Raw genomic sequence first — 56,413 nt, forward strand, 5'->3', positions numbered from 1 at the left:
CACCCGTTCCCATCCCGAACACGGAAGTTAAGCTTCTCAGCGCCGATGGTAGTTGGGGCTTTGCCCCTGTGAGAGTAGGACGCCGCCAAGCAAGCAAAAGAGTACCCTGAGTGGGTGCTCTTTTTTTGTATTTGATCAAAGGCTCGGAAGAGCCGCAAGCATAACAAACAAAAGTTTCACGTCCAATCTCATCCCAGCACAAGAGTGAAGCAAAGCTTCACGGACCCTCTAAACCCCGCGATCCAAAAATCAGCTTCACACAACTCCAATAACAGTATAAATTCCTTATCATCCATGTCGAGAATAACTTTTCTCTATAAAGCGCATATCCTAAGTTTGAGAAGAGAATAAATTGGGGAAATTAATAAAGTCTGATTATTTGCCAGAAGATAAGGATATCATGTATAATTATAGTCAAATATAGTCAAAGTCAGAAGGAGGAGGCGTGGTGAGAAATATTTCAGACGTTATTGAGAGCTACTTGAAAAAGGTTCTGGAAATGAGTGAATCAGAGATTGTAGAAATCAAGCGCAATGAAATAGCCGATAAATTCCAATGCGTTCCTTCACAAATAAATTATGTCATTAATACCCGATTTACGATTGAAAAAGGATATATTGTAGAAAGTAAAAGGGGCGGAGGCGGCTATATTCGGATTATTAAAGTCCAATCATATGATCATGCTCATTTAATTGATCAACTGCTATCTCTGATTCAAAATCGAATATCCCAGAATAGTGCAGAGGATGTTATATACCGTATTGTTGAAGAAGAGGTTATCACAGAGCGTGAAGCAAGAATTATGATGAGTGTCATTGATCGCTCTGTATTGTACATTGAACTTCCTCATCGGGATGAATTACGGGCACGGATGTTAAGAGCCATGCTCCAAACGCTTAAATATAAATAATGCACAGTGCAAAAGAGGTGATGAAATGATTTGTCAGGAATGTCATCAAAGACCGGCAACACTGCATTTTACAAAAATCGTTAATGGAGAAAAGGGAGAATTTCACCTTTGTGAAAAATGTGCCCAAGAAAAAGGCGATTTATTTATGTTTAACAACACGTCAGGCTTTTCCATTAATAATTTATTAGCCGGCTTGTTTAAAATGCAGCCAAGTCTCCAGCAGCAGTCACAGACCGATCCATTCGAAAAGCAGGAAATTGTGCAATGTGATCGATGTTCAATGACATTTCAACAATTTGTGAAGGCCGGAAGATTTGGATGTTCTCACTGCTATACTACATTTCAGGAATTATTAGCGCCAATTTATAAACGTCTGCACAGCGGCAACTCCGTTCATAAAGGTAAAATACCCAAAAGAATTGGAGGAACGATGCATATAAAGAAAAATATAGAGGACTTAAAGATTCAATTAAGAGACTTGATCACTCAAGAAGAGTTTGAAAAAGCTGCGGTCATTCGGGATGAAATCCGTCTCTTGGATCGAAAGCTTGGCGAGTCCTGTGGGGGAGGGGAATAATGTGTCACTGGAACGGTTTTTAAATCAAGCCGTAAGCTCTTGGATGAGTGCAGAAGGCCCTGACTCTGATATTGTATTAAGTTCAAGAATCCGCTTAGCACGCAATATTGAACAGTTTAAATTCCCATTTGCCTTTTCCAATGAAGAAGCAAATCAAGTTATTCAAACGATAAAAAGCAGAATGCAGGAACACCGTTTTACAAAGGTTGGGGAAATGGATTTACTCATTATGGAAGATCTGCAGCCTTTGCAAAAGAGAGTGTTAGTTGAAAAGCATTTAATCAGCCCGAATTTAGCAGAGGGATCCCACGGTGCATGCCTGCTCTCGGAGAATGAAGAAGTCAGCATCATGCTTAATGAGGAAGATCATATTCGCATCCAGGTCCTGTTCCCAGGATTTCAAATAAAAGAGGCACTGGAGATGGCCAATGAAATAGATGATTGGATTGAGGATTATGTAGACTACGCATATGATGAAACGGTAGGCTACTTAACAAGCTGTCCGACAAATGTAGGTACAGGACTTCGGGCATCGGTCATGATGCATCTTCCGGGACTGGTACTGACTCATCAAATAAACCGAATTATCCCGGCAATTAATCAATTGGGATTGGTTGTTAGAGGAATTTACGGTGAGGGCAGCGAAGCTTTAGGTAATATCTTTCAGGTTTCAAATCAGATGACACTTGGGAAGTCTGAAATTGAAATTGTGGAAGATTTAATAAGTGTAGTCAGCCAAATTGTTTCACAGGAAAGAAATTCTCGTGAAGCATTACGAAAGACATCAGGGATTCAGTTGGAAAACAGAGTTTGGCGTTCTTTCGGAGTACTGGCACACAGCAGAATTATTGAATCTAAGGAAGCAGCCAGCTGTTTATCTGATGTAAGGTTTGGTATTGATATGGGATATATTGAAAATATTTCCCGTAATATTTTAACAGAATTAATGATAGTTACTCAGCCCGGATTTTTACAGCAATATTCCGGAGGTCCATTAAGACCGGATGAACGGGATATTCGCCGGGCAGCATTAATCAGAGAAAGAATAAAAATGGAAAATTAAAGAGTAGGGAGGAAGTGGACATGATGTTTGGACGTTTTACAGAAAGAGCGCAAAAGGTACTTGCTTTAGCTCAAGAGGAAGCTATCCGTTTAGGTCACAATAATATTGGTACAGAGCATATATTACTGGGTCTTGTACGTGAAGGGGAAGGAATTGCAGCAAAAGCTTTATACGCATTGGGATTAAGTTCTGAAAAGATTCAGAAGGAAGTTGAGGATTTAATCGGCAGAGGCTCAGATGTTGCCGGTTCGATACATTATACACCAAGGGCCAAGAAAGTAACGGAGCTCTCAATGGATGAAGCCCGTAAGCTTGGACACTCCTATGTTGGTACAGAGCATATCCTGCTTGGACTTATCCGTGAAGGTGAAGGAGTGGCAGCCCGGGTTTTAAACAATCTCGGAGTCAGTTTGAATAAAGCACGCCAGCAAGTCCTGCAGCTTTTAGGTAGTAATGAGTCTGGTACACATCAAGGTGCTTCTTCAGCAAGTGCTAATACACCTACTCTTGACAGCCTGGCACGTGATTTAACTGTAATCGCCAGGGAAGGCAGTCTGGATCCAGTCATTGGACGCAGCAAAGAAATTCAGCGTGTTATTGAGGTGCTGAGCCGCAGGACAAAAAATAACCCGGTTTTAATTGGTGAGCCTGGAGTTGGTAAAACAGCGATAGCAGAAGGTCTTGCCCAGCAAATTGTTAATAATGAAGTTCCTGAAATTCTTCGCGATAAGCGGGTTATGACACTAGATATGGGTACTGTCGTTGCAGGTACCAAATACCGTGGTGAATTTGAAGACCGTCTGAAAAAGGTAATGGATGAAATCCGCCAGGCGGGAAATATCATTCTATTCATTGATGAGCTTCATACATTAATTGGTGCCGGCGGCGCTGAAGGGGCTATCGATGCATCAAATATTTTAAAACCATCATTAGCCCGCGGTGAACTGCAATGTATCGGTGCGACAACATTAGATGAATACCGTAAATATATTGAAAAAGATGCTGCACTCGAAAGACGCTTTCAGCCAATCCGCGTTGATGAACCAACTGCCGAGGAATCCGTGCAAATTCTTAAAGGATTACGTGACCGCTATGAGGCACACCACAGAGTATCAATTACGGATGAAGCAATTGACGCGGCAGTTAAATTATCTGACCGATATATTTCAGACCGCTTCCTTCCGGATAAAGCGATCGATTTAATTGATGAAGCGGGTTCAAAGGTCCGCCTACGTTCCTACACTACTCCGCCAAACTTAAAAGAGTTGGAAGTGAAGCTGGAGGAAGTAAGAAAAGAAAAAGATGCAGCTGTCCAAAGCCAGGAGTTTGAAAAGGCTGCTTCATTGAGGGATTCTGAACAGCGTCTTCGTGAACAGCTTGAAGAAACGAAGAAAGTCTGGAAAGAAAAGCAAGGCCAGGAGAACAGCGAAGTAACAGTAGAGGATATTGCCAGCGTCGTATCAAGCTGGACAGGAATTCCTGTATCAAAGCTTACACAAACTGAAACACAAAAGCTGTTGAATCTGGAAGAAATTTTACACAATCGTGTTATTGGTCAGGAAGAAGCGGTTAAAGCGATTTCGAAAGCTGTTAGAAGAGCGTCTGCCGGCTTAAAAGATCCAAAACGTCCAATCGGCTCATTCATCTTCCTTGGACCAACTGGTGTAGGTAAAACTGAACTTGCTCGTGCATTGGCAGAAGCAATGTTCGGTGATGAAGATGCCATGATTCGGATTGATATGTCTGAATACATGGAGAAACACTCAACTTCAAGACTTGTCGGATCCCCTCCAGGATATGTAGGCTACGAAGAAGGCGGACAATTGACAGAGAAAGTTAGAAGAAAGCCATACTCAGTTGTATTATTAGATGAAATTGAAAAAGCACATCCAGATGTCTTTAATATTCTGCTTCAAGTATTAGAGGATGGACGCTTAACTGATTCTAAAGGAAGAACAGTTGATTTCCGTAATACCGTGCTGATTATGACATCCAATGTGGGTGCTTCAGCATTGAAGAAAAATAAATATGTCGGTTTTAATATCCAGGATTCTGATCAGGACTTCAAAGATATGAAGGGGAAAGTACTAGAAGAGCTGAAGAAAGCCTTCCGCCCTGAATTCCTGAACCGTATTGATGAAATTATCGTATTCCATGCATTAGAAAAGAAACATTTGAAGGAAATTGTGACACTGATGTCCGGCCAATTAACGAAACGATTACAAGAGCAGGATATTACACTGTCACTAACTGACGCAGCAATGGAGAAAATATCTCAAGAGGGATATGACCCTGAATACGGAGCAAGACCGCTTCGCAGAGCAATTCAAAAGCATATTGAGGATCGTTTATCAGAGGAACTGTTAAGAGGAACTGTATTAACCGGTCAAAAGGTATTCATTGATATCGAAAATGATGAATTTGTCGTTCGTACAGGTGAACGCAAAACAGAATCCCAACTGCAAAAATAAACAGTGAAAAAGGCTAAGGGAGATACACATAATAAAGGTGTATCTCCCTTTTCATCTTTTTTCATCTTTTTTTCATAAAAGTGTAATATACTTTATCTAACTAATAATAGATTGAAATGTTTTCAAGGATGTGAATATGAGACAATGGCAAAGAGAAAGACGAAATTTATGTGCCAGGAGTGCGGATATGAATCGCCGAAATGGATGGGAAAATGCCCCGGATGCGGCGCTTGGAATAGAATGACTGAGGAAATTGAAAAAACTTCAGCAAGAAAAGGTGCATTTGCTCATACGGAGAAAAGCGCAATTGCCTCTAAGCCGACACCGATTACGGCTGTGGAAACAGTCAACGAACCGCGGATTTACACGGATTCAAGGGAGTTGAACCGTGTACTGGGCGGCGGGATTGTCAGAGGATCGCTCGTGCTGATCGGGGGAGATCCCGGAATTGGGAAATCCACTCTGCTGCTGCAAGTATCCTCGCAGCTTGCTGCAAAAAACAACTCTGTCCTTTATATTTCTGGGGAAGAGTCATTGCGTCAGACGAAACTAAGAGCGGATCGCTTAGGCGTGATGTCAGATAGTCTCCTTGTTTATGCAGAAACCGATCTGGAAGATATCAGCCGTACGATTGAGACAATTAATCCGGACTTCGTGATCATTGATTCGATCCAAACGGTGTTCCATCCTGAGGTGACGTCAGCACCGGGGAGTGTTTCTCAAGTACGTGAATGTACTGCCGAATTAATGAGAATCGCCAAAACAAAAGGAATTGCTATTTTTATCGTCGGGCATGTTACGAAGGAAGGATCGATTGCCGGCCCCCGTCTCCTGGAGCATATGGTTGATACAGTTTTATACTTTGAAGGAGAACGGCACCACACCTATCGTATTTTACGTGCGGTAAAAAACCGCTTTGGCTCGACCAATGAAATGGGAATTTTTGAAATGAAGGAAGCGGGTCTTGCTGAGGTTTTAAATCCCTCCGAAATATTCCTCGAAGAACGTTCTCAGGGAGCCTCTGGTTCTACTGTCTGTGCTTCAATGGAAGGGACAAGACCTGTGCTTGTTGAAATCCAGGCACTCATTTCTCCGACAAGCTTTGGTAATCCGCGGAGAATGGCAACAGGTATTGATCATAATCGGGTTTCGCTCTTAATGGCGGTTTTGGAAAAAAGAGTCGGCATGCTGCTGCAAAATCAAGATGCTTATTTAAAAGTGACGGGCGGCGTGAAATTAGATGAACCTGCCATTGACCTTGCAATTGCGATTAGTATTGCCTCAAGCTTTCGTGATCAGCCGACAAGGCCGACAGACTGTATTATTGGGGAAGTTGGTTTAACAGGCGAGGTGAGAAGGGTTTCACGAATTGAACAGAGGGTGCAAGAGGCGGTAAAGCTTGGTTTTGAACGAATTATCCTGCCTGCGAATAATCTCGGCGGGTGGCAGGCGCCGTCGGAAATTGAATTAATAGGCGTTTCTACAGTAGCGGAAGCATTGCAGTATTCGCTGGGAAGATGATGGGGAGAATAAAGGTAAATGGCATTTTCCTTTTTGTGGTATACTAAGGGGCGTATCACTTTTTGGTCAAAAAAAAGACAATTGAACTAACAGGTTTATTATGGTAGAATAAAAGGCTTATCATTTGACAGAATGCTTTCCTGAATGCTAACCTTGTACTATTAGAGCATAAATCTATAATAGAGTATATTTATTCATATACTTCCATAACTTAGGGTATTCAGTGTGGACTACCAGGTCCTTATTCATATCGACTTTTAACCCAATATTCAGCTAAGTAAATTTTACACTTGAGAAAATGGAAAAAATATGCCAAATAGGGTTTTGATTTCTGTAAATTGTTTATAATAATTAAAAGGAGGTGAGGGAATGTTAAAGCGTATTGTGCAAGCGTGTTTTCTCATAATAGGAGGAACCTTGGGACTATTTTTAATCCCGGACTTATTCAAATTATTTTCATTACACAACATTCCTCTAATTAATAATCCATATGTATCAGCTATTTTAGGAGCTATTATTTTTTATCTTATATCTTTATGGGCCATTGACCATGTCGTTCATTTCATTAAATGGGTTGAGGAGTCCCTTGTGAAGGTGCCTATTGCAGATATTATTTTTGGCAGTGTCGGTCTTGCTTTTGGTCTCTTAATCGCATTTTTAATTGGATATGCGTTAAATGCTATTGATATTCCAATTATTAATACGGTGGCACCAATCCTTTTAACCTTATTATTTGGTTACCTTGGATTCCAGGTTGGTTTTAAGAAAAAGGAAGAGCTTCTGCAATTATTTGCCGGCAAGAAGAAAAAATCTGATGAGCCAAGCGAAGAAGAGCAGGAACAATCCAGGCAAAAAACATGGAAAATTCTTGATACGAGTGTCATCATTGACGGTCGGATAGCAGATATCTGCCAAACTGGTTTTCTTGAGGGGACTATTGTGATCCCGCAGTTCGTACTGGCTGAATTACAGCATATTGCTGATTCATCTGATGTGTTAAAAAGAAACAGAGGCCGCCGCGGATTAGATATTCTGAATCGCATTCAAAAAGAGCTGGATATTAAAGTGGAAATCTATGAAGGTGATTTTGATGAAATTGCCGAGGTGGACAGCAAACTTGTCAAGCTGGCTAAGATTACGAATGGTATCGTTGTAACAAACGATTTCAATTTGAACAAGGTTTGTGAATTACAGCAGGTGTCTGTACTTAATATTAATGACCTTGCTAATGCTGTGAAACCAGTGGTTCTGCCTGGAGAAGAAATGAATGTTCAAGTGATTAAGGATGGAAAAGAGTACAATCAGGGTGTTGCCTACCTTGATGACGGCACGATGATTGTGGTAGAGGATGGCCGCGACTATATTGGAAGAAATATCGATGTCATCGTCACCAGTGTTCTTCAGACATCTGCCGGCAGAATGATTTTTGCCAAACCAAAATTACTGGAAAAAGCGTTGTGAACATAATATACAGTCATCATGCCATTATACTATAATGTAAAAAAAGCCTGGGGAGTACGCAGAATGCCATTGTGATAAATGGACCTGCTGATCCGCAGGCTATTCATTTGTGTGGAATATTGTTAAAATAATTGTAAAGATATGCATATAGATAGGAGTTTGGTTATGACTTATCAAGTCATTCTCCCTGCGGCAGGACAGGGAAAAAGAATGGGAGCGGGGAAAAATAAGCTGCTATTGGAACTAGATGGGGTGCCCATTTTTATTTATACGTTAAGAGTGTTTGATTGTGATGATAGCTGTTCAAGGATCATCCTTGCTGTTAATGAGGATGAAAAGCGGGAGATCGAGCGTCTGCTTGCCCAATTTGGGATCAAGAAGGAAGTCAAGCTTGTATCAGGCGGAAGTGAACGGCAATATAGTGTTTACGCTGGAGTAAAGGTTCTGGAGAATGATGAGGATATTGTGCTTGTCCATGATGCGGCAAGGCCTTTTATTGATAGTGAGCAGATACAAAGATTAGTTGAAGCCGCTGAGCAGTATGGAGCGGCCATATTAGCTGTGCCCGTAAAGGATACAATCAAAAGGGCCGAGGGAAATAAAATAAAGGATACGATTGAACGGTCCAGCCTGTGGTCTGTTCAGACCCCGCAGGCTTTTCGCACTTTTGAGCTGCGCAAAGCTCATGAACAGGCGCTTTGTGACCAATATCTTGGAACGGATGAAGCCAGCCTTGTGGAACGTATGGGGCATGATGTTATAATCGTTGAGGGAAACTATGACAATATAAAGCTGACTACACCGGAGGATTTATTCTTTGCTGAAACGATTATCGCAAAGCGGAAGAGTCTGAAGGAAAAAAGGAGTTAAGAATATGTTTCGTATTGGGCAAGGATTTGATGTACATCAGTTAACAGAGAACAGACCGCTTATCATTGGAGGAATTACCATTCCATATGAAAGAGGGCTCTTAGGTCATTCTGATGCTGATGTCTTATTACATACGATTGCTGATGCCTGTTTAGGGGCAATTGGAGAGGGAGATATCGGCCGCCATTTTCCTGATAATGATCTGGCATTTAAAGACGCTGATTCGGGCAAGCTGCTTCAGGCTGTCTGGGAACTGGTCAAACAAAAGGGCTACAAATTAGTGAATGCAGATTGTACCATTATTGCTCAGGAACCGAAGATGTCTCCTTATATTGGTCAAATGAAACAGAACATTGCCGGCCTTTTGGAAACAGGAGCGGAGAATATTAATGTGAAGGCAACCACTACTGAGAAGTTAGGTTTTCCAGGAAGAGGAGAGGGGATCGCCGCTCAGGCAGTAGTACTGCTGCAAAAAGGCTAAAGTTTGGACAGGTAAAAAAATATATCCTGCAGATTTCATTTTCTCTACTTTAACTGTAAAATAGAGAATTGGAGACAAAATTGTACTGTAATGGCGATAAAATCTAATCTTTATACATTGGAGGCATATAGAATCATGACAAACGAAATTCGGGTGCGTTATGCGCCTAGTCCAACCGGACATTTACATATAGGGAATGCACGGACAGCATTATTTAATTATTTATTCGCTCGGAATCAAAACGGTAAATTTATCGTTAGAATTGAAGACACCGACCAAAAGCGGAATATTGAAGGCGGAGAACAAAGCCAGTTGAAATATTTAAAGTGGCTTGGCATGGATTGGGATGAAAGTGTTGATATCGGCGGTCCCTTTGGTCCGTACCGCCAGTCTGAAAGAAATGATATATACCAGAAGTATTTTAATCAGCTGATTGAGAACGGACAGGCATATAAATGCTATTGTACGGAAGAAGAATTAGAAAAAGAACGGGAAGAACAAATGGAGAGAGGGGAAACGCCGCAATACTCCGGTAAATGCCGTCATTTAACAGAAGAAGAACGGCAAAGACTTGAAGCGGAAGGTCGTCAGCCAAGTATTCGCTTTTTAGTACCAAAAGGCAAGGTCTACTCATTTGACGACATGGTAAAGGGACATGTTTCATTTGAAAGCGACGGCATCGGTGATCATGTTATTGTGAAAAAGGATGGCATCCCGACTTATAACTTTGCTGTTACAGTTGACGATCACCTAATGGAAATCTCCCATGTTTTGCGCGGGGATGATCATATCTCCAATACACCGAAGCAATTAATGATCTATGAAGCACTTGGCTGGGAAGCTCCCATTTTTGGTCATATGACACTGATTGTGAATGAAAGCCGTAAAAAGTTAAGTAAGCGCGATGAATCGATTATTCAATTCATTGAGCAATATGAGGAGTTGGGCTATCTTCCAGAGGCCTTATTCAACTTTATTACGCTTTTAGGCTGGTCTCCTGGCGGTGAAGAGGAGATTTTCTCGAAAGAAGAGTTTATCAAAATCTTTGATCCCAGCCGCTTATCTAAATCACCGGCATTATTTGACAAGCAAAAGCTGGCATGGATGAATAACCAATATATGAAGACGGTTGAACTTGACCGTGTAGTGGAACTGGCACTGCCTCATTTAGTAAAGGCCGGTTTAGTTTCGGAAAACCGTACAGAGGAAGAAGATAAGTGGGTTCGCGAACTGATTGCTCTAAATCAGGAAAAAATGAGCTACGGTGCTGAAATCGTTGAACTCTCCGATCTATTTTTCAACGAAGAAATCCAAATGGATGAAGAAGCTCAGGCAATCGTTTCTGAAGAACAAGTTCCAGAGGTACTTGCTGCTTTCTTAGCGCAGCTTGACGAAATGGAATCCTTTTCTGCTGAAGAAATCAAAAAGGCAGTCAAAGCTGTTCAGAAAGCAACGGGGCATAAAGGGAAAAAATTATTTATGCCGATCCGTGTCGCAGCAACAGGACAAGTACATGGTCCTGATTTGATGAAAACCATTGAACTGCTTGGAGAAGAAAAGGTTAAGGCACGTTTGCAGCGAATAATTGGTTAACAGATTGTTAAAAATGTAATATAGTAAAGGTAATCAGATCGAAAAAGTGTTGATGAGAATTAGTAAAAAAATGATGCTTAAGAGGGTATTTCCTCTGTCAGAGAGAACCATCACCGGCTGAAAGTGGTTTAAGCCTCTCATTTTTTGAATGCCTCTCAGAGCCTTGTGTTGAACCTTTTAGTAGACACAGGCGGTGCCCCGTCCGTTATCAGGGTTTAAGTTGAGGCCTCCACCTGAGGCTTAAACAGAGTGGAACCGCGCATATTTTGCGTCTCTGTCTGATGACAGGGGCGCTTTTTATTTTGGCTGAAGAAAAGGTTGGAGGGAAATGAATGTTCAAAAAGCTGAAAGAAGACATCGAGGTAATATTCGAACAGGACCCGGCGGCGAGAAGCTATTTAGAAGTTATCTTAACTTATTCAGGGCTGCATGCGATTTGGTCGCACCGTTTAGCCCATGCCCTGTATAAAAAAAGGTTTTATTTTCTTGCCCGTGCTATTTCGCAAATCAGCCGTTTTTTTACCGGGATTGAAATCCATCCGGGTGCTGTCATCGGCAGGCGCCTGTTTATCGACCATGGAATGGGAGTTGTGATCGGCGAGACTTGTGAAATCGGCGACAATGTGACGATCTATCAAGGAGTAACACTAGGCGGAACCGGCAAAGAAAAAGGAAAACGTCACCCGACTATTAAGGACAATGCTTTAATTGCGTCTGGTGCGAAGGTACTCGGTTCCATTACCGTTGGTGAGAATGCAAAAATAGGAGCAGGATCCGTTGTTCTTCGCGAGGTTCCGCCGAATTCCACTGTTGTAGGTATTCCAGGGCGCATTAAAGTACAGAATGGACAAAAGGTTAATAAAGATTTAAATCATGCCAATCTGCCTGATCCAGTAGCAGACCGGCTGAAGGAATTGGAAGATGAAATTATAACATTAAAGAAGGAACTAGCGGAACTTAATCAGGAAAAGGAAAGGAGCAAAAATCAGCATGGCTATTCAGTTATATAATACCCTGACGAGAAAAAAGGAAGAGTTCATTCCCCTTGAAGCAGGAAAGGTAAAAATGTATGTATGCGGACCAACGGTGTACAATTATATTCATATTGGGAACGCCCGTCCGGCAATCGTCTTTGATACAGTGAGGAGATATTTAGAGTTTCGCGGCTATGAGGTCGAGTATGTTTCGAACTTTACGGATGTCGATGATAAATTAATCCGGGTCGCCAATGAGGTGGGTGAGGATGTGCCATCCATTGCCAATCGCTTTATCGCAGCTTATTTCGAGGATGTATCGGCACTGGGCTGCCAAAAGGCGAATGTCCATCCTCGCGTCACAGAGAATATGGAAAGCATTATTGAATTTATTCAAACCCTGGTTGATAAAGGGTATGCCTATGAATCAGAAGGTGATGTTTATTTTCATACGCGTCAATTCGAAGGGTACGGCAAGCTTTCCCACCAATCGATTGATGAGCTGCGGGTCGGGGCTCGTATTGCTGTCGGGGAAAAGAAACAGGATGCTCTTGATTTTGCTCTCTGGAAAGCAGCTAAAGAAGGAGAGATTTATTGGGAAAGTCCATGGGGAAAAGGACGGCCGGGGTGGCATATTGAATGCTCGGCCATGGCGAAAAAGTATTTAGGAGAGACCATTGATATCCACGCGGGAGGGCAGGATTTGGCATTTCCGCATCATGAAAATGAAATTGCGCAATCCGAAGCGCTGACAGGAAAGCCGATGGCACGTTATTGGATGCATAATGGATATATCAATATCAATAATGAAAAGATGTCAAAGTCACTCGGAAACTTTGTCCTTGTTCATGATTTGATCAAAATGCATGAGCCGCAAGTTTTACGCTTTTTTATGCTGTCTGTGCATTATCGCAATCCGATTAACTATAGTGTCGACCTGCTGGAAAACACCCGCTCAGGGCTGGAGCGGATTAAAACATCCTATCAAAATTTAAAGCACCGCATGAAAGCCAGTGCTAATCTTGGTGAAGGCAGCGAAACTTGGATGAATCAGATTGACAGTCAGCGTGATGCTTTTATTATGGCAATGGATGATGATTTTAATACAGCGAATGGGATCTCGGTACTCTTCGAGTTATCCGCTCTTTCCAATAAATATTTAATGGAAAAAAATACAGATGAAGCTGTGATAGCGAGGTTCCTACAGCAGTTTGAGGAATTATTCGCGGTCCTAGGACTGCAGCTGGAAAAAGAAGAGCTGCTTGACGAGGATATTGAGGCCTTAATTGAACAAAGGATCCAGGCGCGGAAAGATAGAAACTTCCAATTAGCGGACCAGATTCGTGATCAATTAAAGGATCTCAATATCATTTTAGAAGATACAGCGCAAGGCACACGTTGGAAAAGAGGCTGACGGGATGCTTTATTACGAACAGAAGATAAATGAAAGACTGTTAAACAGCCTTGCCCTTGCTTATATGGGAGATGCTGTTTATGAAACATATGTAAGATATCACTTATTGCAAAAAGGACAGGTAAAGCCGCATCTGCTTCATAAAGAGGCAACGAAGTATGTATCGGCAAAAGCACAGTCAGGTGTACTGCATGAGATGCTTGCGAATGGTTTCTTTCAGGAAGAAGAAGTGGCGATCATTAAAAGGGGACGGAATGCCAAATCCGGCACAGTCCCCAAAAATACAGACGTGCAGACCTACCGTTATAGTACGGCATTTGAAGCGTTAATCGGGAGTTTATATCTCGCAGGCAAACAGGAACGGCTTGAGGAAGTGGTAACAAAGGCATTTGAATTGGTTGAACAAATAAAGGGGGGGCAGAAAAATGAGTCATGATTATATCATGGGTAAAAGTCCGGTGTTGGAAGCATTAAAATCAGAGCGGGACATCAATAAAATTCTCATTGCAGAAGGATCGCAACGGGGTCAGATGCAGCAGATTACGAATCTGGCAAAGGAATTCAATGTGCTAGTGCAGTTTGTTCCAAAGAAAAAGTTAGATGACATGGTCGAAGGGAATCACCAGGGAGTTGTCGCCCAAGTAGCTGCATATCAATATGCGGAGCTGGATGATTTATTTGCCCTTGCAGAAAAGCGGCATGAAGAACCGTTCTTTTTGCTGCTCGACGAAATAGAGGATCCGCATAATTTAGGATCTATTATGCGGACTGCTGATGCAACGGGTGCGCATGGAATCATCATCCCGAAGCGCCGCGCAGTCGGTCTTACCGCGACCGTAGCGAAGACCTCAACAGGGGCTATTGAGCATATTCCAGTGGTCCGTGTGACCAATATGGCAAGAACGATAGAGGAACTGAAGGAAAGAGGCGTCTGGATTGCCGGCACGGATGCCGAAGGGAAACAAGATTACCGGCAATTTGACGGTACGATGCCGCTTGGACTTGTAATAGGCAGTGAAGGAAAAGGAATGGGGCGCCTAATCCGTGAGAAATGCGATTTTCTGATCAGTCTTCCAATGGCTGGCCATGTGACTTCATTGAATGCCTCTGTCGCGGCCGCACTCCTCATGTATGAGGTTTATCGCAAGCGTCATCCTCTAGGGGAGTAGTCATGGAGATTCTATTAGTGGATGGTTACAACATTATTGGTGCGTGGCCGGAACTGCTGGAATTGAGAAATAAGGATTTAGCTGCTGCAAGGGATTTATTAATTGAAAAAATGGCAGAGTACCAGGCGTTTACCGGAATGAAAGTCATCATTGTCTTTGATGCATATGAGGTCCAGGGAATTGAAAAAAAGGAACAGAATTATAAAGTGGAAGTCATTTTTACGAAGGAAAATGAGACGGCGGATGAACGAATTGAAAAGCTTTCAATTCAATTGAGCAACCGCAAAACGCAAATTCATGTCGCGACCTCTGACTATACAGAGCAATGGCAGATTTTTGGTCAAGGCGCGTTGAGAATATCGGCAAGAGAATTATATATTGAGATGAAGATGATCGAAAAAGGGATAGAAAAGAACGTGGATCACATCAATAAAAAGGCCCCTGTAGCAAAAATTCCATTAAGTAATGAAATGGCAGAAATTTTTGAAAAATGGCGCAGAGGAGAGTAATCCTCGTTGACGCAGTAAAAAATTGTACTGTATAATATTTCTAAGTATGCTTAAGCAGTTGGGGGTGACTAGGTTGAGTTCCTACGGAAGGCAGAAATCACATGATAATTTGGCAAACTATCTGGAGCTTGAAGATGAACAGATAGTTGAATTAGTACACAAAGGGGATAGCGAAGCATTAGATTTCTTGATCCACAAATATAAGAATTTTGTCCGCGCCAAAGCACGATCCTATTTCTTAATCGGAGCCGATAAAGAGGATATTGTTCAAGAAGGCATGATTGGATTATATAAGGCGATTCGCGATTTCAAAGAAGACAAGTTGTCGTCGTTTAAGGCATTTGCTGAGCTTTGTATTACTAGACAAATTATTACCGCAATCAAAACAGCAACAAGACAAAAACATATTCCGTTAAATTCATATGTGTCCCTGGACAAGCCGATTTATGACGAGGAATCAGATCGTACCTTGATGGATGTCATATCAGGAGCAAAAGTATTAGATCCGGAAGAGCTGTTCATTAGTCAAGAAGAGTTTGATCAAATTGAGGTAAAGATGGCCGAACTGCTGAGTGATTTGGAACGCAAGGTGCTTGCTCTCTATTTGGATGGACAATCCTATCAGGAGATATCAGAAGAATTGAACCGCCATGTTAAATCGATTGATAATGCCCTTCAGCGCGTAAAGCGAAAGCTGGAACGATATTTAGAGATTCGAGAATTTTCCCTGTAGCACACAGAATTGCTTTTACAAAAAATTCACAAAAGCAATACAGCTTGAACAAAGCATGAAAATAACCTGAATAACCGGCTGTTATCTTTAAGGTAACAGCTTTATAAGTCCCGCCAGACATAGGAATCGTTTTGCTTCCCTATTATTGACATGTCCAACTGAGCGTGATAAAGTTTTAGAGATATAATGACCAGATGCGGGTGTGAAAATGAGAAAAAAAGTTACGCTAGCTTGTACCCAGTGTGGTTCGCGGAACTATACAACGATGAGCAAAAAGGAAGCAGAACGTCTTGAATTGAAGAAACACTGTGACCATTGCCAGGCGCATACCGTTCATCGAGAAACAAGATAGCATTTATCATACTATTTATTGGTGTTACACTTCAGGTTTGGAGGTTACAAAATGCAACGCTTCGTGAAATTTTTCCGTGAAGTTGGACGTGAGATGAGAAAGGTAAGTTGGCCAAAACGTAAAGAGTTGACCAACTATACAATAACTGTTCTTGCAACTGTGGCTTTCTTCACTGCCTTTTTCGCTGTCATTGACTTAGGTATTTCTAAAGTGATTCGTGTAATTCTTGAATAACTCCTGTCAACTCATGGTATAATGGGAAATAAACAGGAAAACGTTAAAAGCCCGGCGACGGGTTTTTTGATTTGTCTAAAAAGGTAACATCATGAATTTCGTGATGAACTTCATTGTTTCGATTTCCTTAGAAAAATAAATCACGTCTTCAGCCTAAAAAGATTAATGACTACATTGTACAGGGAGGGAAGGACGCAGAGTCCTCTTGAATGGAAAAGAATTGGTATGTTGTCCATACGTACTCGGGATACGAGAATAAAGTAAAAGCAAATTTAGAAAAACGTGTTGAGTCCATGGCGATGCAAGATAAAATTTTCCGGGTGATTGTACCGGAAGAAGAAGAAACTGATATTAAAAACGGTAAGAAAAAAGTGGTAAAGAGGAAAGTGTTTCCTGGTTATGTGCTTGTTGAGCTTGTTATGACAGATGATTCTTGGTATGTGGTGCGGAATACGCCGGGGGTAACAGGCTTTGTCGGTTCTGCCGGGGCTGGTTCAAAGCCATCGCCGCTCTTGCCGGAAGAAGTGAGCGGCATATTGAAGCACATGGGCGTTGATGAAAGACGAATCGATATTGATTTTGTTATCGGAGAAATGGTGAAGGTGAAAGAAGGTCCGTTTGCTAATTTTGAAGGAACAATTGAAGATATTGACAAGGATAAAGCGAAAATTCGAGTTCTCGTCAATATGTTCGGCCGGGATACGCCTGTAGAGCTGGATTTTACACAAATTGAAAAATTATAACCAGAAGAACTTGAAATTGAAATAAAATAGTGGTAATATTTCATAGGTCAGTATGTCTCAGGCTTGAGACTGTTTGATACTAAAGTTCTTTATTCTAACATAGAGACTGTCGATTGAGTGGGAGGGCAATTGCCCTATTACCACATCACGGACTTAAGGAGGTGTGTCTCGTGGCTAAAAAAGTAATTAAAATGGTAAAATTACAAATCCCTGCTGGTAAAGCAAACCCAGCGCCGCCGGTTGGTCCTGCACTAGGTCAAGCAGGTGTTAATATCATGGGATTCTGTAAAGAATTTAATGCTCGTACGGCTGATCAAGCTGGCTTAATCATTCCGGTTGAAATTACGGTATTTGAAGACCGTTCATTTACATTTATTACGAAAACTCCTCCTGCTGCAGTTCTTTTGAAAGTAGCAGCTGGAATTCAATCCGGTTCAGGACAACCGAATCGTAATAAAGTAGCAACAGTTAAGCGTGATAAAGTACGCGAGATTGCTGAAACAAAAATGCCTGATCTAAACGCAGCAAGTGTTGAAGCAGCTATGCGTATGGTTGAAGGTACTGCACGCAGCATGGGTATCGTTATCGAAGACTAATCCATGCCGTAAATGAAGGTTGACAAAAGGTTGCGGGGTTGGAATTGAGTTCACTCGCAACCTTTATTCTGTCTTCCGATTCATGATGTCCCGAGGTTATGTTAATAGAGAAAGCGGCGATTTACTGACTTTCCTGTTATGACCCTCTAACCTCTGACATCAGAAAAAACGCCGGTCGTTTTTTCAAGTGGGAGGTTATTCCGCTAAAACCACAAATCAAGGAGGAAATAATAATGGCTAAAAGAGGTAAGAAGTATTTAGAAGCTGCTAAGCTTGTAGATCGTGCAAAAGCTTATCCAATTAATGAGGCAATGGACCTTGTTAAGAAAACAAGTGTAACAAAGTTTGATGCATCTGTTGAGGTTGCTTTCCGTTTAGGCGTTGATCCTAAGAAAGCTGACCAGCAAATCCGCGGAGCAGTAGTGCTTCCTAACGGAACTGGCAAAACTCAAAGAGTTTTAGTTTTCGCTAAAGGTGAAAAATTAAAAGAAGCAGAAGCTGCCGGTGCAGATTATGTTGGCGATGCAGACTATATCAACAAAATCCAACAAGGTTGGTTTGACTTTGATGTAATCGTTGCAACACCTGACATGATGGGTGAAGTCGGTAAACTTGGTCGTGTATTAGGACCAAAAGGTTTAATGCCAAACCCTAAAACTGGAACAGTTACATTCGATGTAACGAAAGCAGTTAACGAAATCAAAGCTGGTAAAGTTGAATACCGCGTTGACAAAGCTGGTAATATCCATGTTCCAATCGGTAAAACTTCTTTTGAAACAGATAAGCTTGTTGAAAACTTCAACACTATTTTTGATACAATGGTAAAAGTTAAACCTGCTGCTGCAAAAGGAACTTACATGAAAAATGTAGCGATCACTTCAACAATGGGACCAAGTGTTAAAGTGGATCCTTCTACAGTAACAGCTAGATAATAAATATATTGACAAATAGAATTTTTTCGCTTAAGATAGAATTCGTTGTTAAAAAACAAAATAACATTTGTACCATAGACAGCAGGTGCTTATACGCTTAATATCCTGCCGAGGTCATACGATAGATTTGAAATAAACCGTTTAGCATGACGGCTATTGTAAAAACCTCTGTGTCTATATGATATAGAGGTTTTTAAATTGACGGGTATAAATGCAGTAATTTTTACAGGAGGTGTAAAGATGAGCAATGCTATCGAATTAAAGAAACAGACCGTAGTAGAAATCGCTGATAAATTAAAAGCCAGTGTTTCAACTGTAGTAGTTGATTACCGTGGACTAAACGTAGCAGAAGTGACTGAACTTCGTAAACAACTTCGTGAAGCAGGCGTCGACTTCAAAGTTTACAAAAACACGATGACTCGCCGCGCTGCAGAATCTGTTGATCTTGCTGGATTAAACGAAGTTTTAACAGGTCCTAACGCGATTGCGTTCAGTACTGAAGATGTGGTTGCACCAGCTAAAATTATCAATGACTTCGCTAAAAAACACGAAGCTCTTGAAATCAAAGCAGGTGTCATTGAAGGTAACTTAGCAACTGTGGAAGATATTAAAGCTCTTGCTGAACTTCCATCACGCGAAGGCTTACTTTCTATGTTACTCAGCGTACTTCAAGCACCAATCCGCAACCTTGCCCTTGCAGCAAAAGCTGTTGCCGAACAAAAGGAAGAACAAGGCGCGTAAGCTAAAAAGAACGTCTTAAAATGATAAACCCAAAAATAAGGAGGAAAATCAATCATGACTAAAGAACAAATCATTGAAGCAGTTAAAAGCATGACTGTTTTAGAATTAAACGACTTAGTAAAAGCAATCGAAGAAGAATTTGGCGTAACTGCTGCTGCTCCTGTAGCTGTAGTGGGCGGAGCTGCTGGCGGCGCTGCTGCTGAAGAACAAACTGAATTTGACGTTGTTCTTGCATCTGCAGGCGACCAAAAAATCAAAGTTATCAAAGTTGTACGTGAAATCACAGGTCTTGGACTTAAAGAAGCGAAAGAACTTGTTGACAACACTCCAAAAGCAGTTAAAGAAGCAGTTTCTAAAGAAGAAGCTGAAGAAATCAAAGCTAAACTTGAAGAAGTTGGAGCTGGCGTTGAAGTTAAGTAATCCATCAGGTGAAAAGCCCGCTGTATAAGCGGGCTTTTTTGCTGTAAATTCCTCAAGACTTCTCCTGGACGGAGGTAAGAATATGTCTGATCATTATTATTCCCGAACACAAAATGTTGAAAGTGATCCTAAGAACTGGGATTTCACCTTAAAAGGAACCCGCTTCCGTTTCAAAACGGATAATGGTGTTTTTTCGAAAAAAGAAGTAGATTTCGGCTCCAGATTATTAATAGAAACCTTTACGATGCCTGAAACACAAGGGGATGTACTGGATGTTGGCTGCGGCTACGGACCAATTGGTCTCGCGGTAGCAAAGCATTGGCCGGAGCGGATGGTTCATATGGTCGACGTGAATTTGCGTGCTATTGGGCTGGCAAAGGATAATAGTGAACTCAATGGTATATCCAATGTCAAAATATATGAAAGTGATCGGCTGAGTGCGGTGAGTAACTTAAGGTTTGCTGCTATTCTGACGAACCCGCCTATTCGTGCCGGTAAAAAAACAGTCCATGAAATATATGAAGAGAGTTTCGAATGTCTCCTTCCCGGCGGCGAGCTGTGGGTTGTGATTCAAAAGAAGCAAGGTGCTCCTTCAACGATTGATAAGCTTTTTGAGCTGTTTGGAAATGTTGAAACGGTTGTGAAGAAGAAGGGCTACTATATTATTAAGGCTATTCGCGAGTCGTAAACCGGAAAGAATCTAAATATTTCGGTAGAAAATTGTTGACTGGCTTGTATCATTGTGATAGCATTGTAAAATGCCAATAGATTATTTTCTCTATATTACTAAATTAATCGTTTGTTGTATAAATTTGGTATATATGGGGAAACTAATAAAATAATAGTCGTATTGTGAAATTGTGGTTTTTGAAGTAAAAACCCTTTTTCTTTTTGTCCTATCGGAAATAGATTTCCTTTCCTATTGTTTATTTACGATTTTAGGGGGATGTTTTCTATTCTTATAGGATGTATAAATGTAATAATTACGCTTGATTTGAGGGGTGAATCAGTTGACAGGTCAACTAGTTCAGTATGGACGACACCGCCAACGAAGAAGTTACGCACGGATCAGTGAAGTTTTAGAATTACCGAATCTTATTGAAATCCAAACCTCTTCCTATCAGTGGTTTCTTGATGAAGGTTTACGTGAAATGTTCCAGGATATTTCACCGATTGAAGATTTTACTGGTAATCTATCGCTTGAATTTATTGATTACAGTCTTGGCGAACCAAAGTATGATGTTCCAGAATCGAAAGAACGCGATGTTACATATGCAGCACCATTGCGTGTAAAAGTGCGTCTTGTAAACAAAGAAACAGGTGAAGTAAAAGACCAGGATGTCTTTATGGGTGATTTTCCGCTAATGACAGAAACGGGCACGTTTGTTATTAACGGTGCAGAGCGCGTTATTGTTTCTCAGCTCGTTCGTTCACCAAGTGTTTACTTCAGCAGTAAACTTGATAAGAATGGTAAAAAAGGATTTACAGCTACTGTCATTCCAAACCGCGGAGCTTGGCTGGAATATGAAACAGATGCTAAAGACGTGGTGTATGTAAGGATTGATCGTACGCGGAAACTGCCCGTTACGGTTCTTTTGCGCGCACTTGGTTTCGGATCAGATCAAGAAATTATCGATTTGATAGGTGATAATGAATACCTCCGTAATACGTTAGAAAAGGACAATACGGAAGGCACGGAAAAAGCATTGCTTGAGATATATGAACGTTTGCGTCCGGGTGAACCGCCTACTGTAGATAACGCAAAAAGTTTATTGGTTTCAAGATTCTTTGACCCTAAACGTTATGACCTGGCAAATGTTGGACGATACAAAATCAACAAAAAGCTTCATATTAAAAATAGATTATTTGGTCAAAGACTGGCAGAAACGCTGGTAGATCCTGAAACAGGTGAAATTGTTGCCGAAAAGGGGACTTTGCTGGACCGCCGTAATTTAGATCGTATTATTCCAAATTTGGAAAAGAATATTAGTTTTACCACATTAAGTCCATATGGCGGCGTAGTTGAGGAAGATGTTCTTCTTCAATCGGTTAAAATTCACGCTCCAAATGAGGATGAAAAGGTCATTAATGTCATCAGTAATGCCTATGTAATAGATGAAGTGAAAAATATTGCACCGGCTGATATTATTGCTTCCATCAGCTATTTCTTCAACTTGCTGCACGGTGTTGGTGATACAGATGATATCGATCATTTAGGAAACAGACGTCTTCGTTCTGTTGGAGAACTCTTGCAAAACCAATTTAGGATTGGTTTATCAAGGATGGAACGTGTTGTACGTGAAAGAATGTCCATTCAGGATACAAACACGATTACACCGCAGCAGCTTATTAATATTCGCCCGGTAATTGCGTCAATCAAAGAGTTCTTCGGAAGCTCGCAGTTATCTCAATTTATGGACCAAACCAACCCGCTGGCAGAATTAACGCACAAACGTCGTCTGTCTGCATTAGGACCAGGTGGATTAACACGCGAACGTGCTGGTATGGAAGTTCGTGACGTCCACTATTCCCACTACGGCCGGATGTGTCCGATTGAAACGCCTGAAGGTCCAAACATTGGACTAATCAACTCATTGTCATCTTATGCAAAGGTCAATAAGTTCGGTTTTATTGAAACCCCGTATCGTAGAGTAGACCCTGATACAGGCTTGGTAACCGACCATATTGATTATTTAACAGCAGATGAAGAAGACAATTATGTAGTGGCACAGGCAAATTCCCGTCTTGATGAAAACGGGGCCTTCATGGACGAAGAAGTAGTTTCCCGTTTCCGTGGTGAAAATACAGCGGTAAAAAGAGAAAGAATCGACTATATGGATGTATCGCCGAAACAGGTTGTATCAGCCGCAACAGCGTGTATTCCATTCTTAGAGAACGATGACTCAAACCGTGCGTTAATGGGGGCAAACATGCAGCGTCAGGCTGTGCCTCTTATGCAGCCGGAAGCACCAAGAGTAGGTACTGGTATGGAATACGTATCAGGGAAAGACTCTGGGGCAGCTGTTATTTGTAAATATAACGGTATTGTTGAGCATGTTGAAGCCCGCGAAGTGTGGGTACGCCGTATTGAGGCAGTAGATGGACAGGAAGTAAAAGGCAACCTCGATAAATATCGTTTGCTTAAATTTATCCGCTCTAACCAAGGTACATGCTATAACCAGCGTCCGATTGTTGCAGTTGGTGACAAGGTAACAAAAGGCGAGATCTTAGCTGACGGTCCGTCAATGGAGCTTGGTGAGCTTGCTCTAGGTCGTAATGTCCTTGTTGCTTTCATGACATGGGACGGTTATAACTATGAGGATGCCATCATCATGAGTGAACGCCTTGTTAAGGATGATGTTTATACATCTATTCATATTGAAGAATATGAATCTGAGTCCCGTGATACGAAGCTTGGACCGGAAGAAATTACCCGCGATATACCAAACGTAGGGGAAGATGCTCTGCGTAACCTTGATGAACGCGGTATTATCCGTATCGGTGCAGAAGTAAAGGACGGCGATCTTCTTGTAGGTAAAGTAACACCAAAAGGGGTCACTGAATTAACGGCTGAGGAACGCTTATTACACGCAATCTTTGGTGAAAAGGCCCGTGAAGTCCGTGATACTTCTCTTCGTGTTCCACATGGAGGCGGCGGTATCGTACTGGATGTGAAGGTCTTTAACCGCGAAGATGGCGATGAACTTCCTCCAGGTGTTAATCAACTCGTTCGTGTGTACATTGTTCAGAAACGGAAAATCTCCGCTGGTGATAAGATGGCCGGACGCCATGGTAATAAAGGGGTTATCTCGCGTATTTTACCGGAAGAAGATATGCCTTACTTACCGGATGGCACACCTGTTGATATCATGTTAAATCCATTAGGGGTACCTTCACGGATGAACATCGGTCAGGTGCTGGAGCTTCATTTAGGAATGGCAGCGAGATCACTAGGTATTCATGTTGCTACACCGGTATTTGACGGTGCAACTGAGGATGATGTTTGGGATACGATTGAAGAAGCCGGAATGGCTTATGATGCTAAAACGATTCTCTACGATGGAAGAACAGGTGAACCGTTTGATAACCGCGTTTCTGTCGGAGTCATGTACATGATCAAATTAGCACACATGGTAGACGATAAACTTCATGCCCGTTCAACAGGTCCTTACTCACTTGTCACGCAGCAGCCGCTTGGCGGTAAAGCGCAGTTCGGTGGACAGCGTTTTGGTGAAATGGAAGTATGGGCTCTTGAAGCATACGGTGCGGCATATACGCTTCAGGAAATCCTAACGGTTAAATCAGATGATGTTGTCGGTCGTGTGAAAACGTATGAAGCCATTGTTAAAGGCGAAAATGTACCTGAACCGGGTGTTCCTGAGTCATTTAAAGTATTAATTAAAGAACTTCAAAGTTTAGGTATGGACGTTAAGATCCTTTCCGGTGATGAAAAAGAAATCGAAATGCGCGATCCGGAAGATGATGATGATATCCAGCAGTCAGAACCTTTAACCGTTGTGACTGAAACGCAAAATGTTGAATCTGAGAAAGTTGGATTAAACGAATAAAAAATGGCAATACAGGGATGGCTCAAGTTTCTATTTGGGCTTCCTCTCGTCTTGTCATTGTTGAAATAAGCAGTTTATGAAAAATTAAATAGTTCTGTTCATTGTTTTCCATAGATGGGGAGAGTTTACCGGTAATCAATCGGTATTATAACAGTCAAGGTTAAACCCGGAGATGAAAAGGGAGGTAGGCCCCTTGCTTGATGTAAATAATTTTGAGTATATGAAAATCGGCCTTGCATCACCAGATAAAATTCGTTCTTGGTCATATGGTGAGGTTAAAAAGCCAGAAACAATAAACTATCGTACGTTAAAGCCGGAGAAAGACGGCTTATTTTGTGAACGTATTTTCGGACCGCAAAAAGACTGGGAATGTCATTGTGGTAAGTACAAACGTGTGCGCTATAAAGGCGTCGTATGTGATCGATGCGGCGTTGAAGTTACCCGTGCCAAGGTTCGGCGTGAACGCATGGGACATATTGAATTAGCAGCTCCAGTTTCCCATATATGGTATTTCAAAGGAATTCCGAGCCGGATGGGGCTTGTTCTTGATATGTCACCGCGTGCATTAGAAGAAGTTATTTATTTTGCTTCTTATGTTGTCACAGACTCAGGTGAAACCACTCTTGAAAAGAAACAACTATTGTCCGAAAAGGAATACCGTGCATACCGTGAAAAGTACGGCAATAAATTTCAAGCATCAATGGGTGCGGAATCGATTAAAAAACTGCTTCAGGATATCGATTTAACCAAAGAAGCAGATATGCTGAAGGAAGAACTTAAAAGTGCACAAGGACAGCGCCGTACAAGAGCAATTAAACGTCTTGAAGTCATTGAAGCATTCCGCGGTTCAGGCAATGAGCCATCATGGATGATTCTTGATGTACTGCCGGTTATTCCTCCGGAGCTGCGCCCGATGGTTCAGCTTGATGGCGGGAGATTTGCTACATCTGACTTAAACGATTTATACCGCCGTGTAATCAACCGTAACAATCGTTTAAAGCGTTTGTTAGATCTAGGTGCTCCTAGCATTATCGTACAAAATGAAAAACGGATGCTGCAGGAAGCTGTCGATGCCTTAATCGATAACGGCCGCCGCGGACGTCCGGTAACAGGACCTGGTAACAGACCGCTAAAATCTCTTTCACATATGTTGAAAGGGAAGCAGGGACGTTTCCGTCAAAACCTTCTTGGAAAACGTGTCGACTATTCCGGCCGTTCTGTAATTGTTGTAGGTCCAAACTTAAAAATGTATCAATGCGGTCTGCCGAAAGAAATGGCCTTAGAGCTTTTCAAACCTTTTGTCATGAAAGAATTGGTTGAAAAAGGTCTGGCTCATAATATCAAATCAGCAAAACGCAAAATTGAACGCGTACAGCCTGAAATTTGGGACGTATTAGAAGAAGTCATTAAAGAACACCCGGTATTATTGAACCGTGCACCGACACTGCATAGACTAGGGATCCAAGCGTTTGAACCGACTCTTGTAGAGGGACGTGCCATCCGTCTTCACCCGCTCGTTTGTACGGCTTATAACGCCGACTTTGATGGTGACCAAATGGCGGTTCACGTACCGCTTTCTGCAGAGGCTCAGGCTGAAGCACGTCTTTTAATGCTTGCAGCGCAGAACATTTTGAATCCGAAGGATGGTAAACCGGTTGTTACACCTTCTCAGGACATGGTATTAGGTAACTATTATCTAACTCTAGAAAGAGAAGGATCAGTTGGGGAAGGTATGATCTTCAACGATACGAATGAGGCCCTTCTTGCTTATCAAAATGGCTACACCCATTTACACACTCGTATTGCTGTTCGTGCCAGCTCACTGAATAATCCGACATTCACGGAAGAACAAAATCAAAAGCTGTTAATTACGACAGTTGGTAAGTTAGTCTTTAATGAAATCTTGCCAAAATCATTCCCATATATCAATGAACCTACGAAGAATAATCTTGAAGTTGAAACACCGGCTAAATATTTTGTTGAACGCGGGACAGATGTGAAAGCTGCTATTAAACAAATGCCGCTTGTGGATCCATTCAAGAAGAAGATTCTGGGTAATATCATTGCTGAAGTATTTAAACGCTATAAAATTACTGAAACGTCTAAAATGCTTGACCGCATGAAGGATCTTGGCTTTAAATACTCAACAAAAGCAGGTATTACAGTTGGGGTTGCCGATATCGTGGTATTAGGCGAGAAAAAGGAAATTATTGATGAAGCACAAACAAAGGTTGAAAATGTATTAAAGCAGTTTAGACGCGGTTTAATCACAGAGGAAGAGCGCTACGATCGTGTCATCTCGATTTGGAGTGCCGCGAAGGATACGATCCAGTCTAAACTGATGAAATCCTTAGAAAATACGAACCCGATCTTTATGATGAGTGATTCAGGGGCACGTGGTAACGCATCAAACTTCACTCAGCTTGCCGGTATGCGCGGATTGATGGCTAACCCGGCCGGACGTATTATCGAGTTGCCAATCATCTCTAGTTTCCGTGAAGGATTAACAGTATTAGAGTACTTTATCTCCACTCACGGAGCGCGGAAAGGTCTTGCCGATACAGCTCTGAAGACTGCTGACTCAGGTTACTTAACAAGGCGTCTTGTTGATGTTGCGCAGGATGTTATCGTTCGTGATGATGATTGCGGTACAGATCGCGGAATATTAGTTTCGGCATTAAAAGACGGTACAGAAATCATTGAAGCTTTGGATGAACGTCTTATTGGCCGTTATGCTAGAAAGGCAATCAGACATCCGGAAACGAAGGAAGTCATCGTACCGGAAAACGGGTTAATTACGGAAGACTTAGCAATTGAAATTACCGAAGCAAATATTGAGGAAGTGTGGATTCGTTCTGCATTTACATGTAATACCCGTCATGGCGTATGTAAAAAATGCTACGGACGGAACCTGGCTACAGGGCAAGAGGTTGAAGTCGGGGAATCTGTTGGTATTATCGCCGCACAATCCATCGGTGAACCAGGTACCCAGTTAACCATGCGTACTTTCCATACCGGTGGGGTTGCCGGAGACGATATTACACAAGGTTTGCCGCGTATTCAGGAAATCTTCGAAGCGCGTAACCCGAAAGGTCAAGCTGTTATTACAGAGATTGACGGGGTAGTCGTTGGCATTAATGAAGGTCGTGACCGCCAGCATGAAATCGTTGTACAAGGTGAATTAGAAACACGCACTTATTCAGCTCCGTACACTGCCAGATTAAGGGTAGCAGTTAATGACAGAGTGGAACGCGGAGAGGAACTGACAGAAGGATCGATTGACCCTAAAGAATTAATTAAGGTTAAAGATGTAACTTCCGTACAGGAATATCTGCTTAAAGAGGTACAAAAGGTATATCGGATGCAGGGTGTTGAAATCGGAGATAAGCACGTAGAAGTAATGGTTCGCCAAATGCTGCGTAAAATCCGCGTTATTGACGCCGGTGAAACAGATGTACTGCCGGGAACACTGCTTGATATCCACCAATTTACGGATGCCAATGAAAAGGCATTGCTTAGCGGAAAAATGCCTGCTACTGGCCGTCCGGTATTACTGGGTATTACAAAAGCATCGCTTGAAACAGATTCCTTCTTATCTGCTGCTTCCTTCCAGGAAACAACAAGAGTCCTTACAGATGCAGCCATTAAAGGGAAACGCGATGAGCTGCTTGGCTTGAAGGAAAATGTCATCATTGGTAAGCTGATTCCAGCTGGAACAGGAATGCCGCGTTATCGCAGAGCAGAACCGATTCCAAATGAAGAAGCTGCTGATGAAGTAACAGTAGAATAATCATAATACGGCATTCTCTGCGTGAGAATGCCGTATTATACGGTTTTTGCACAGGCCGTGCAGCAACAAGAGTGGGTTGAATGAACTTAAACTCAAACTCAACCACTACGTAGAACAGATGTAAAAGGAAACTGCATGTTAAATGAAATTCGATTTATTGTTGACATCACTTTTGCAAAGTGATAATATATCAAAGGTGCTCCTATTAACCGGATACTTTGGAGGATATGGTCATGTCTTATGAAAAAGTATTACTGGCTAAAAGAATTATTGTAGGAACAAAGCAATCTGCTAAATCATTGAAAACCGGAAACATTAGTGAATTGCTCGTTGCAGAGGATGCAGATCCTAGGTTGACATCCAATATTGTAGCTATGGCAAAAGAAGCTGGAGTTTCTGTGACATATGTTGAATCAAAGAAAAAACTTGGGAAAACATGTGGAGTAAAAGTGGGTGCAGCAGTCGTTGCGTTAATTAATTAACAAAACTATTTTTGTAGATGTAGTCTGCAGAAATTTTGTTTTTGCTTTAAAATGAACCACCTGGATGTGTGGGCTTGACAAAATTTGAAAGGAGGAACTTATAATGCCTACTATTAATCAATTAGTGCGTAAACCACGTCAATCTGCTGTTGAAAAATCAAAATCACCAGCACTTAACAAAGGTTATAACAGCTTCAAAAAAGCACAAACTAACGTGTCTTCACCACAAAAACGCGGGGTATGTACTCGTGTTGGTACAATGACACCGAAAAAACCGAACTCTGCACTTCGTAAATATGCCCGTGTTCGTTTAACAAACGGAATCGAGGTAACAGCATACATTCCTGGTATCGGCCACAACCTTCAAGAGCACAGTGTTGTTCTTATCCGCGGCGGTCGTGTAAAAGACTTACCAGGGGTACGTTATCACATTGTTCGCGGTGCATTAGATACAGCTGGTGTTAACAACCGTATGCAAGGTCGTTCTAAATACGGAACTAAGAGACCAAAAGCAGCTAAGAAATAATATAATTCAAATATACAGCTTTCTTGAAAGGAGGAAGAAATATGCCACGTAAAGGTTCAGTAGCAAAAAGAGACGTGTTACCAGATCCGATTTACAATTCAAAGCTTGTTAGCCGCCTGATCAACAAAATGATGGTTGACGGCAAAAGAGGAAAATCTCAAGCTATTCTATATTCAGCGTTCGATACAATTCGTGAGCGCACTGGCAAAGAACCAATGGAAGTATTCGACCAAGCACTTAAAAACATCATGCCTGTTCTTGAAGTAAGAGCACGCCGTGTGGGTGGTGCAAACTACCAAGTACCAGTAGAGGTGCGTCCTGACCGCCGTACTACACTTGGACTTCGCTGGTTAGTAAACTATGCGCGTCTTCGCGGAGAAAAAACAATGGAAGAGCGTTTAGCTAACGAAATTATGGATGCAGCTAATAACACTGGTGCATCTGTGAAGAAACGTGAAGATACACATAAAATGGCAGAAGCAAACAAAGCGTTCGCTCACTACCGTTGGTAAAATCTACAAATTAATCGTATATACTATAAAAATAATCCTAAAAGTAGGAAGGAGAAAAACAAATGGCAAGAGAGTTCTCCTTAGCAAATACTCGTAACATCGGCATCATGGCACACATTGATGCCGGTAAAACGACTACAACTGAGCGTGTCCTTTATTACACTGGTAAAATTCATAAAATCGGTGAAACACATGAAGGTGCATCTCAGATGGACTGGATGGAACAAGAACAAGAGCGCGGAATCACTATTACTTCTGCTGCAACGACAGCACAATGGAATGGTCACCGCGTTAACATCATCGACACACCGGGACACGTAGACTTCACAGTTGAAGTTGAACGTTCCCTTCGCGTCCTTGATGGAGCAGTTGCTGTATTGGACGCACAATCCGGTGTAGAACCACAAACCGAAACAGTTTGGCGTCAAGCAACTACTTACGGTGTTCCACGTGTTGTATTTGTTAACAAAATGGATAAACTAGGCGCGGACTTTATTTACTCTTTAGGAACCCTTCATGATCGTCTGCAAGCGAATGCTCATGCAATTCAACTGCCTATCGGTGCTGAAGATCAATTTACAGGTATCATCGACCTTGTGGAAATGAAAGCAACAATGTACACAAACGACTTAGGTACTGACATGGAAGTTGTTGAAATTCCAGAAGAATATAAAGCTCAAGCTGAAGAATACCGTGAGAAGTTAATTGAAGCAGTAGCTGAAATTGATGAAAACTTAATGGAAAAGTATCTTGGCGGTGAAGAAATCACTATAGAAGAGCTGAAAGCAGCGATTCGTAAAGGTACTGTTAACGTTGATTTCTATCCAGTTATCTGTGGATCAGCTTTCAAAAATAAAGGTGTTCAATTAATGTTGGATGCAGTCGTTGACTATCTTCCATCACCACTTGATGTTCCTGCGATCAAAGGTACCCTTCCGGATTCTGATGAAGAAGTAGAACGTCATTCAAGTGATGAAGAGCCATTCTCTGCTCTTGCATTTAAAGTTATGACAGACCCTTATGTAGGTAAATTAACATTCTTCCGTGTGTACTCTGGTACACTTCAATCCGGATCATATGTACAAAACTCTACAAAGGGCAAGCGTGAACGCGTAGGTCGTATCCTGCAAATGCACGCCAACCACCGTGCGGAAATTTCTGAGGTACATGCGGGAGATATCGCTGCAGCAGTAGGTCTAAAGGATACAACAACTGGGGATACACTTTGCGATGACAAGAACCTTGTTATCTTAGAATCCATGGAATTCCCTGAACCAGTTATCCAGCTTTCTGTTGAACCGAAATCAAAGGCTGACCAAGATAAAATGACAACTGCTTTACAAAAGCTTCAAGAGGAAGACCCTACATTCAGAGCACATACTGATCAGGAGACTGGACAAGTAATCATCGCTGGTATGGGTGAGCTTCACTTGGATATCATCGTTGACCGTATGCGCCGTGAGTTCAAGGTCGAAGCAAATGTTGGTGCACCGCAAGTTTCATACCGTGAAACATTCCGACAATCTGCACAGGTTGAAGGTAAGTTTGCCCGCCAATCTGGCGGACGCGGACAATATGGACATGTTTGGATTGAATTCTCTCCAAATGAAGAAGGAAAAGGCTTTGAATTTGAAAATGGAATCGTCGGTGGGGTTGTACCTCGTGAGTATATTCCAGCTGTTCAAGCCGGTCTTGAAGACGCTCTTCAAAGAGGGGTACTAGCAGGATATCCATTAGTTGATGTCAAAGCTAGACTTTTCGATGGTTCATACCATGACGTTGACTCAAGTGAAATGGCGTTTAAAATTGCAGCATCACTTGCATTGAAAAATGCTGCTTCAAAATGTAAGCCAGTAATCCTTGAGCCGGTTATGAGAGTGGAAGTAGTAATTCCTGATGAATATCTTGGTGATATCATGGGTCAAGTTACTGCACGCCGCGGTCGTGTTGAAGGTATGGAAGCTCGTGGAAATGCGCAAACAGTTAAAGCGATGGTTCCACTTTCTGAAATGTTTGGTTATGCTACTGCACTTCGTTCAAGCACTCAAGGACGCGGAGTATTCTCCATGCACTTTGACCACTACGAAGAAGTACCAAAATCAATCTCTGAAGAAATTATCAAAAAAAATAAAGGTGAATAATTGATTTCACCTGATGTATAAAGTATAACTACTTATGTAAGTTTTGACAGCTGTGGTAAAGGTCCGCCTTCTACCGCAGCACCATTATATACTTAAGAATCTTTTTAAAATTAAAGGAGGATTTTCCTAATGGCAAAAGCTAAATTTGATCGTTCAAAGCCACACGTTAATATCGGTACAATTGGTCACGTTGACCATGGTAAAACAACTTTAACAGCTGCTATCACAACTGTTCTTGCAAAAGCAGGCGGCGGTGAAGCTCGCGGATATGACCAAATCGATAACGCTCCAGAAGAAAAAGAACGCGGAATCACAATCAATACTTCACACGTTGAATATGAAACTGCAAATCGTCACTATGCACACGTTGACTGCCCAGGACACGCTGACTATGTTAAAAACATGATCACTGGTGCTGCACAAATGGACGGCGGTATCCTTGTAGTATCTGCTGCTGATGGTCCAATGCCTCAAACTCGTGAACACATTCTTCTTTCTCGTCAAGTAGGTGTTCCTTACCTTGTTGTATTCATGAACAAATGTGACATGGTTGATGACGAAGAATTACTTGAATTAGTTGAAATGGAAGTACGTGATTTATTATCAGAATATGACTTCCCTGGTGATGATATTCCTGTAGTTAAAGGTTCTGCTCTTAAAGCACTTGAAGGTGAAGCAGAATGGGAAGAAAAAATTATTGAATTAATGGCTGCTGTTGACGAATATATCCCAACTCCAACTCGTGACACAGACAAACCATTTATGATGCCTGTTGAGGATGTATTCTCAATCACTGGTCGTGGTACTGTTGCTACAGGTCGTGTAGAGCGCGGACAAGTTAAAGTTGGTGACGTTGTAGACATCACTGGTTTCACTGAAGAGCCAAAACAAACAACTGTAACAGGAGTTGAAATGTTCCGCAAGCTTCTTGATTATGCTGAAGCTGGTGACAACATCGGTGCGCTTCTTCGTGGGGTTGCTCGTGAAGAAATCCAACGTGGACAAGTACTTGCTAAACCAGGTACAATCAAACCACACACTAAATTTAAAGCTCAGGTATATGTTCTTTCAAAAGAAGAAGGTGGACGTCATACTCCTTTCTTCTCAAACTACCGCCCTCAGTTCTACTTCCGTACAACTGACGTAACTGGTATCATTCAACTTCCAGAAGGCGTTGAAATGGTTATGCCTGGCGACAACATCGAAATGACTGTAGAACTAATCGCTCCAATCGCAATCGAAGAAGGAACTAAGTTCTCAATTCGTGAAGGCGGACGTACAGTAGGCGCTGGATCAGTTGCTACAATCACTGAGTAATTAATAGATAAAGGGCAGTTGGGTGACGACCCAGCTGCTTTTTTTTATCTTAACGAGAATCAGCCTTTCGGAGTTAAATGTATATATAGAAGAAACAGGGTGTACAGTATTATTAATTAAAATATGCAAAGAATAATTTATCGAATTGCATAGTAAATAAATCAAATGTATATCTTCTATTTTTAACAAAGACTGGAGCTTTAAAAGAAAAACTTGAAAAATCATGTGCCAGACATTATAATAGTAAAAGTGTTCAAGACATAAAGAATAAAACAATTTATAGTTGCATTTACTTTATGTTTTAGGTATAATAGACAATGTTGGTCTTTGACTGCGATGATGCAGGAGGTTGCTGACACACCCGGCCGCTTTGCCATGGCGAGTGTGTTGGGGAAATTTCTGCGGAGAATGTCTATAATAATGTAGGCGAAAAGGAGGGAAAATAATGGCAAAACAAAAAATTCGTATCCGTTTAAAGGCATATGATCACAGAATTCTTGATCAATCAGCTGAAAAGATTGTTGAAACTGCAAAACGTTCAGGTGCTGCAGTATCTGGTCCGATTCCGTTGCCAACGGAGAAATCAATTTATACGATTTTACGTGCGGTCCACAAGTACAAAGATTCTCGTGAACAATTCGAGATGCGTACTCACAAACGTTTAATTGATATCGTAAATCCAACTCCACAAACTGTTGATTCATTAATGCGTTTGGATTTACCATCTGGTGTAGATATTGAAATTAAACTCTAATCTAAATAGATGAAAATAAGACAAATAACAGGAGGTGTGACTGAAATGACCAAAGGAATCTTAGGAAGAAAGATCGGTATGACTCAAGTTTTTGCTGAGAATGGTGACCTTATCCCGGTTACTGTTGTTGAAGCTGTTAATAACGTTGTTCTTCAAAAGAAATCTTCAGAAACAGACGGTTACGAAGCAATTCAAATCGGTTTCGAAGATAAACGTGAAAAATTAGCAAACAAACCTGAAAAAGGCCATGCAACAAAAGCAAATACTGCTCCTAAGCGCTTCGTTCGCGAATTCCGCGGAGTTGACTTAGCAGCATATGAAGTTGGTCAAGAAGTCAAAGTAGATATTTTCGCAGAAGGCGATGTAATTGATGTAACAGGTATCTCAAAAGGTAAAGGATTCCAAGGCTCTATTAAACGCCACGGACAATCCCGCGGACCTATGGCTCACGGTTCTCGTTATCACCGCCGCCCTGGTTCAATGGGACCTGTAGCTCCTAACCGTGTATTTAAAGGTAAATTATTACCAGGCCGCATGGGTGGAGAACAAGTAACTGTTCAAAATCTAGAAGTGGTTAAGGTTGATGCCGAACGTAACCTTTTATTAATTAAAGGAAATGTACCTGGAGCTAAAAAGGCATTATTAAAAATCAAAAGTGCGATTAAAGCAAAATAATTAAGGCAGAAAGGAGGAAATTAGAATGACGAAAGTTGCATTATATAACCAAAACGGTGCAAAAGTAAGTGAAATCGAACTTAATGACGCAGTTTTTGGTATCGAGCCTAACAACCATGTCTTGTTTGAAGCAGTTGTTATGCAAAGAGCTTCCCTTCGTCAAGGGACACATAAAACAAAAATTCGTTCCGAAGTAGCTGGTGGTGGACGTAAACCATGGCGTCAAAAAGGAACTGGACGTGCACGTCAAGGTTCTATCAGATCACCACAATGGCGCGGCGGTGGTACTGTATTTGGTCCTGTACCTCGCAGTTATAGCTATAAATTACCTAAGAAGGTACGCCGTTTGGCAATTAAATCTGCATTATCTTCTAAAGTATTAGAAGAAAACATTTTAGTGTTGGAAAGCCTTGCTTTTGAAGCACCAAAAACAAAAGAATTCAAAGGTGTGTTAAACGCACTTTCTGTGAATTCCAAGGCACTTATTGTTACAGCAGATCTTGATGAAAACGTAGCGTTATCTGCACGCAATATTCCTGGTGTTACAGTATTAACTGCAGACGGAATCAACGTGTTAGATGTTTTAAACCACGATAAATTGATTCTTACAAAAGCTGCAGTGGAAAAAGTAGAGGAGGTGCTTGCATAATGGATGCACGCGATGTAATTAAGCGCCCCGTCATCACCGAACGTTCTACTGATATCATGGCTGACAAAAAGTATACTTTTGAAGTTGATACTCGAGCAAATAAAACTCAAGTTAAAGATGCTGTTGAAGAAATTTTCGGTGTCAAAGTCGAAAAAGTAAACATCATGAACTACAAAGGTAAATTCAAACGTATGGGTAAATTTGGCGGATACACTAACAAACGCCGTAAAGCAATTGTTAAGCTAACTGCTGAAAGCAACGAGATTGAAATTTTTGAATAATAAATTGTCACTATAAGAAGAGGAGGGAAATAGAATGGCGATTAAAAAATACAAACCTACCTCCAATGGTCGTCGCGGCATGACGGTTTCTGATTTCGCTGAAATCACTACAAATCAACCTGAAAAGTCTTTACTTGCTCCATTGCATAGAAAAGGCGGTCGTAACAACCAAGGTAAGTTAACTGTTCGTCATCAAGGTGGCGGTCATAAACGTCAATACCGTATTATCGACTTCAAACGCGATAAAGACGGCATTCCAGGACGCGTTGCCACAATTGAGTATGATCCAAACCGTTCTGCTAATATCGCATTAATCAATTATGTAGACGGTGAAAAAAGATATATCCTAGCTCCTAAAAACCTACAAGTAGGTATGGAGATTTTTTCTGGCGCGGATGCTGATATTAAAGTTGGTAATGCACTACCTTTAACGAATATTCCAGTCGGTACTGTTATTCATAATATCGAATTAAAGCCAGGAAAAGGCGGTCAATTAGTACGTTCTGCCGGAACAAGTGCTCAAGTGCTTGGTAAAGAAGGTAAATATGTACTTGTCCGTTTAAACTCTGGTGAAGTTCGGATGATTTTAGCAACTTGCCGTGCTACTGTAGGTCAAGTTGGTAACGAACAACACGAACTTATCAATATTGGTAAAGCAGGTCGTTCACGCTGGTTAGGCAAACGCCCAACTGTACGTGGATCTGTTATGAACCCTAACGATCACCCACACGGTGGTGGGGAAGGCCGCGCTCCTATCGGACGTAAATCTCCTATGTCTCCATGGGGTAAGCCAACTCTTGGTGCTAAGACACGTAAGAAGAAAAATAAATCTGATAAATTTATCGTACGTAAACGTAAAAAATAACGGGATTGAACTACGGTTCACATGCAGAGCCGTAGACCAATCGCGAAGGGAGGTTCACTTATGGGTCGCAGCTTAAAAAAAGGACCTTTTGTTGATGGGCATTTAATGGCAAAGATCGAAAAGTTAACTGAAACTAGTGGCAAACAAGTAGTAAAGACTTGGTCTCGCCGTTCTACGATCTTCCCGCAATTCATCGGACACACAATCGCTGTTTATGATGGTCGTAAACATGTTCCTGTATATGTTACTGAAGATATGGTCGGTCATAAGCTTGGAGAATTTGCTCCAACACGCGCTTACAAAGGCCACGGTAATGATGATAAGAAAACAAGACGTTAATGAGAGGAGGGCATTCTAATGCAGGCAAAAGCTGTTGCAAGAACAGTTCGTATTGCTCCTCGTAAAGTTCGTTTAGTCGTAGATTTAATTCGAGGAAAGCAAGTTGGCGAAGCAGTTGCTATTTTGAAACTTACTCCAAAAGCAGCTTCTCCAATCGTAGAAAAAGTATTAAATTCCGCTTTAGCAAACGCAGAGCATAATTATGAAATGGACGCAAATAATTTAGTTGTAGCGCAAGCATTTGTTGACGAAGGACCAACATTGAAACGTTTCCGTCCGCGTGCACAAGGCCGTGCTAGCCAAATAAACAAACGTACTAGTCATATCACTATCGTTTTATCAGAGAAGAAGGAGGGATAATTAGTGGGTCAAAAAGTAAATCCAGTCGGTTTGCGTATCGGGGTCATCCGTGATTGGGAATCCAGATGGTACGCAGGTAAAGACTATGCTGATCTATTACACGAAGACCTTAAAGTACGCGAGTACATTACAAAACGTTTAAAAGACGCTTCTGTATCTAAGGTTGAAATCGAACGTGCTGCTAACCGTCTAAACATTACTGTACACACAGCTAAGCCTGGTATGGTAATCGGTAAAGGTGGTACAGAAGTAGAAGCGCTGCGTAAAGCATTAAACGCTCTTACTGGCAAACGTGTACACATTAACATTCTTGAAATCAAAAAAGCAGATATCGATGCCAAATTAGTTGCTGAAAATATCGCTCGTCAATTAGAAAATCGTGTATCTTTCCGCCGTGCTCAAAAGCAAGTTATCCAACGTGCAATGCGCGCAGGTGCCAAAGGTATTAAAACAATGGTATCAGGTCGTTTAGGCGGTGCTGATATTGCTCGTTCTGAGTCATATAGCGAAGGAACAGTTCCACTTCATACTCTTCGTGCTGATATTGACTATGCTACAGCTGAAGCAGACACTACTTATGGTAAGTTAGGCGTTAAAGTATGGATTTATCGTGGAGAAGTCCTTCCTACAAAGAAGAAAACTGAGGAAGGAGGCAAATAATTATGTTATTGCCAAAACGCGTAAAGTATCGCCGTCAGCATCGTGGACATATGGGCGGTAAAGCAAAAGGTGGTACTGAAGTAACTTTCGGTGAATTCGGACTTCAATCACAAGAAGCATCTTGGATTACAAACCGTCAAATTGAAGCTGCTCGTATCGCAATGACACGTTATATGAAACGTGGCGGTAAAGTTTGGATTAAAATTTTCCCACACAAACCTTACACTGCTAAGCCTCTAGAAGTGCGGATGGGTTCCGGTAAAGGTGCTCCAGAAGGATGGGTTGCAGTAGTAAAACCAGGAACAGTAATGTTCGAAATTGCAGGCGTTTCTGAAGAAATCGCTCGCGAAGCATTGCGTCTTGCTATGCACAAACTTCCAGTAAAATCTAAGTTTGTAAAACGAGAAGAAATTGGTGGTGAATCAAATGAAAGCTAATGAAATTCGTGACCTTACCACTGCTGAAATAGAACAAAAAGTAAAATCTCTTAAAGAGGAGCTTTTCAACCTACGCTTTCAATTGGCGACTGGGCAGCTTGAAAACACTGCTCGTATTCGTGAAGTGCGCAAAGCGATTGCTCGCATGAAGACCGTGATTCGTCAAAGAGAAATCGGCGTAAACAGATAAACCGAGAGGAGGTTCATAAATGAGTGAACGTAACCAGCGCAAAGTGTATACTGGACGTGTTGTTTCTGACAAAATGGATAAAACCATTACAGTTGTAGTTGAAACACATAAAAAACATCCTTTATATGGCAAACGCGTAAAATACTCTAAAAAATTCAAAGCTCATGACGAGCAAAACCAAGCAAAAATTGGCGATGTTGTTCGCATCATGGAAACTCGCCCATTATCAGCTACAAAGCGTTTCCGCCTTGTAGAGATTGTAGAAGAAGCAGTTATTATTTAATAGGACGGAATAAGCTTTATCCCGAAGGGAGGTTACACAAATGATTCAACAAGAAACACGTTTAAAAGTTGCTGACAATTCAGGTGCTCGTGAAGTACTTACTATTAAAGTTCTTGGTGGTTCTGGCCGTAAAACAGCCAATATCGGCGATATCATTGTTTGTACAGTGAAACAAGCAACACCAGGGGGCGTTGTTAAAAAAGGCGATGTCGTCAAAGCAGTAGTTGTTCGGACAAAGTTCGGCGTGCGCCGTAATGACGGTTCTTACATTCGTTTCGATGAAAACGCATGTGTAATTATCCGTGATGATAAGAGTCCTCGTGGAACTCGTATCTTTGGACCTGTTGCTCGTGAACTACGTGACAACAATTTCATGAAAATCGTATCATTAGCTCCAGAAGTACTATAATTTAAAAACTAATTGCCTTTAAGGAGGTGCAAACAGATGCATGTAAAAAAAGGTGATAAAGTAATGGTTATTTCCGGCAAAGACAAAGGCAAATCAGGTGTTATTCTTGCTTCTTTCCCTAAGAAAGATCGTGTTCTCGTAGAAGGTGTGAACATTGTAAAGAAACATTCTAAGCCGTCTCAAGCGAATCCACAAGGTGGAATCATCAGCCAGGAAGCACCTATTCATGTATCAAACGTTATGCCTATCGATCCTAAAACAGGTGAACCAACCCGTGTTGGATACCAAGTTGTTGACGGAAAGAAAGTACGCGTAGCGAAAAAATCCGGTGAAGTTCTAGATAAATAGTCAAAAGTAGAAGGGAGGTACGTATTATGACCCGCCTAAAAGAAAAATTTGTAAACGAAATTACTCCTGCTTTAATGAGTAAGTTTAACTATAAATCAATCATGCAAGTGCCAAAAATTGAAAAGATCGTTATTAACATGGGTGTTGGTGACGCTGTTCAAAACGCAAAAGCACTTGATGTTGCAGTTGAAGAACTAGCTTTAATTACAGGTCAAAAACCTTTAATTACTCGCGCGAAAAAATCTATCGCTGGTTTCCGTCTTCGTGAAGGAATGCCTATCGGTGCAAAAGTTACACTACGCGGTGAGCGTATGTATGAATTCTTCGATAAATTAGTATCTGTATCACTGCCACGTGTACGTGACTTCCGCGGAATTTCAAAGAAATCATTTGATGGTCGCGGTAACTATACACTAGGTGTGAAAGAACAATTAATCTTCCCTGAAATTGATTACGATAAAGTAAGCAAAGTTCGTGGTATGGATATTGTTATTGTAACTACAGCTAATACTGATGAAGAAGCTCGTGAACTTTTAACTCAATTCGGAATGCCGTTCCAAAAGTAATCGCTAAATAGAGGGAGGCGAAAACGTGGCTAAAAAGTCAATGATTGCTAAGCAAAAACGTGCGCCTAAGTTTAAAGTGCAAGAATATACACGCTGCGAGCGTTGCGGACGTCCGCATTCTGTATATCGCAAATTTAAACTTTGTCGTATTTGTTTCCGTGAATTAGCTTATAAGGGTCAAATTCCTGGTGTTAAAAAAGCTAGCTGGTAAAACCCTAATCTGGGAAGGAGGTAAAAAACAATGGTCATGACAGATCCAATTGCAGATTTGCTTACTCGTATTCGTAATGCAAATATGGTTCGTCACGAAAAATTAGAAGTTCCTGCTTCTAACATGAAGAAAGAGATCGCTGGTATCCTTAAGCGTGAAGGTTTCGTTCGTGACGTTGAATTTATTGAAGATAATAAACAAGGTATCATCCGTATTTTTCTTAAATACGGCGCTAATAACGAGCGTGTTATTACAGGCCTTAAAAGAATCAGTAAACCAGGTCTTCGCGTATATGCAAAGGCTGATGAAGTTCCACGTGTATTAAACGGACTTGGTATCGCATTAGTATCTACTTCTCAAGGCGTTATTACAGATAAAGAAGCCCGCGCTAAAAAAGTCGGCGGAGAAGTATTAGCATACGTTTGGTAATAGATTTTCTTAATGAATGGAGGTGCAATAAATGTCTCGTATAGGTAAAAAACCAATCGAAATTCCAACTGGTGTTACCGTTACTAACAACAACAACACTGTTACTGTAAAAGGACCTAAAGGTGAATTAACTCGTTCTTTCAATAAAGATATTACAATCAATATCGAAGAGAACGTAATTAATATTTCTCGTCCATCTGATATTAAAGAACACCGCGCATTGCACGGTACTACTCGCGCGCTTCTTTCAAACATGGTTGAAGGTGTATCCAAAGGATTTGAAAAGTCTCTTGAGCTTATCGGTGTCGGTTATCGTGCTCAAAAACAAGGCAAGAAACTTATTTTAAACGTTGGTTACTCTCATCCTGTTGAAATTGAACCTGAAGACGGTATTGAAGTCGATGTACCAGCTAATACAAAAGTTATTGTAAAAGGTATTAATAAAGAACGAGTTGGTGCTTTGGCAGCAAATATTCGTGACGTTCGTCCGCCTGAACCGTATAAAGGTAAAGGGATTCGTTATGAAGGTGAATTTGTACGCCGCAAAGAAGGTAAAACTGGTAAGTAATGCCGCATAGGTAAACGAAAGGAGTGACCTAAATGATTACGAAGGCTGATAAAAATGAGACTCGTAAAAAAAGACACGCACGTGTGCGTTCTAAACTTAGCGGAACTGCTGCTCGTCCTCGTCTAAATGTGTATCGTTCTAACCAACACATTTATGCACAATTAATCGATGATGTTCAAGGAGTAACTCTTGCAAGTGCTTCTACTTTAGATAAAGAAGTAAATGTTGAGTCTTCAAGCAATATTGATGCTGCAGTTAAAGTCGGAGAACTTGTAGCAAAACGTGCAGTCGAAAAAGGTGTTAAAGCTGTTGTTTTCGACCGTGGAGGATATTTATATCATGGACGCGTTAAAGCGTTGGCAGATGCTGCCCGCGAGAACGGTTTAGAATTCTAATAGTAAAAGGAGGGACACAAAAAAATGAGTCGCATAGATGCAAATAAGCTTGAATTAGAAGAACGCGTTGTTACGGTAAACCGCGTAGCGAAGGTTGTTAAAGGTGGACGCCGCTTTCGTTTCACTGCTCTTGTAGTGGTAGGCGATAAAAACGGCCACGTTGGCTTCGGTACTGGTAAAGCACAGGAAGTTCCAGATGCAATCCGTAAAGCAATCGAAGATGCTAAGAAGAACTTAATTGATGTACCAATGGTTGGTACTACTATTCCACACGAAATAATCGGACATTTTGGTGCTGGTGAAATCCTTCTAAAACCTGCATCTGAAGGTACCGGAGTAATTGCTGGCGGTCCAGTTCGTGCTGTATTAGAATTAGCAGGCGTTGGTGATATCCTATCTAAGTCATTAGGTTCAAATACACCAATTAACATGGTTCGTGCTACAGTTGAAGGTCTAACACAATTAAAACGTGCTGAAGACGTTGCAAAACTACGCGGAAAATCAGTAGAAGAACTGTTAGGATAAGGAGGGATATCAAATGGCTAATAAATTACAAGTTACCCTCACTCGCAGCGTAATTGGTTCCAAACCAGACCAACGTAAAACGGTAGAAGCTCTTGGTCTACGTAAATTAAATCAAACTGTTGAGCAGCAAGATAACCCTGCTATCCGCGGAATGATCAATAAAGTTGCTCACTTAGTATCGGTTAAAGAAATCTAATCTCAACTTCTTCAATAAGGAGGTGCCAATATGAAACTACATGAATTAAAACCTGCAGAAGGTTCTCGTCAAGACCGTAAACGTAAAGGACGCGGTATTGGTTCAGGAAATGGTAAGACTGCTGGTAAAGGTCATAAAGGTCAAAACGCTCGTTCAGGCGGCGGAGTACGTCTTGGCTTCGAGGGTGGTCAAACACCTTTATACCGTCGTTTACCAAAACGTGGTTTTACGAATATTAACCATAAAGAATACGCGATCGTAAATCTTGATACACTAAATCGTTTCGAAGATGGTACTGAAGTAACTCCAGAATTATTAATCGAAACTGGTGTAGTAAGTAACGAAAAATCAGGAATTAAGATTCTTGCAAAAGGTAATGTAGAGAAAAAGCTTACTGTAAAAGCTCATAAATTCTCTTCTGCTGCTAAAGAAGCTATCGAAGCTGCTGGCGGTACTGCAGAGGTGATCTAATGTTTCAGACAATCTCCAATTTTATGCGCGTGGGTGATATCAGACGTAAGATTATATTTACCCTATTGATGCTGATTGTATTTCGCATCGGTACATTCATCCCTGTACCGAATGTGAATGCAGAGTTCCTGGCATCACAGGATCAGCTGAGTGTTTTTGGAGTTCTGAATACATTTGGCGGTGGCGCATTAAAAAACTTCTCCATTCTTGCCATGGGTATTATGCCGTATATCACAGCTTCGATTATTATCCAGCTGTTGCAAATGGATGTAGTACCTAAGTTTACTGAATGGTCAAAGCAAGGAGAAGTAGGACGTCGTAAATTAGCTCAATTTACACGTTATTTTACAATCATCCTTGGATTTATCCAAGCTTTTGGTATGTCCTATGGTTTTAACAATATGGCAGGCGGACTGTTAATTACAAATCCAGGTGTGGATACGTATCTATTAATAGCCCTTGTACTTACAGCCGGAACTGCATTTTTAATGTGGTTAGGTGAACAAATTACAGCAAAAGGTGTTGGAAACGGGATTTCCATCATTATCTTTGCAGGGATTGTGGCTGGTATTCCAAACATAATCAATCAAGTATACGCACAGCAGTTTGAAGATGTAGGCGAGGATTTATTCATTCGTATTGTTACGTTGATTCTCATTGTCCTTGTTATCATTGCGATTGTTGTCGGTGCAATTTTTGTTCTGCAGGCATTGAGAAAAATACCTATTCAATATGCGAAAAGACAAATGGCGGGCCGAAATCAGGTTGGCGGACAATCTACACATTTACCGTTAAAAGTGAATGCTGCAGGGGTTATTCCTGTCATCTTTGCTGTGTCTTTCATTGTTACGCCAAGAACGGTTGCATCCTTTTTTGGACAAAACGATGTAACACTTTGGATTCAAAAAATATTTGATTATACACATCCGATTGGTATGGCTGTGTATGCTGTATTGATTATTGCCTTTTCGTATTTCTATGCTTTTATTCAAGTGAATCCTGAACAGATTGCAGATAACCTGAAAAAGCAAGGCGGTTATATCCCTGGAATCCGTCCTGGTAAAAACACACAAGAATATTTAACAAAAGTACTATACCGTTTAACTTTAGTTGGTTCTATTTTCTTAACAGTAATTGCTGTGCTGCCAATCTTCTTTACGAAGTTTGCCGGATTACCGCAATCCGCACAAATTGGCGGAACGAGCTTACTGATTGTCATAGGGGTAGCCTTAGAAACAATGAAGCAATTAGAGGCGCAATTAGTTAAACGTCACTATAAAGGTTTTATCAAATAAACTGGTTTTATTGGGGACCCTTTAGTTCCCTATAAACCAAGTTTGACCGAGGGGGAATACTTGTGAATTTAGTATTGATGGGGCTCCCTGGTGCCGGAAAAGGTACACAAGCTGAGAAGATTGTTGATAAATATGGAATTCCTCATATCTCAACAGGAGACATGTTCCGTGCAGCAATTAAAGAGGGAACAGAATTAGGTTTACAGGCTAAGTCCTTTATGGATCAAGGTGCTTTAGTACCTGATGAAGTAACAATCGGAATTGTTCGCGAACGTTTAAGCAAAGAAGACTGTGAAAAAGGTTACTTGCTTGATGGATTTCCTAGAACAGTCGCTCAAGCTGAAGCTCTTGAAGAAATTACTTCTTCATTAAATAGAAAGATTAACTATGTTATTAATATCGATGTTGATCAAGAAATCTTAATGGAACGCTTAACTGGCAGACGCATTTGTAAAGCGTGCGGTTCAACCTATCACTTAGTTTTTAATCCTCCTGCAAAGGAAGGAGTATGTGATCGCTGCGGCGGTGAGCTGTATCAACGAGCTGATGATAATGCTGAAACAGTTGAAAATCGTCTTCAAGTGAACATTGCGCAGACAAAGCCATTGTTAGACTTCTATGAAACAAAAGGATATTTGCGTAATTTTAATGGCCAGCAAGATATCAATAAAGTGTTTGCTGATCTCGATGAGTTACTCGCGGGCTTGCAGTAATTTTTTGTTAAACCCAACGGGAGCTTGAAGTCATGCAGAAGGCTTTTCACAGCCTTCAACAAGCAGAAATTAAAGGCCCAAATTAACACTGATAAAGACAGTCAACTTCGAGTGCGGAATAGTTTGTTCAAAACAGATGCATTTCTTTTCTTTTGAGGTTATAATGGGTTTCGTGACAGCATCTGTGCTTCAGTGAACGAAGGACTCGTTCAAGGTATTCCCGATGAACAGTTTAAAAGAAGGGAGCACGTTCGATGTCGAAAGACGATGTAATTGAGATAGAAGGTACAGTTATTGAGACATTGCCTAACGCTATGTTTAAGGTAGAGCTGGAAAATGGTCATAGTGTTTTGGCTCATGTATCCGGTAAAATCAGAATGCACTTTATTCGTATTTTACCAGGTGACAAAGTAACTGTTGAACTTTCACCATATGACTTAACTCGCGGAAGAATCACTTACCGTTATAAATAATCTCATTGCACTCCGTACTATTAAGGAGGTTAGGATAATGAAAGTTAGACCATCAGTCAAACCGATCTGCGAAAAGTGTAAAGTTATCCGCAGACGCGGAAAAGTTATGGTTATCTGTGAAAACCCTAAACATAAACAAAAACAAGGTTAATAAAAAGGAGGTGCGCATAATACATGGCACGTATTGCTGGTGTAGATATTCCACGTGAAAAACGTATTGTTATCTCATTAACTTACATTTATGGAATTGGTAAAAATACTGCTCAAAAAGTTTTAGCTGAAGCAGGTGTTTCTGAAGACACTCGTGTTCGAGATCTTACAGAAGAGGAATTAAATAAAATTCGTGACATCATTGACAAGTTAAAAGTTGAAGGTGACCTTCGTCGTGAAGTATCCCTTAACATTAAACGCTTAATGGAAATCGGCTGCTACCGCGGTTTACGTCACCGTCGTGGTTTACCGGTTCGCGGACAAAATACGAAAAACAATGCTCGTACACGCAAAGGTCCTCGTAAGACTGTTGCGAACAAGAAGAAATAATCGGTAAAGGAGGTACTATAAATGGCTCGTAAAACAAATACACGTAAACGTCGTGTGAAAAAGAATATAGAATCAGGTGTAGCACATATTCGTTCTACTTTTAATAACACAATCGTAACTATCACTGATGTACATGGAAATGCTCTTTCATGGTCAAGTGCAGGTGCGCTAGGTTTTAAAGGTTCTCGTAAATCAACTCCATATGCTGCGCAAATGGCAGCTGAAACAGCAGCTAAAGCTTCTATGGAACATGGTATGAAAACTTTAGAAGTAACTGTTAAAGGACCTGGTGCCGGTCGTGAAGCAGCTATTCGTGCACTTCAAGCAGCTGGTTTGGAAGTTACAGCAATCAGAGACGTAACTCCAGTACCGCATAATGGCTGCCGCCCGCCAAAACGTCGCCGCGTATAATTTTTTCTGTATAGATTTTGTAAGCTTGTCTATAATGGGTTATGTTACAAGTTTTTTCATGCAGAAATAAATTCCAGTTGTTGTAAACAAGTGGGAATGTATACTGGGGAATTTCGGTTAGAATGCTAGCCGGGGTTTCGACGTTTTGAAGGAGGGTATATTTTGATGATCGAAATAGAAAAGCCAAAAATCGAAACGGTTGAGATCAACGATGATGCCAAGTACGGAAAGTTCGTCGTGGAACCACTTGAGCGTGGATATGGTACAACTTTAGGTAACTCCTTACGTCGTATTTTATTATCCTCACTTCCTGGTGCTGCTGTCACATCGATTCAAATTGATGGAGTTCTTCACGAATTCTCAACAATTGAAGGCGTAGTTGAAGATGTTACATCAATCATCTTAAACATTAAAAAACTGGCACTTAAAATATACTCTGATGAAGAAAAGACTCTGGAAATTGATGTACAAGGCGAAGGGGCTGTGAAGGCTGCAGATATTACTCACGATAGTGATATCGAGATCTTAAACCCAGATCTTCACATCGCAACACTAGGTTCAAATGGTCATTTACGGATGCGGTTAACTGCTAAGCGTGGTAGAGGTTATACACGAGCAGATCTAAACAAACGGGAAGACCAGCCAATCGGTGTTATTCCAATTGACTCTATCTTCACACCAATTTCACGTGTCTCTTATCAGGTTGAAAATACCCGTGTCGGCCAAATGACTAACTTTGATAAGTTAACATTGGATGTTTGGACAGATGGCAGTACAGGTCCACAAGATGCTATTGCTCTTGGAGCGAAGATTTTAACTGAGCATTTGAATATCTTTGTTGGGTTAACTGACGAAGCACAAAATGCTGAGATTATGGTTGAAAAAGAAGAAGACCAAAAAGAAAAAGTTCTTGAAATGACAATTGAAGAGCTCGATCTTTCTGTTCGTTCTTATAACTGTCTAAAACGTGCTGGTATTAATACCGTTCAAGAGCTTGCTAATAAAACGGAAGAAGATATGATGAAGGTACGTAATTTAGGTCGGAAATCTCTTGAAGAAGTAAAACACAAACTAGAGGAACTTGGGTTGGGTTTACGCAAGGATGACTGATAAGTTAGTGGACGTTAACACTAATAGTATTTACTAGGTCAAGAAAAATTAGCACACTTCGAAAAAGGAGGGAAACTTTCATGGGATACAGAAAGTTAGGACGTACTAGTTCTCAACGTAAAGCAATGCTTCGTGATTTAACAACAGATTTAATTATCAACGAGCGCATTCAAACAACTGAAACTCGTGCGAAAGAATTACGTTCAATCGTTGAAAAGATGATTACGCTTGGTAAACGCGGAGATTTACATGCTCGTCGTCAAGCAGCTGCTTATATTCGTCATGAGGTGGCTAACGCTGAAACAAATCAAGATGCTGTACAAAAATTATTCAGCGATATCGCTCCACGTTACGAAGAACGTCAAGGTGGATACACTCGTATTATGAAATTGGGACCTCGCCGCGGTGACGGTGCTCCAATGGTTATTATCGAATTAGTTTAAGATTTGCAAAATTACAAGGGCATAGGATTGGATAATGCATTACCCCTTCCTAGCCCTTTTTCACAAGGGTATTACGTACCCCGGGAAAGACAGGCGTCTTTCCAAGCCAAAAAAGAGCGTTACGATGAGCATGTTCCTTCAATACTGCAGATTGGATGGCGGCAGCCAGTTTTGCCTCTATGTGCTGACTATCGCACATTTATAATATGTCTCGTCTAGCTCATGCGTCTCTTCAGTTTTTTAGAATACGGTTTCTTTTGAAGAGGCGCAGGCTTTTTTGTGCTAAGTATTGCTTATAAATGGGCAATGATTGGGGAGGCAGTCTACTATACGACTAGCAGATTGACACACCTTTATGATCGACAGCTTCTAAAATGTGCTTAGTTCACAAAAGTGTAAATCAGCTATAATAATGGTTGCTTCACACAATCAACGCTCGCCACAAGGCGAGTATTTTTTTTATTATCAGCATTTTTCCGGACGGCCTTGAGAAAAGTTGAGCTGAGGGGGGACAAGAATGCAAAAGCCGCTTGTTCAAATCGATCAGATTTCATATAAATACGAAGGACAAAACGAATTTGCCCTTAATGATGTTTCTTTTTCGATCTATGAAGGGGAATGGCTGGCCGTTGTTGGTCATAATGGGTCTGGCAAATCAACACTGGCAAAGCTTTTGAATGGACTGCAATATCCACATAAGGGCTCTATCACGGTTTGCGGCATTTTGCTCAGTGAGGATACGGTATGGGATATCAGACGGCTTGTTGGTATGGTTTTCCAAAACCCCGATAACCAATTCGTCGGTTCAACGGTTCAGGACGATGTCGCATTTGCTTTGGAAAATAACGGGATCGAGAGAGAAGATATGGTGGAAAGAGTGAGATCTTCACTGGCCAAGGTTCAGATGGATTCCTTCCTTAACCAGGAACCGCATAATCTTTCCGGGGGACAGAAGCAGAGAGTGGCCATTGCCGGAGTTATTGCGCTTCGACCGGCTGTGATTATCCTGGATGAAGCCACATCGATGCTTGATCCAAAGGGCAGAGAGGAAGTTCTTGATATAGTTAGAGAGCTGAAGAAGGACCATCATATGACCGTTATCTCCATCACTCATGATTTGGAGGAGGCGGCAAAGGCTGATCGAATCGTTGTTCTCAATAAAGGGAAACTTTATCGCGAAGGAACACCAGAGGAAATTTTTCAAATGGATGAAGAATTAATTGCACTTGGATTGGACATTCCGTTTCCTGTGAAGCTGAGCAAAGCGCTGAAGGAAAAAGGTGTGCCGATTTCAAAACCATATTTAACAGACGAAGAGTTGGTGGCAGGATTATGGACATCTTACTCCAAAATGTAGAATATCGTTATCAAGCAGGTACTCCTTTTGAACGGCTGGCATTAAAGGATGTAACACTTGATATTCCTTCTGGAACGTATTTGGCTGTTATTGGTCATACCGGCTCAGGGAAATCAACGGTACTGCAGCATTTGAACGCCTTATTAAGGCCGACAAAAGGCAGTGTCACTATTGGAGATACTGTGATCACTGCAGGAGAGAAGAAAAAGGGATTAAAACATGTAAGACAGAAGGTAGGGATTGTCTTTCAGTTCCCGGAACATCAGTTGTTTGAAGAAACGATTGAAAAGGATATTTGCTTTGGTCCGATGAATTTTGGGGTCTCCGAGGAAGATGCCAAGGCAAGAGCAAGGGCGGCCATTAAGCAGGTCGGTCTTTCAGAAGACTATTTGCAGAAATCTCCGTTTGACTTATCAGGAGGTCAAATGAGGCGAGTGGCCATCGCTGGTGTCTTGGCCATGGAGCCAGAGACAATCGTGCTGGATGAGCCTACAGCCGGTTTAGATCCGCGCGGACGTAAGGAAATTATGAATATGTTCTATGATCTTCATAAAGAGAGGCAATTGTCGACCATTCTTGTTACCCACAGTATGGAAGATGCAGCACGCTATGCCGATCAGATTGTTGTCATGCATAAAGGGGAAGTATATAAAAAAGGTGTTCCTGCAGAGATCTTTGCTTCACCGGATGGCTTGATTGAACTTGGTTTAGATGTCCCAGAGGTCATTCGTTTCCAAAGGAAATTTGAGGATACTTTCCAGATTAAGCTCAATAAGATTTGCCTGACGATGGAAGAACTAACAGAGGAAATAGCTGAGAGCTTGAAAAGAGGTGTGCCAAAATGATGGATAAAATGATTTTTGGCCGCTTTGTACCTGCAGAATCGCTGTTGCACCGCATGGATCCAAGGTCCAAGCTAACGCTGGTTTTTTTATTTGTCTGCATTGTCTTTATCGCAAATAACACGGCCACATATGGAATTTTGCTTTTGTTTACGGTTATCATGATTATGCTATCGAAAATCTCCGTTCGATTTATTTTGACTGGACTTATTCCCGTATTGTGGCTCGTCCTATTTACTTTGCTTATCCACTTCTTTTTTACACGAGGCGGTGACCTTATTGTAGATTTGGGCTGGTTTAAGATTTATGAAGAAGGGATCAGACAAGGGATTTATATTTCCTTAAGATTTCTCCTCCTTGTTTTGGTGACTTCATTACTTACCCTTACTACTACGCCGATTGAAATTACGGATGGAATTGAGTATCTGCTTGCACCGCTTAAAAAGGTGAGATTCCCCGTACACGAGCTGGCCTTAATGATGTCCATTGCCCTAAGGTTTATTCCGACGCTTATGCAGGAAACGGATAAAATTATGAAGGCACAGACAGCACGAGGCGTTGAATTCTCCGGCGGACCTGTAAAAGAGCGTATAAGAGCGATTGTTCCTCTTTTAATTCCATTGTTTATCAGCTCATTTAAACGAGCGGAAGAGCTTGCCGTGGCCATGGAAGCAAGAGGATACCGCGGTGGAGAGGGAAGAACAAAGTATCGCCAGCTAAGCTGGCGTATGGTCGATACAGGAATGATCCTGTTCATATTAATGGTGGCTCTTTTGTTATTTCTTTTTAGAACCTAGCGGAGGGAGGACCCTCAATATGCAACGATATAAGTGTACAGTTTGTTATGATGGCACCTTGTTTTCAGGTTATCAGGTTCAGCCGGGCAAGCGTACGGTGCAAAGTGAAATCGAAGCAGCGCTGAAAAGGCTTCATAAGGGGAACGATGTGAAAATTACGGCATCTGGAAGAACTGACGCAGGTGTCCATGCTAAGGGTCAAGTCATTCATTTTGATTCTTCGCTGTTCATTCCAGAAGATAGCTGGGTTAAGGCTCTTCAGGCGAATCTCCCTGACGATATTGTGATTCGCAGGGTAGAAAGGGCTGAGTCAGATTTCCATGCCCGATTTGATGCTGTTGGTAAGGAATACCGCTATTTTGTACGGTTGGCGCAGGAAAAGGATCCGTTTACGCGCCATTACCAATTTCATTTTACGTATCCGTTGAATGTGGAACGGATGCGGGAGACTGCATCATACTTAATCGGTACACATGACTTCACCAGCTTCTGCTCGGCAAAATCAGAAGTGGTGGATCGAGTGCGCACGATTTCGGAGATTGAATTGATTGAGGAAGAAGAGCTGTTGCTTTTCCGTTTTTCCGGCAATGGCTTTCTTTATAATATGGTGCGGATTCTTACCGGAACACTGCTGGAAGTTGGCCGCGGGCTGCGAAATCCTGAGGAAATACCACAGATCCTTAATGGGAAGGACCGGCAGCTGGCAGGGAAAACTGCCCCGGCTCATGGGTTATATTTATGGAAAGTGTTTTATTAACTTGCACAGGATGTGCTGACGTCGACATTCCTTACATCTTTTTTTCATAACAACTAAACCTGGTGTAACATTTTCTTGACATTGGTTGATCGAGGCTTTATTATTATATGGTATGATTATTTTAATCCCACGATAAGCCCCGGAACTTATTGTGATTAAATATCGGAACAGATTTACTTTTAAAAAATGAAAGCTAATTATTAGGAGGGAAACTCATGCGTACAACGTTTATGGCAAATGCACAAAATATTGAGCGTAAATGGTACGTGATTGATGCAGAAGGCAAAACTTTAGGTCGCCTTGCTTCTGAAGTTGCAGCAATCTTACGTGGTAAACATAAACCAACTTACACACCACATGTTGATACTGGTGATCATGTTATTCTTTTAAATGCTTCAAAGATTCAATTAACTGGTAAAAAATTAACTGACAAAATCTACTACCGTCACAGCTTACACCCAGGCGGTTTAAAACAAAGAACAGCTCTTGAAATGCGTACAAACTACCCTGAAAGAATGCTTGAGCTAGCTATCAAAGGCATGCTTCCTAAGAATTCTTTAGGCCGTCAAATGTTTAGAAAATTACATGTATATGCTGGTAGCGAACATCCGCACCAAGCTCAACAACCTGAAGTTTACGAACTTCGTGGATAATTTTTAAGGGAGGTTATTATCTTGGCACAGGTTCAATATATTGGTACTGGTCGTCGTAAAAGCTCCGTTGCACGTGTTCGTTTAGTTCCAGGCGACGGTAAAGTAATTATCAATGGTCGTGAAATGACAGATTATATTCCATTTGCAGCATTACGTGAGGTTGTAAATCAACCGCTTGTAGCTACTGAAACTCTTGGCAGCTATGATGTGCTTGTAAATGTTAACGGTGGAGGCTACACTGGTCAAGCAGGAGCTATCCGTCATGGTATTGCTCGTGCGTTACTTCAAGTGGATCCTGAATACCGTGGAACATTAAAACGCGCTGGATTATTAACACGTGATCCACGTATGAAAGAGCGTAAAAAATACGGTCTTAAAGGCGCACGTCGTGCACCACAATTCTCAAAACGTTAATTATTGGCGTTTCAAAGGCTCTCGAATCTTTATGGTTCGGGGGTCTTTTTTGTATTGACGTTCAATGCTTGGATATAGAAGGGATGCAAAATAATAATAGGCTATTGCCAAAGGTGAAATATCCGCTGCATTGAGATAAAAATTGGCAGGCAAAACAATGCCAATGTGTGAATGATGGCTTTCCTGTAGTTAAAACTACAGCTAAGAGGTGAAAAACTTGTGAATGTCATTACATCGTTTGCTGAGAAAAAAAGAATGAAGCAAATCAATTATGAGAAATCCGTTCTGCGTGAAATCTCCCTGAAGGTATTAAAGGAAAGGGTGCAGCAGTTTTTTGGCTCCTTCCGTCTCACACAGAGCCTGGTTATGAATCGGGGAATAGAAGAAGCTTGTTATGATGTGGCCATTGAGGCTTTTTTATTAGGCGCCAGTCTAAGCCGCTTCGGTCTTTATGGTGAAGAAGTAAATCAGGTTAAGCTGCGCTGCCAGAATGAAGAAAAGCACATTGTCGATACATTATATAATTTTATGCTCTACTGGGGCAGCGGTGATGAAGGGGTGATGAGCGAATCCCTTTATTATCTTTGCGAGCAATATATTAACAGCTGGTGGATGGATGGTTTTTATAAAGGGGAAAAACGGATTAAATTAAAGCTGCATTAACCCCTTTAATCAAATGCGCCTTGGCGTATTTGTGCCCGATTTTTTTCACGCCCAAAGCGCCACATCCTGTCGCGCTGAGCCCGATTGACTTTTCTAAGAACTAAAGTTCTAAGAAAAGCCTTATGGCTTCGCCTGACTAGGACGTCCTGTCCGTCGTCGAGCTTGCTCGAAAAATTTCCTTTGAAAAATCGAGGCATCCGCCGGAGGCTTTAACTTTATTCAGCCGGGGTTTGAACCCCCACTGAATTGGTAAAGTTAATGCATTTAACCAGCCACTTATAGAAGTGGAGGACACTTCTACTGAATAAAGTTAAATGTTCTATCAAGCCCCCTCGTCCCATATATTGTATGAGAAGGACGAGTTGGGGGGCTTGATAAAGAACATGAAGAAAAAATGGAAGGCTATATTATTTATGCTGGGACTCACCGTCCTGTTCTTTGTTTTACAATATGATTTCTCAGAAGATAACACATGGAAGCCGTGGAATCTTCCGTTATCGGGTAAAGTGATATTGATCGACCCGGGTCACGGGGGACCTGACGGAGGTGCCGGTGATAAGAATGCACTGGAAAAAGATATTGCTTTAGATGTCTCATTAAAAATGAAACAGTATCTTGAAGAGCAGGGTGCATTCGTGATGATGACACGCGAGGAAGATAAAGATTTGGCAAACAAAAGTACGCGTGGGTACAGTAAAAGAAAGACGGAGGATTTGAAAAAAAGGCTGAACATCATCAATGAATCCAACGCAGATCTTTTCATCAGTGTTCATTTAAATTCCATTCCTTCTCCACGCTGGAGCGGCGCTCAGACCTTTTACGCCCCTCATCATAAAGAAAATGCAAGAGCAGCAAAGTTTATTCAAGATGAATTTAAAAGGAACCTAAAAAATACAACACGGGAAGCGAAGCCGATTAATAATGTTTATATTATTAAACACGCGAAAAGACCGGGCGTCCTCGTTGAAGTCGGTTTTCTTTCCAATCCAAGGGAACAGGCAAATCTGAAGAAGAAATCCTATCAAGATATGCTGGCAGAGTCGGTCTATCTTGGTGTATTACGCTATTTTACAAATGAAAAGGAAATAAAAATCGTTTACTAGACGTCTCGATGACGTCTTTTTGTGCGAAATGCACATATTAAATATATATGTAACGGGATTGCTGTGATTCAAATAATGGTAATGGCTGCTCTTTGTAGTATATACTGAAAATTAGAAGATTAGAAAAGGTTGGTGCATATGATATGTTTACTGCAGAACAAGCAAGAGAACTGATAAATCCGTTAAAAGAGCCTTTCTTACATATATCTTTAGCAGAGTTAAATGCTATTGAAGAGATCAAGGTGAAGGAAGAAAAGAACCATGTGAGTGTTAAGGTGGCAATTGCCAAAACTGGAACAGCTGAGCAGCTTCAGCTTCAGAATCAAATTGTCGAAGCATTGAAGGGTGCAGGGGCTGAAACAGTGGGGATCCGCTTTAGTGAATTGCCGGAGGAAGTGCTGGAGAAATACCGCGCCGAAGGAAGCGAAGGAGCAAAGGGCTTATTAGCACCGGGCAACAAGACGACTTTTATTGCGATTGCGAGTGGTAAAGGCGGTGTGGGGAAATCAACCGTTTCTGTGAATCTGGCTGTAAGTCTTGCCAGGCTGGGAAAAAAAGTTGGTTTAGTGGATGCCGATATTTACGGCTTTAGTGTACCTGATATGATGGGGATTACAGAACGGCCTGCTGTTCAAGGGGAGAAAATACTCCCAGTAGAACGCTTTGGCGTTAAGGTCATTTCTATGGGCTTTTTTGTAGAGGATAACTCTCCGATTATTTGGCGCGGACCAATGCTTGGAAAAATGCTGAACAGCTTCTTTAATGAGGTTGAATGGGGAGATCTGGACTATTTATTGCTTGACCTGCCTCCAGGTACAGGCGATGTGGCACTTGACCTTCACCAAATGCTGCCTGCGTGTAAAGAAATTATCGTTACGACACCGCATCCGACAGCGGCATTTGTTGCAGCGCGTGCGGGTGTTATGGCCTTGAAAACAGAGCATGAACTTCTGGGAGTTATTGAGAATATGTCCTATTTTGAAAGCAAAGTTACCGGTGAAAAAGAATATGTCTTTGGTCAAGGCGGCGGTGAAAGACTTGCTGAAGAACTAAAGACAGAGGTTCTTGGTCAGCTACCGCTGGGGCAGCCTGACTGGGATGAAGATGATTTTGCTCCTTCTATTTATCAGGAAGATCACCGCATCGGTAAAATTTACAAAGAGATTGCGGAGAAGATAGTTAAGGCACTCAGATAGATACAGCAAGGAATAAAAAACCGGGCATAAAACATATTCGTTTTGTGCTCGGTTTTTTTCATGAAAAAGCCCCCCAACCTAAAAGGCTTGTGAGGCTGGATGTAACAGCTATGCATTTTCTGCTTTCTTTTCTTTGCCCTCTTTTCCCTTTTCTTCAGCGGCCTTTAACAGGAGTTCTTGTATTTTTGTTTGGTAGAGCGGGCTTTCAATTGTTTCTGTTACGACCTGCTTCAAGTGCTCCCGATATTCATTGCTTTTTAATAGATCGCTCATTTCCTTGGCTAATTCAGGATCTTTTAGTACTTCGATTAATTTTCCGCGGTATTCAGGATCATTCATAAGATTTTTTAAAACCTGTTCCTGTTCTTTTTGCATACTTTTAGCGATCGTTTCGGTAAATTTTGGGTCCTGGAATGTTTTTTTCCAAAAATCTATACCCTTATCACTCGTCAAAGTAGTTTGAATGGTTTCAGTTACAATGGCTTGATCCATGATGAGCTCCTGCCTTAGCTTTTCATCGGACATGACATCTTGAATGGCCTTTTTTCCATCATCCGTTTTTAATATATCAACAACCATTTTTTTCGTTTGCTCATAATCTAATTGACCATTGCCTGCCACTTCCTGATTACAGCCGGTAATAAGGAGAAGAGCAAGAAAAGGGAGGAGCAAAGAAATCACTTTTTTCATTGACAATAGCTCCTTTCAGAATTGATCCTATTCTTAGAATGAAGAAATTCAGGACAAATTATTCATTTGAACCTGCGTCTAGATTTTTCAAGTTTTGGTTGGTACAATCGTATTAAGGAAGATATACATAATGGGGGATATGTTTGTGACAAGCCGAAATGTAGTTCATTTATTTTTTACTACCTTATTCATTGGAGGAGTTGTAACGGTTATTACTGGGTTCATTGTTCGCTGGAACGAATTTG

At 41.3% G+C, this 56,413-nt stretch carries 71 protein-coding genes, 1 rRNA gene and 2 other annotated features (1 of these 74 cut by a window edge); of the genes, 70 read left to right on the forward strand and 2 right to left on the reverse strand.

The features are described from left to right. The 60 genes from rrf to rplQ all read left to right on the forward strand — a co-directional run. A 5S ribosomal RNA gene (rrf, locus tag HNR53_RS20275) occupies positions 1-91 on the forward strand; the annotation flags it as partial. A gap of 354 nt (positions 92-445) precedes the next feature. Further along, entirely contained in the window at positions 446-910 is a 465-nt protein-coding gene (locus tag HNR53_RS20280; protein WP_377802005.1) for a CtsR family transcriptional regulator, read from the forward strand. Between the two features lie 25 nt (positions 911-935). Further along, positions 936-1,487 (forward strand): protein-arginine kinase activator protein McsA, encoded by a 552-nt coding sequence (gene mcsA / locus HNR53_RS20285; protein ID WP_184529513.1) that lies wholly within the window; start codon positions 936-938, stop codon positions 1,485-1,487. A 1-nt stretch (position 1,488) separates the two neighbouring features. Then, positions 1,489-2,550: a protein-arginine kinase McsB gene (mcsB, locus tag HNR53_RS20290; protein ID WP_184529515.1), complete on the forward strand. Its 1,062-nt coding sequence runs from the start codon at positions 1,489-1,491 to the stop codon at positions 2,548-2,550. 20 nt (positions 2,551-2,570) lie between these two features. Further along, positions 2,571-5,021, forward strand: a complete 2,451-nt coding sequence (gene clpC, locus HNR53_RS20295; RefSeq protein ID WP_184529517.1) for an ATP-dependent protease ATP-binding subunit ClpC — start codon at positions 2,571-2,573, stop codon at positions 5,019-5,021. Positions 5,022-5,165: 144 nt separating this feature from the next. Beyond that, the gene (gene radA / locus HNR53_RS20300; RefSeq protein WP_184529519.1) at positions 5,166-6,542 is read left to right on the forward strand and encodes a DNA repair protein RadA; all 1,377 of its coding nucleotides are present in this window, start codon (positions 5,166-5,168) and stop codon (positions 6,540-6,542) included. Between the two features lie 369 nt (positions 6,543-6,911). Beyond that, a complete protein-coding gene (locus tag HNR53_RS20305) occupies positions 6,912-8,003 on the forward strand; it encodes a PIN/TRAM domain-containing protein (protein ID WP_184529522.1) in 1,092 nt (363 codons plus the stop codon). A gap of 165 nt (positions 8,004-8,168) precedes the next feature. Continuing rightward, a complete protein-coding gene (gene ispD / locus HNR53_RS20310) occupies positions 8,169-8,873 on the forward strand; it encodes a 2-C-methyl-D-erythritol 4-phosphate cytidylyltransferase (RefSeq protein WP_184529524.1) in 705 nt (234 codons plus the stop codon). Positions 8,874-8,877: 4 nt separating this feature from the next. Continuing rightward, entirely contained in the window at positions 8,878-9,354 is a 477-nt protein-coding gene (ispF, locus tag HNR53_RS20315) for a 2-C-methyl-D-erythritol 2,4-cyclodiphosphate synthase (RefSeq protein ID WP_184529526.1), read from the forward strand. Between the two features lie 135 nt (positions 9,355-9,489). Continuing rightward, entirely contained in the window at positions 9,490-10,947 is a 1,458-nt protein-coding gene (gltX, locus tag HNR53_RS20320; RefSeq protein ID WP_184529528.1) for a glutamate--tRNA ligase, read from the forward strand. A 40-nt stretch (positions 10,948-10,987) separates the two neighbouring features. Further along, positions 10,988-11,226: a binding site (T-box leader), on the forward strand. Between the two features lie 53 nt (positions 11,227-11,279). After that, positions 11,280-11,957 (forward strand): serine O-acetyltransferase, encoded by a 678-nt coding sequence (gene cysE, locus HNR53_RS20325; protein ID WP_184529530.1) that lies wholly within the window; start codon positions 11,280-11,282, stop codon positions 11,955-11,957. Then, on the forward strand, positions 11,938-13,335 hold the full coding sequence (cysS, locus tag HNR53_RS20330) for a cysteine--tRNA ligase (RefSeq protein WP_184529532.1): 1,398 nt from the start codon (positions 11,938-11,940) through the stop codon (positions 13,333-13,335). Before cysE ends, cysS begins: the two co-directional genes overlap by 20 nt. A gap of 4 nt (positions 13,336-13,339) precedes the next feature. Next, complete coding sequence (locus HNR53_RS20335) at positions 13,340-13,771, forward strand: Mini-ribonuclease 3 (RefSeq protein ID WP_184529534.1); 432 nt, start codon at positions 13,340-13,342, stop codon at positions 13,769-13,771. After that, a complete protein-coding gene (rlmB, locus tag HNR53_RS20340) occupies positions 13,761-14,504 on the forward strand; it encodes a 23S rRNA (guanosine(2251)-2'-O)-methyltransferase RlmB (protein ID WP_184529536.1) in 744 nt (247 codons plus the stop codon). The genes HNR53_RS20335 and rlmB overlap by 11 nt, the downstream gene beginning before the upstream one ends. A gap of 2 nt (positions 14,505-14,506) precedes the next feature. Beyond that, positions 14,507-15,013: an NYN domain-containing protein gene (locus HNR53_RS20345; RefSeq protein ID WP_184529538.1), complete on the forward strand. Its 507-nt coding sequence runs from the start codon at positions 14,507-14,509 to the stop codon at positions 15,011-15,013. Positions 15,014-15,086: 73 nt separating this feature from the next. Further along, positions 15,087-15,746: an RNA polymerase sporulation sigma factor SigH gene (sigH, locus tag HNR53_RS20350; protein WP_184529540.1), complete on the forward strand. Its 660-nt coding sequence runs from the start codon at positions 15,087-15,089 to the stop codon at positions 15,744-15,746. Positions 15,747-15,954: 208 nt separating this feature from the next. Further along, positions 15,955-16,098 carry a 50S ribosomal protein L33 gene (gene rpmG, locus HNR53_RS20355; protein WP_184529541.1) on the forward strand — a complete coding sequence of 48 codons (144 nt, stop codon included), beginning with the start codon at positions 15,955-15,957 and terminating at the stop codon, positions 16,096-16,098. A 51-nt stretch (positions 16,099-16,149) separates the two neighbouring features. Beyond that, positions 16,150-16,332 carry a preprotein translocase subunit SecE gene (gene secE / locus HNR53_RS20360; RefSeq protein ID WP_184529543.1) on the forward strand — a complete coding sequence of 61 codons (183 nt, stop codon included), beginning with the start codon at positions 16,150-16,152 and terminating at the stop codon, positions 16,330-16,332. Between the two features lie 209 nt (positions 16,333-16,541). Beyond that, on the forward strand, positions 16,542-17,075 hold the full coding sequence (nusG, locus tag HNR53_RS20365; protein WP_184529546.1) for a transcription termination/antitermination protein NusG: 534 nt from the start codon (positions 16,542-16,544) through the stop codon (positions 17,073-17,075). Between the two features lie 170 nt (positions 17,076-17,245). After that, on the forward strand, positions 17,246-17,671 hold the full coding sequence (gene rplK, locus HNR53_RS20370) for a 50S ribosomal protein L11 (RefSeq protein ID WP_184529548.1): 426 nt from the start codon (positions 17,246-17,248) through the stop codon (positions 17,669-17,671). A gap of 233 nt (positions 17,672-17,904) precedes the next feature. Beyond that, the gene (rplA, locus tag HNR53_RS20375) at positions 17,905-18,603 is read left to right on the forward strand and encodes a 50S ribosomal protein L1 (RefSeq protein ID WP_184529550.1); all 699 of its coding nucleotides are present in this window, start codon (positions 17,905-17,907) and stop codon (positions 18,601-18,603) included. A gap of 54 nt (positions 18,604-18,657) precedes the next feature. Next, positions 18,658-18,808, forward strand: a sequence feature (ribosomal protein L10 leader region). A gap of 35 nt (positions 18,809-18,843) precedes the next feature. Continuing rightward, positions 18,844-19,344, forward strand: a complete 501-nt coding sequence (gene rplJ, locus HNR53_RS20380; protein ID WP_184529552.1) for a 50S ribosomal protein L10 — start codon at positions 18,844-18,846, stop codon at positions 19,342-19,344. A gap of 54 nt (positions 19,345-19,398) precedes the next feature. Further along, on the forward strand, positions 19,399-19,764 hold the full coding sequence (gene rplL / locus HNR53_RS20385; RefSeq protein ID WP_184529554.1) for a 50S ribosomal protein L7/L12: 366 nt from the start codon (positions 19,399-19,401) through the stop codon (positions 19,762-19,764). An 82-nt stretch (positions 19,765-19,846) separates the two neighbouring features. Beyond that, positions 19,847-20,452, forward strand: a complete 606-nt coding sequence (locus tag HNR53_RS20390; protein ID WP_184529556.1) for a class I SAM-dependent methyltransferase — start codon at positions 19,847-19,849, stop codon at positions 20,450-20,452. Positions 20,453-20,774: 322 nt separating this feature from the next. Beyond that, a complete protein-coding gene (gene rpoB, locus HNR53_RS20395) occupies positions 20,775-24,332 on the forward strand; it encodes a DNA-directed RNA polymerase subunit beta (protein ID WP_184529558.1) in 3,558 nt (1,185 codons plus the stop codon). A gap of 193 nt (positions 24,333-24,525) precedes the next feature. Continuing rightward, positions 24,526-28,122 (forward strand): DNA-directed RNA polymerase subunit beta', encoded by a 3,597-nt coding sequence (gene rpoC, locus HNR53_RS20400; protein WP_184529560.1) that lies wholly within the window; start codon positions 24,526-24,528, stop codon positions 28,120-28,122. Between the two features lie 233 nt (positions 28,123-28,355). Beyond that, a complete protein-coding gene (locus HNR53_RS20405) occupies positions 28,356-28,604 on the forward strand; it encodes a ribosomal L7Ae/L30e/S12e/Gadd45 family protein (protein WP_184529562.1) in 249 nt (82 codons plus the stop codon). A gap of 103 nt (positions 28,605-28,707) precedes the next feature. Continuing rightward, positions 28,708-29,130 carry a 30S ribosomal protein S12 gene (gene rpsL, locus HNR53_RS20410; protein ID WP_184529564.1) on the forward strand — a complete coding sequence of 141 codons (423 nt, stop codon included), beginning with the start codon at positions 28,708-28,710 and terminating at the stop codon, positions 29,128-29,130. Positions 29,131-29,171: 41 nt separating this feature from the next. Further along, complete coding sequence (gene rpsG, locus HNR53_RS20415; RefSeq protein WP_184529566.1) at positions 29,172-29,642, forward strand: 30S ribosomal protein S7; 471 nt, start codon at positions 29,172-29,174, stop codon at positions 29,640-29,642. Between the two features lie 62 nt (positions 29,643-29,704). After that, positions 29,705-31,783 carry an elongation factor G gene (gene fusA / locus HNR53_RS20420; RefSeq protein WP_184529568.1) on the forward strand — a complete coding sequence of 693 codons (2,079 nt, stop codon included), beginning with the start codon at positions 29,705-29,707 and terminating at the stop codon, positions 31,781-31,783. Positions 31,784-31,912: 129 nt separating this feature from the next. Then, on the forward strand, positions 31,913-33,100 hold the full coding sequence (gene tuf / locus HNR53_RS20425) for an elongation factor Tu (protein ID WP_184529570.1): 1,188 nt from the start codon (positions 31,913-31,915) through the stop codon (positions 33,098-33,100). A 445-nt stretch (positions 33,101-33,545) separates the two neighbouring features. After that, complete coding sequence (gene rpsJ, locus HNR53_RS20430) at positions 33,546-33,854, forward strand: 30S ribosomal protein S10 (protein WP_009336571.1); 309 nt, start codon at positions 33,546-33,548, stop codon at positions 33,852-33,854. Positions 33,855-33,899: 45 nt separating this feature from the next. Then, the gene (gene rplC / locus HNR53_RS20435) at positions 33,900-34,529 is read left to right on the forward strand and encodes a 50S ribosomal protein L3 (protein ID WP_184529572.1); all 630 of its coding nucleotides are present in this window, start codon (positions 33,900-33,902) and stop codon (positions 34,527-34,529) included. A gap of 25 nt (positions 34,530-34,554) precedes the next feature. Continuing rightward, positions 34,555-35,178 carry a 50S ribosomal protein L4 gene (gene rplD / locus HNR53_RS20440; protein WP_184529574.1) on the forward strand — a complete coding sequence of 208 codons (624 nt, stop codon included), beginning with the start codon at positions 34,555-34,557 and terminating at the stop codon, positions 35,176-35,178. Further along, positions 35,175-35,459 carry a 50S ribosomal protein L23 gene (rplW, locus tag HNR53_RS20445; RefSeq protein ID WP_184529651.1) on the forward strand — a complete coding sequence of 95 codons (285 nt, stop codon included), beginning with the start codon at positions 35,175-35,177 and terminating at the stop codon, positions 35,457-35,459. The genes rplD and rplW overlap by 4 nt, the downstream gene beginning before the upstream one ends. A gap of 34 nt (positions 35,460-35,493) precedes the next feature. After that, complete coding sequence (rplB, locus tag HNR53_RS20450) at positions 35,494-36,324, forward strand: 50S ribosomal protein L2 (RefSeq protein WP_184529576.1); 831 nt, start codon at positions 35,494-35,496, stop codon at positions 36,322-36,324. Between the two features lie 60 nt (positions 36,325-36,384). Continuing rightward, entirely contained in the window at positions 36,385-36,663 is a 279-nt protein-coding gene (gene rpsS / locus HNR53_RS20455) for a 30S ribosomal protein S19 (protein WP_184529578.1), read from the forward strand. Positions 36,664-36,681: 18 nt separating this feature from the next. After that, positions 36,682-37,023, forward strand: a complete 342-nt coding sequence (gene rplV / locus HNR53_RS20460; RefSeq protein ID WP_184529580.1) for a 50S ribosomal protein L22 — start codon at positions 36,682-36,684, stop codon at positions 37,021-37,023. Between the two features lie 3 nt (positions 37,024-37,026). After that, positions 37,027-37,683: a 30S ribosomal protein S3 gene (gene rpsC / locus HNR53_RS20465; protein WP_184529582.1), complete on the forward strand. Its 657-nt coding sequence runs from the start codon at positions 37,027-37,029 to the stop codon at positions 37,681-37,683. A gap of 2 nt (positions 37,684-37,685) precedes the next feature. Further along, positions 37,686-38,120: a 50S ribosomal protein L16 gene (gene rplP, locus HNR53_RS20470; RefSeq protein ID WP_184529583.1), complete on the forward strand. Its 435-nt coding sequence runs from the start codon at positions 37,686-37,688 to the stop codon at positions 38,118-38,120. After that, positions 38,110-38,310, forward strand: coding sequence for a 50S ribosomal protein L29 (rpmC, locus tag HNR53_RS20475; RefSeq protein ID WP_184529586.1), 201 nt, complete (start codon positions 38,110-38,112; stop codon positions 38,308-38,310). The genes rplP and rpmC overlap by 11 nt, the downstream gene beginning before the upstream one ends. A gap of 19 nt (positions 38,311-38,329) precedes the next feature. Then, complete coding sequence (gene rpsQ / locus HNR53_RS20480) at positions 38,330-38,593, forward strand: 30S ribosomal protein S17 (RefSeq protein ID WP_184529588.1); 264 nt, start codon at positions 38,330-38,332, stop codon at positions 38,591-38,593. Positions 38,594-38,633: 40 nt separating this feature from the next. Continuing rightward, positions 38,634-39,002 (forward strand): 50S ribosomal protein L14, encoded by a 369-nt coding sequence (rplN, locus tag HNR53_RS20485; RefSeq protein WP_184529590.1) that lies wholly within the window; start codon positions 38,634-38,636, stop codon positions 39,000-39,002. Between the two features lie 36 nt (positions 39,003-39,038). Then, positions 39,039-39,350, forward strand: coding sequence for a 50S ribosomal protein L24 (rplX, locus tag HNR53_RS20490; RefSeq protein ID WP_184529592.1), 312 nt, complete (start codon positions 39,039-39,041; stop codon positions 39,348-39,350). Between the two features lie 26 nt (positions 39,351-39,376). Continuing rightward, a complete protein-coding gene (gene rplE / locus HNR53_RS20495) occupies positions 39,377-39,916 on the forward strand; it encodes a 50S ribosomal protein L5 (protein WP_184529594.1) in 540 nt (179 codons plus the stop codon). Between the two features lie 25 nt (positions 39,917-39,941). Further along, the gene (gene rpsN, locus HNR53_RS20500; protein WP_184529596.1) at positions 39,942-40,127 is read left to right on the forward strand and encodes a 30S ribosomal protein S14; all 186 of its coding nucleotides are present in this window, start codon (positions 39,942-39,944) and stop codon (positions 40,125-40,127) included. A gap of 30 nt (positions 40,128-40,157) precedes the next feature. Further along, positions 40,158-40,556, forward strand: coding sequence for a 30S ribosomal protein S8 (gene rpsH / locus HNR53_RS20505; protein WP_184529598.1), 399 nt, complete (start codon positions 40,158-40,160; stop codon positions 40,554-40,556). A 31-nt stretch (positions 40,557-40,587) separates the two neighbouring features. Further along, positions 40,588-41,124, forward strand: coding sequence for a 50S ribosomal protein L6 (gene rplF / locus HNR53_RS20510; protein WP_184529600.1), 537 nt, complete (start codon positions 40,588-40,590; stop codon positions 41,122-41,124). Between the two features lie 32 nt (positions 41,125-41,156). Next, positions 41,157-41,519 carry a 50S ribosomal protein L18 gene (gene rplR, locus HNR53_RS20515; protein WP_184529602.1) on the forward strand — a complete coding sequence of 121 codons (363 nt, stop codon included), beginning with the start codon at positions 41,157-41,159 and terminating at the stop codon, positions 41,517-41,519. Between the two features lie 24 nt (positions 41,520-41,543). Continuing rightward, positions 41,544-42,044 (forward strand): 30S ribosomal protein S5, encoded by a 501-nt coding sequence (gene rpsE / locus HNR53_RS20520; RefSeq protein ID WP_184529605.1) that lies wholly within the window; start codon positions 41,544-41,546, stop codon positions 42,042-42,044. A 13-nt stretch (positions 42,045-42,057) separates the two neighbouring features. Continuing rightward, the gene (gene rpmD, locus HNR53_RS20525) at positions 42,058-42,240 is read left to right on the forward strand and encodes a 50S ribosomal protein L30 (protein WP_184529607.1); all 183 of its coding nucleotides are present in this window, start codon (positions 42,058-42,060) and stop codon (positions 42,238-42,240) included. Between the two features lie 30 nt (positions 42,241-42,270). After that, a complete protein-coding gene (gene rplO, locus HNR53_RS20530; RefSeq protein ID WP_184529609.1) occupies positions 42,271-42,711 on the forward strand; it encodes a 50S ribosomal protein L15 in 441 nt (146 codons plus the stop codon). After that, positions 42,711-44,006 (forward strand): preprotein translocase subunit SecY, encoded by a 1,296-nt coding sequence (secY, locus tag HNR53_RS20535; RefSeq protein ID WP_184529611.1) that lies wholly within the window; start codon positions 42,711-42,713, stop codon positions 44,004-44,006. The genes rplO and secY overlap by 1 nt, the downstream gene beginning before the upstream one ends. Before the next feature lie 62 nt (positions 44,007-44,068). Further along, positions 44,069-44,719, forward strand: coding sequence for an adenylate kinase (locus tag HNR53_RS20540; RefSeq protein WP_184529613.1), 651 nt, complete (start codon positions 44,069-44,071; stop codon positions 44,717-44,719). Positions 44,720-44,973: 254 nt separating this feature from the next. After that, complete coding sequence (gene infA / locus HNR53_RS20545) at positions 44,974-45,192, forward strand: translation initiation factor IF-1 (RefSeq protein WP_184529615.1); 219 nt, start codon at positions 44,974-44,976, stop codon at positions 45,190-45,192. A 37-nt stretch (positions 45,193-45,229) separates the two neighbouring features. After that, positions 45,230-45,343, forward strand: coding sequence for a 50S ribosomal protein L36 (rpmJ, locus tag HNR53_RS20550; RefSeq protein ID WP_000868344.1), 114 nt, complete (start codon positions 45,230-45,232; stop codon positions 45,341-45,343). A 23-nt stretch (positions 45,344-45,366) separates the two neighbouring features. Then, positions 45,367-45,732, forward strand: coding sequence for a 30S ribosomal protein S13 (gene rpsM, locus HNR53_RS20555; RefSeq protein WP_184529617.1), 366 nt, complete (start codon positions 45,367-45,369; stop codon positions 45,730-45,732). A 21-nt stretch (positions 45,733-45,753) separates the two neighbouring features. Continuing rightward, a complete protein-coding gene (gene rpsK, locus HNR53_RS20560) occupies positions 45,754-46,143 on the forward strand; it encodes a 30S ribosomal protein S11 (RefSeq protein WP_184529619.1) in 390 nt (129 codons plus the stop codon). 165 nt (positions 46,144-46,308) lie between these two features. Then, on the forward strand, positions 46,309-47,253 hold the full coding sequence (locus HNR53_RS20565; protein ID WP_184529653.1) for a DNA-directed RNA polymerase subunit alpha: 945 nt from the start codon (positions 46,309-46,311) through the stop codon (positions 47,251-47,253). Between the two features lie 80 nt (positions 47,254-47,333). Continuing rightward, positions 47,334-47,696 (forward strand): 50S ribosomal protein L17, encoded by a 363-nt coding sequence (gene rplQ / locus HNR53_RS20570; protein ID WP_184529621.1) that lies wholly within the window; start codon positions 47,334-47,336, stop codon positions 47,694-47,696. Positions 47,697-47,745: 49 nt separating this feature from the next. Here rplQ and HNR53_RS20575 read toward each other — a convergent pair whose 3' ends face one another. Further along, positions 47,746-47,895, reverse strand: coding sequence for a hypothetical protein (locus HNR53_RS20575; protein WP_184529623.1), 150 nt, complete (start codon positions 47,893-47,895; stop codon positions 47,746-47,748). Positions 47,896-48,213: 318 nt separating this feature from the next. Here HNR53_RS20575 and HNR53_RS20580 point away from each other — a divergent pair, with 318 nt between their 5' ends. The 9 genes from HNR53_RS20580 (at position 48,214) to HNR53_RS20620 (ending at position 55,478) form a co-directional block, all read left to right on the forward strand. Then, positions 48,214-49,053 (forward strand): energy-coupling factor ABC transporter ATP-binding protein, encoded by an 840-nt coding sequence (locus HNR53_RS20580; protein WP_184529625.1) that lies wholly within the window; start codon positions 48,214-48,216, stop codon positions 49,051-49,053. Beyond that, the gene (locus HNR53_RS20585) at positions 49,029-49,898 is read left to right on the forward strand and encodes an energy-coupling factor ABC transporter ATP-binding protein (RefSeq protein ID WP_184529628.1); all 870 of its coding nucleotides are present in this window, start codon (positions 49,029-49,031) and stop codon (positions 49,896-49,898) included. The genes HNR53_RS20580 and HNR53_RS20585 overlap by 25 nt, the downstream gene beginning before the upstream one ends. Further along, positions 49,895-50,692, forward strand: a complete 798-nt coding sequence (locus tag HNR53_RS20590; RefSeq protein WP_184529630.1) for an energy-coupling factor transporter transmembrane component T family protein — start codon at positions 49,895-49,897, stop codon at positions 50,690-50,692. The genes HNR53_RS20585 and HNR53_RS20590 overlap by 4 nt, the downstream gene beginning before the upstream one ends. A gap of 19 nt (positions 50,693-50,711) precedes the next feature. Further along, positions 50,712-51,449 (forward strand): tRNA pseudouridine(38-40) synthase TruA, encoded by a 738-nt coding sequence (truA, locus tag HNR53_RS20595; RefSeq protein ID WP_184529632.1) that lies wholly within the window; start codon positions 50,712-50,714, stop codon positions 51,447-51,449. Between the two features lie 215 nt (positions 51,450-51,664). Further along, entirely contained in the window at positions 51,665-52,102 is a 438-nt protein-coding gene (rplM, locus tag HNR53_RS20600) for a 50S ribosomal protein L13 (RefSeq protein ID WP_184529634.1), read from the forward strand. Positions 52,103-52,123: 21 nt separating this feature from the next. Beyond that, positions 52,124-52,516: a 30S ribosomal protein S9 gene (rpsI, locus tag HNR53_RS20605; protein ID WP_184529636.1), complete on the forward strand. Its 393-nt coding sequence runs from the start codon at positions 52,124-52,126 to the stop codon at positions 52,514-52,516. Positions 52,517-52,735: 219 nt separating this feature from the next. Then, positions 52,736-53,179, forward strand: a complete 444-nt coding sequence (locus HNR53_RS20610) for a DUF2521 family protein (protein WP_184529639.1) — start codon at positions 52,736-52,738, stop codon at positions 53,177-53,179. Positions 53,180-53,562: 383 nt separating this feature from the next. Then, positions 53,563-54,282, forward strand: a complete 720-nt coding sequence (cwlD, locus tag HNR53_RS20615) for an N-acetylmuramoyl-L-alanine amidase CwlD (protein ID WP_184529641.1) — start codon at positions 53,563-53,565, stop codon at positions 54,280-54,282. Between the two features lie 143 nt (positions 54,283-54,425). Then, a complete protein-coding gene (locus HNR53_RS20620; RefSeq protein ID WP_184529643.1) occupies positions 54,426-55,478 on the forward strand; it encodes an Mrp/NBP35 family ATP-binding protein in 1,053 nt (350 codons plus the stop codon). Positions 55,479-55,586: 108 nt separating this feature from the next. Here the strand turns inward: HNR53_RS20620 and gerD are convergent, their stop codons facing one another. Further along, a complete protein-coding gene (gerD, locus tag HNR53_RS20625) occupies positions 55,587-56,168 on the reverse strand; it encodes a spore germination lipoprotein GerD (RefSeq protein WP_184529645.1) in 582 nt (193 codons plus the stop codon). 145 nt (positions 56,169-56,313) lie between these two features. Between gerD and HNR53_RS20630 the strand changes: the two genes are divergently transcribed. After that, positions 56,314-56,413, forward strand: the start of a protein-coding gene (locus HNR53_RS20630; RefSeq protein WP_184529655.1) for a KinB-signaling pathway activation protein. 587 nt of this gene lie beyond the right edge of the window; the window shows 100 of its 687 coding nt (coding positions 1-100); its start codon is at positions 56,314-56,316; the stop codon falls past the right edge of the window.

This window comes from Bacillus benzoevorans, assembly GCF_014207535.1.
GTDB lineage: Bacteria > Bacillota > Bacilli > Bacillales > Cytobacillaceae > Bacillus_BD > Bacillus_BD benzoevorans.

Bases quoted from the DNA above. Each gene is read 5' to 3' on its own strand.
- mcsA (WP_184529513.1), top strand. From the start codon at position 936: ATGATTTGTCAGGAATGTCATCAAAGACCGGCAACACTGCATTTTACA.
- clpC (WP_184529517.1), top strand. From the start codon at position 2,571: ATGATGTTTGGACGTTTTACAGAAAGAGCGCAAAAGGTACTTGCTTTA.
- radA (WP_184529519.1), top strand. From the start codon at position 5,166: ATGGCAAAGAGAAAGACGAAATTTATGTGCCAGGAGTGCGGATATGAA.
- HNR53_RS20305 (WP_184529522.1), top strand. From the start codon at position 6,912: ATGTTAAAGCGTATTGTGCAAGCGTGTTTTCTCATAATAGGAGGAACC.
- ispD (WP_184529524.1), top strand. From the start codon at position 8,169: ATGACTTATCAAGTCATTCTCCCTGCGGCAGGACAGGGAAAAAGAATG.
- ispF (WP_184529526.1), top strand. From the start codon at position 8,878: ATGTTTCGTATTGGGCAAGGATTTGATGTACATCAGTTAACAGAGAAC.
- gltX (WP_184529528.1), top strand. From the start codon at position 9,490: ATGACAAACGAAATTCGGGTGCGTTATGCGCCTAGTCCAACCGGACAT.
- cysE (WP_184529530.1), top strand. From the start codon at position 11,280: ATGTTCAAAAAGCTGAAAGAAGACATCGAGGTAATATTCGAACAGGAC.
- cysS (WP_184529532.1), top strand. From the start codon at position 11,938: ATGGCTATTCAGTTATATAATACCCTGACGAGAAAAAAGGAAGAGTTC.
- HNR53_RS20335 (WP_184529534.1), top strand. From the start codon at position 13,340: ATGCTTTATTACGAACAGAAGATAAATGAAAGACTGTTAAACAGCCTT.
- rlmB (WP_184529536.1), top strand. From the start codon at position 13,761: ATGAGTCATGATTATATCATGGGTAAAAGTCCGGTGTTGGAAGCATTA.
- HNR53_RS20345 (WP_184529538.1), top strand. From the start codon at position 14,507: ATGGAGATTCTATTAGTGGATGGTTACAACATTATTGGTGCGTGGCCG.
- rpmG (WP_184529541.1), top strand. From the start codon at position 15,955: ATGAGAAAAAAAGTTACGCTAGCTTGTACCCAGTGTGGTTCGCGGAAC.
- secE (WP_184529543.1), top strand. From the start codon at position 16,150: ATGCAACGCTTCGTGAAATTTTTCCGTGAAGTTGGACGTGAGATGAGA.
- nusG (WP_184529546.1), top strand. From the start codon at position 16,542: ATGGAAAAGAATTGGTATGTTGTCCATACGTACTCGGGATACGAGAAT.
- rplA (WP_184529550.1), top strand. From the start codon at position 17,905: ATGGCTAAAAGAGGTAAGAAGTATTTAGAAGCTGCTAAGCTTGTAGAT.
- rplJ (WP_184529552.1), top strand. From the start codon at position 18,844: ATGAGCAATGCTATCGAATTAAAGAAACAGACCGTAGTAGAAATCGCT.
- rplL (WP_184529554.1), top strand. From the start codon at position 19,399: ATGACTAAAGAACAAATCATTGAAGCAGTTAAAAGCATGACTGTTTTA.
- HNR53_RS20390 (WP_184529556.1), top strand. From the start codon at position 19,847: ATGTCTGATCATTATTATTCCCGAACACAAAATGTTGAAAGTGATCCT.
- HNR53_RS20405 (WP_184529562.1), top strand. From the start codon at position 28,356: ATGTCTTATGAAAAAGTATTACTGGCTAAAAGAATTATTGTAGGAACA.
- rpsL (WP_184529564.1), top strand. From the start codon at position 28,708: ATGCCTACTATTAATCAATTAGTGCGTAAACCACGTCAATCTGCTGTT.
- rpsG (WP_184529566.1), top strand. From the start codon at position 29,172: ATGCCACGTAAAGGTTCAGTAGCAAAAAGAGACGTGTTACCAGATCCG.
- fusA (WP_184529568.1), top strand. From the start codon at position 29,705: ATGGCAAGAGAGTTCTCCTTAGCAAATACTCGTAACATCGGCATCATG.
- tuf (WP_184529570.1), top strand. From the start codon at position 31,913: ATGGCAAAAGCTAAATTTGATCGTTCAAAGCCACACGTTAATATCGGT.
- rpsJ (WP_009336571.1), top strand. From the start codon at position 33,546: ATGGCAAAACAAAAAATTCGTATCCGTTTAAAGGCATATGATCACAGA.
- rplC (WP_184529572.1), top strand. From the start codon at position 33,900: ATGACCAAAGGAATCTTAGGAAGAAAGATCGGTATGACTCAAGTTTTT.
- rplD (WP_184529574.1), top strand. From the start codon at position 34,555: ATGACGAAAGTTGCATTATATAACCAAAACGGTGCAAAAGTAAGTGAA.
- rplB (WP_184529576.1), top strand. From the start codon at position 35,494: ATGGCGATTAAAAAATACAAACCTACCTCCAATGGTCGTCGCGGCATG.
- rpsS (WP_184529578.1), top strand. From the start codon at position 36,385: ATGGGTCGCAGCTTAAAAAAAGGACCTTTTGTTGATGGGCATTTAATG.
- rplV (WP_184529580.1), top strand. From the start codon at position 36,682: ATGCAGGCAAAAGCTGTTGCAAGAACAGTTCGTATTGCTCCTCGTAAA.
- rplP (WP_184529583.1), top strand. From the start codon at position 37,686: ATGTTATTGCCAAAACGCGTAAAGTATCGCCGTCAGCATCGTGGACAT.
- rpmC (WP_184529586.1), top strand. From the start codon at position 38,110: ATGAAAGCTAATGAAATTCGTGACCTTACCACTGCTGAAATAGAACAA.
- rpsQ (WP_184529588.1), top strand. From the start codon at position 38,330: ATGAGTGAACGTAACCAGCGCAAAGTGTATACTGGACGTGTTGTTTCT.
- rplN (WP_184529590.1), top strand. From the start codon at position 38,634: ATGATTCAACAAGAAACACGTTTAAAAGTTGCTGACAATTCAGGTGCT.
- rplX (WP_184529592.1), top strand. From the start codon at position 39,039: ATGCATGTAAAAAAAGGTGATAAAGTAATGGTTATTTCCGGCAAAGAC.
- rplE (WP_184529594.1), top strand. From the start codon at position 39,377: ATGACCCGCCTAAAAGAAAAATTTGTAAACGAAATTACTCCTGCTTTA.
- rpsH (WP_184529598.1), top strand. From the start codon at position 40,158: ATGGTCATGACAGATCCAATTGCAGATTTGCTTACTCGTATTCGTAAT.
- rplF (WP_184529600.1), top strand. From the start codon at position 40,588: ATGTCTCGTATAGGTAAAAAACCAATCGAAATTCCAACTGGTGTTACC.
- rplR (WP_184529602.1), top strand. From the start codon at position 41,157: ATGATTACGAAGGCTGATAAAAATGAGACTCGTAAAAAAAGACACGCA.
- rpsE (WP_184529605.1), top strand. From the start codon at position 41,544: ATGAGTCGCATAGATGCAAATAAGCTTGAATTAGAAGAACGCGTTGTT.
- rpmD (WP_184529607.1), top strand. From the start codon at position 42,058: ATGGCTAATAAATTACAAGTTACCCTCACTCGCAGCGTAATTGGTTCC.
- rplO (WP_184529609.1), top strand. From the start codon at position 42,271: ATGAAACTACATGAATTAAAACCTGCAGAAGGTTCTCGTCAAGACCGT.
- secY (WP_184529611.1), top strand. From the start codon at position 42,711: ATGTTTCAGACAATCTCCAATTTTATGCGCGTGGGTGATATCAGACGT.
- infA (WP_184529615.1), top strand. From the start codon at position 44,974: ATGTCGAAAGACGATGTAATTGAGATAGAAGGTACAGTTATTGAGACA.
- rpmJ (WP_000868344.1), top strand. From the start codon at position 45,230: ATGAAAGTTAGACCATCAGTCAAACCGATCTGCGAAAAGTGTAAAGTT.
- rpsM (WP_184529617.1), top strand. From the start codon at position 45,367: ATGGCACGTATTGCTGGTGTAGATATTCCACGTGAAAAACGTATTGTT.
- rpsK (WP_184529619.1), top strand. From the start codon at position 45,754: ATGGCTCGTAAAACAAATACACGTAAACGTCGTGTGAAAAAGAATATA.
- HNR53_RS20565 (WP_184529653.1), top strand. From the start codon at position 46,309: ATGATCGAAATAGAAAAGCCAAAAATCGAAACGGTTGAGATCAACGAT.
- rplQ (WP_184529621.1), top strand. From the start codon at position 47,334: ATGGGATACAGAAAGTTAGGACGTACTAGTTCTCAACGTAAAGCAATG.
- HNR53_RS20575 (WP_184529623.1), bottom strand. From the start codon at position 47,895: ATGTGCGATAGTCAGCACATAGAGGCAAAACTGGCTGCCGCCATCCAA.
- HNR53_RS20580 (WP_184529625.1), top strand. From the start codon at position 48,214: ATGCAAAAGCCGCTTGTTCAAATCGATCAGATTTCATATAAATACGAA.
- HNR53_RS20585 (WP_184529628.1), top strand. From the start codon at position 49,029: ATGGACATCTTACTCCAAAATGTAGAATATCGTTATCAAGCAGGTACT.
- HNR53_RS20590 (WP_184529630.1), top strand. From the start codon at position 49,895: ATGATGGATAAAATGATTTTTGGCCGCTTTGTACCTGCAGAATCGCTG.
- truA (WP_184529632.1), top strand. From the start codon at position 50,712: ATGCAACGATATAAGTGTACAGTTTGTTATGATGGCACCTTGTTTTCA.
- rplM (WP_184529634.1), top strand. From the start codon at position 51,665: ATGCGTACAACGTTTATGGCAAATGCACAAAATATTGAGCGTAAATGG.
- cwlD (WP_184529641.1), top strand. From the start codon at position 53,563: ATGAAGAAAAAATGGAAGGCTATATTATTTATGCTGGGACTCACCGTC.
- HNR53_RS20620 (WP_184529643.1), top strand. From the start codon at position 54,426: ATGTTTACTGCAGAACAAGCAAGAGAACTGATAAATCCGTTAAAAGAG.
- gerD (WP_184529645.1), bottom strand. From the start codon at position 56,168: ATGAAAAAAGTGATTTCTTTGCTCCTCCCTTTTCTTGCTCTTCTCCTT.